The following is a 57671-nucleotide window of genomic DNA, read 5'->3' as shown; positions in this document are numbered from 1 at the left end:
CTATCATTTGAAGATGCAATCAAGAAAGAAATTGAATTATTAAAAAAAAATAATGATTTTGAAAGTGATAAAATTGAAAAGTTTAGAAGAAATAGATCTTACATAGCTAAAGGATTATACCACAATCAAATCAGAAAGTGGCTTGCATTATTTTCAAAAGATCAAATTTTAATTTTGAATACAGAAGATTTGGAAGAGAATCCTCATCAAGCATTGAAAAAAGTTTTTGGGTTTCTTGGGTTACCAAATGAAGAAATTAAGAATATTCAGCATAGAAAAGTTGCAAATTATGAAAAAATGAATGTAGAGACAAGACAGTTTTTGAGTAATTTGTTTAAACCATACAATGAAAAATTGTTCAGACTTTTAGAAAAGGAATTTGATTGGGACTAAATTTAATATTTATTTTGATGCGAGTAAATGCCCACGATATTGTTTTTTTGGAGTGTATTTTGAATTTAAAATAGTTACATTAAATCCAAGATTTTTTAATCTGTTAGATATATTCTGAAATCCACTATGAAATTCTAATAAGATATAATCAAATTTTTTCAGAACATCATCCAAAGAATCAAGCAATACCTCATATTCACAACCTTCACAATCTAATTTTAAAACCAAATTAGAGTCAGGGATTTTTGAAATAATTTCTTCCAAAGTAGTTTTTGGAATTTGTATTCCATGTATATCATCTTCTTGAAATGCAAAAGTTTTATCACTTTTTTCATAATTAATTTTAAAATACCCAGAAGCATTTGACAACCCTGCATTAATTAATTGAATATTTGAATATTCATTAGATTTAATATTTTCAATAGCAAATTCAAAAAATTTAGGTTGTGGTTCAAGCATAATCACTTTTTTTGCACCCAATGAAGAATAAAGTAAAGAAGAATCACCAACATTTCCCCCAACATCTATTAAAATTTTATTTTTTACAGGAAGTTTGGAATAATAGTCCTGAAGGAAAATATCAAGTTCAATTGTTTCATAGTGTTTGAATTTTAATTTTTTAGAATTATTTTTTATGATCATATAGCCATCTTCAAAAGTAATTTTTTGATCAAGATTTTTTAAAATTAGAGATAGTTCAAACTTATTTTTAATTTCAAAAGTTTTATTTTTTTTTGTTAAACGTAGGGGATATTGTCCTGCCTTAATTGTTTTTAATGTTTGGAAAGGATTTTGAAAATTAAAGAGAATGTTTATAATCATTTCAAATTTTTCAAAATGTTTAGAAATTTTGTATATATAAAATGATGATAGTTTACTTCTTATTTTCCAACTAAAAGTCATATTTTCTTTCATGTTAATATCAAAGAGTGGTGTTAGAAGATAATTCTTTTGATATAAATAAACGATACCAAATTTCAAATGCAAGTAATCCTAAGAATTTATTTACATACATTACATTAAGATCATCTTTGTTAATGTATTTTTCAATCCAATGTTTTTGTATCCAACCATCTTTAACAACTCTTGAATCAAGCAAAAATGTTTTGCACAATTCTTTACCATGATTTTTCCATAAGTTTAACGTATTAACATTAAAACCCAATTTTTCTTTTGAAATTAATGATTCAGCATCATTTTTTTTCAATAATTTACGTAATGGAAGCTTTCCAATATTGTTGATTTGATCATATTTTAATTGGCTCGGGATTTTTAATCCATAAGCAATTAATTTTTCATTTAACAAAGGTGCAATAACATTAACATCAAAATTTTTTGCTATTCTTGAATTTACAGGATTAAAATTGTACAATAATTTTCCATTATAATCTGCAACAAAAACCTGTTCTAAACTAGATAAAGAATTATCGAAATATGGTAAAAGAAGATCATATATGGAATTCCAAGAAAAATTTGATTTTTGTGCAAAAAGAAATTCTTGATCTGGTACACGATCTCTTTCATGACAAGACAAATATGCTTTCACTTTTTCCAATGGAGTAGATTCAGGATTTGTTAATGAGAGAAATTTTTCATATCTAAATGTATAACCGCCAAAAATTTCATCTCCACCATCACCAGAAGCAAGAATATTTGAAAGTGTTTGGGATTTTTTTACAACATAATACCAATGTAAATCCCAAAAAGGTAATTTTATTTGAGATACAGCTTTTGGCAATTCAGATAGATAATTTTCTAGAAATACAACATGATGATTAGCTTCAAACTTTTCCGCAATTTTTGATGCATTTTTTGTTTCATCTACACTATTTGCAAATTTTATGGAAATTGCATCGATTTCAAGATCAGGGTTGTATTTTCGAATTAATGCAAGAATTAATGTGGAATCAACACCTCCACTAAGAGCAATACATAGTTTTTTTGGGTTTAAGGATTCTAATTTTTTTGATATATGTTCAGAAATTAATTTTTCAATTAAATCAATATTTGGAGGTTCATTAATTGTTTGAAAGTCACACCATGTTTTTGTAGGAAGTAAGGAGGTTATATTGGGATCATACCTAAGAGTTAAGATATTTACTATTGATGAAGGATCCAATACAGAATTAAAAGTCACCACGACCTAATCCTCGAAAAATGAGTTTTTCTTTTTTTGCAACAATTGGATCAAAAATACCTCTAGTATCTACTAAGATAGGATTTTTCATTTTTGTAAAAATAGAAAGATCTATTTTTTTAAAGTCATCATGACCAGTGACAAGAACTGCGCCATCAATCTGAGGAATTATGTTTTCAAGAGAATTTTCAACTTTTAAACCAAAAACTTCTTCTGAGGAAAAATATGGATCAAAAATATAAACAGTTGTACCTAGGTTTTGAAATTCTGTAATAATTTCTTTGGCTGGAGATAATTGAATATCTTTTACATTTGGTTTGTAAGAAACACCAAGGATCAGAATTTTACTATTTTCTAGAGATTTGTTACATTCGTTAAATGCATCAGAGGTAAGTTCAACAACATGTTGAGGCATTTTTTCATTTATTTTTCTGCCTTGTTCAATAATATTTAATTTTACACCAGTACGTTTTGCAGAATTCAAAAGTTGATACGAGTTTATAGGTAAGCACGGTCCTCCGACACCTGAACCTGGGTAATGAGGTTGGAAATTATATTTTTGTTTAGCAGCTTCAATTACTTTCATTGTGTCAATACCTAATTTTTCAAACATTAATGCCAATTCACTAACAAATGCAATGTTAATATCACGAAATACATTTGTAGTTAGTTTTACAGCATTTGCAGTTTTACAATTTGGCATTTCAACAAGGTCTACTGAAAAAACAAAATTGTAAATTAATTTGATTATTTTTGTAACATTTGCATTAATACCTCCAACTAATCTTGGAAGATTTGTAAAATCATGTAAAATTTCACCAGGATTTGCGTTTTCGGGACATACACCTATTAGAAAATTTTCTTCAACGTGAAGTCTATTAGATTCTGTTATTAATGAAATCATTTCATTTTCAATAAACCCAGGTTCGATAGTGCTTTCAACAATTACTAATGAATTTGGAGATAAAAGTTCTGAAAGTTTAGAACCAACACTAGTCAAAGCAGAATAATTAGGAACATTGTTTTCATCCATAGGGGTAGGCAAAGATAATAGAATCAGATCAGAGTTGGGGACAGCTTCTTCAATTTTTGTAGTAACAGAGAAAGTTTTTTTCTTTAAAACATCATTAAAAATTTCTTCATATCCAGGTTCATCTTTTAATGGAAAAATACCGGATTTTATATTTTGAATTAGATTTTCATTGATATCAACACCAATGGTTTGCAAACCAGATTTAGCAAAAGATAATGCTGTAGGTAATCCAATTCGGCCAATTCCAATTACACAAACCCTCAGAGTTTTAGAATCTAGAGATTTCTGTATTTCGTCGATATTATTCATATTAATTTTCAAGGTTGACATTTGAATTCCGATATATTTTGAACCTAATTTAGCCTTATTTTAATTTGTAAGAATTTTTTTAACCAAAATTTTAAAAACTTAATGATAAGACTATCAATGAGTTTTTGTGACCAAGGTAGTAATTACAGCCGCAGGTAAAGGTACCAGGCTATTACCATTTACAAAAGAAATGCCCAAAGAGATGATGCCTATTTTTTCACAAGTATTTTCTGAGAAGAAAGTGGTTTTACCACTATTGCAATATATTTTTGAGCAGTTCTATTCATTGAATTTTAGAGATTATTGTTTTATTGTAGGTAGAGAAAAGAGATCTATTGAGGATCATTTTACTCCTCATGAAACATATCTTAGGGAGTTATCAGGAGATTATAAAAAAATCGTGTTAAAGTTTTATCAGAAATTAGAAAAATCTCACCTAATTTGGATAAATCAGAATAAACCTTTAGGATTTGGAGATGCGGTTAAACGTGCAGAAAGATATGTTGGAAAAGAAGATTTTATTGTTCATGCAGGAGATGTAACAATACTAAGTAATTCCAAACATCCAATTTTACGATTGATAGAAACAGCTAAAGAATATCCAGAAGCAAAAGCAATTTTGCTCTGTAAAAAAGTTAAAGATTCAAAAAGATATGGAGTTCCAACAATTGAAAAATTATCTAATGATGTGTTAAATATTAAAGAAGTAATAGAAAAGCCAGAGAAACCAAAGTCAGAATTTGGAATATTGCCATTATATTATTTTAGGAAAAATATTTTTTCAAGTTTAAAAAAAATAAAACCAGGAAAAGGAAAAGAATTCCAGTTAACAGATGCGATTCAGAACATGATTCAAGAAAAACAAAAAGTTTTGGCTATTACTTTAGATAAAAATGAAAAAGAAGTTGATGTAGGTACAGTGGAATCATATAGAGATGCACAAACAATTACATTTAGAAAGGCATAATCTTTAGATGGGGGAATTTAAGATATGAAGATAGGAATAGTGGGTTTAGGATTTGTAGGACTATCACTTACAAGTGTTTTAGCATCTAAAGGATACGACATTGTAGGAATAGACGTAGACAAAGAAAAATGTAATAAAATTTCTAATGGTATATCACCATTTTTTGAACCAGGATTAGAAAAAGCTCTTAAAAATGGTTTAAAAAAAAAATTAGCAATTAGCGAAGATTTTTCATTAATTCAAAATTGTGATATGATTTTTGTTACAGTTGGTACGCCACAAAAATCAGACGGTTCAATTGAATTATCAATGATTAAAAAAGCTGTTTTAACAATTAGCAAAAATATTCTTAAAAATAAAAAAAATCCAATTATATTTATTAAAAGTACAGTAATTCCAGGAACGCTACAAAATATTATTTTACCAATTTTAGAAAAAAATACAGGTAAAAAAGCTGGAAAAGAATTTGGTCTTTTATCAAATCCAGAATTTTTACAAGAAAGTACTGCAATCAAGGATACAAAATTTCCACATGCGGTGGTTCTTGGTGGAGATGAAACAAAATTTATGAAGAAAGCAAAGAGATTTTTTTCAAAAATACACCCCAACGTACCAATAATTGAAACAAATCATCAAACAGCTGAAATGATCAAATATGCAAATAATTCATTTTTGGCAACTAAAATTAGTTTTATCAATCAATTAGCTAACATATGTCAAAATATTCCAGGTGCTAATATTGATGATATTGCACAAACTATAGGGTTGGATCCCAGAATAGGAAAACTGTTTCTAAATGCAGGACCAGGATATGGAGGATCTTGTTTGCCTAAAGATGTAAAAGCCATAATGAATTTTTCATCAAAGGTAGGGGTTACTCCATTACTTCTCAATGCAGTAGACAGATCTAATCAAAAACAAATTGAGTCAATAATTGATTTAGTTGAGAAGAATTGTGGTAATTTAAAGGGTAAAAATATTTCAATATTAGGACTAGCGTTTAAACCTAAAACAGATGATATTAGAGATTCAATTTCGATAAAAGTTATAGAAAAATTATTGAAAAAACATGCAAGAGTTACAGTACATGATCCTATGGCAATGAAAAATGTTAAGAGGAAATTTAAAGAGAGAATAAAATATGCGAATTCAATTTCTGAAGTTCTAAAAGACAGTCATTGTGGAGTATTAATGACAGCATGGCCAGAATACCACAATATTAAAAATAGCAATCTAAAAAATATGAAAAAAAGAATTTTGATCGATTCACGTAGAATTTTAAAAAATAAAAAATTAGATTGTGTTTATCATGCAATTGGTGTAGGAAATTAGATTTTTTTATAGCAATCTATTTTAAAAGACAAGATTTTCATCAAATATGAAAAAATTTCTTATTACTGGAGGGGCAGGATTTGTTGGCAGTCATTTAGCTGAAGAATTAATCAAAAAAGGAGAATCAATCACAATATTAGATGATCTAAATACAGGAAAAATGTCTAATCTTGAAAAAATTATAGATAAAATTGAGTTTGTTAAGGGAGATATCAGAGACAAAGACCTTTTAAAAGAGATCTTTAAAGATAAAGATGGAATATTCCATCTAGCAGCAAGAGCATCTGTACAAGAATCATTTAGTAAACCAGAAGAATATCAAGATGTAAACGTAAAAGGTACTGAAAATGTATTCATACAAGCTAAAGAATACGGAATTAAAGTAGTATATGCAAGCTCATCAAGCGTTTATGGAAACCCTATTGAAATACCAATCAAAGAATATGCACCACAAAATCCTATAAATCCATACGCACAAACTAAGGTTGATAAAGAAAAACTAGCTGAAAAATATGCTAAAGAAGGACTAAAAGTAATTGGTATGAGATATTTCAATATTTTTGGTGAAAGACAATCAAAAGAATATGCAGGGGTAGTAAAATTATTTTTAGAACGTATTGAAAACAAATTACCACCAAAAATTAACGGAGACGGATTACAAGCTAGAGATTTTGTTTATGTGAAAGATGTTGTTAATGCAAACATTATGGCAATGGAAAGTAACATTGATCATGCATTTTTTAATGTAGGTACAAATTCAAATATTTCAGTGCTAGAATTAGCAAATACAATGATTAGAGCAAAAAATTTGAATGTGGAGCCAATTTTTGGACCCGAATTAGAAGGAGATGTAAAGATCACAATTGCAGATACTAATTTGATTAAAAAATCATTAGATTGGAATCCAACTACAACCATACAAGAATGGTTAGAACAAAAAATATCAAATAAAAATATTTAATCTTAAAAGAAACAGAGATAAGCTAAAGTATTCAAAAATTTACAAAATTATGACTGTAATGAAAATATTAATTGGTGGTTCTAGTTCAAAACTTTTTCATTTAAAGGAATTTGCTAATGCATTAGAAGAATTGGGAATCAAAACCAAAGTTGTTCTAGATGTGGATTATTCTGATGGTTATCCGAGTCGAAAAATTTCAAATTGGATACAAAAGGATAAAAAATTTTTAAAGTTAATTGATGAATTTAAGCCAAATGTGATTTTTGTTGACAGACAACGACATTTTGGATTATCTGCAATTAAATCAAAAATTCCATTAATTATTCATCTAAGGGGGGATTTTTGGAAAGAGATGAAATTGGCAAAAGAAACAATTTACACATCATTTCTAAAGAGAAGAGCATTAAAAGAATGGTGGGAAATTGGAAATGCATGTTTTAATGGATGCAATGCAATTGTTCCAATATGCAAGTATTTAGAAAATAAGACTAAGGATGAAGTTCTAAACAAACCAACATTTGTAATGTATCAAGGAATTGATCCATCAAAGTGGTTTTATGAAAAAGGTTTTTCATTAAAACATCCATGTGTAGGATTACTGCAAGGAGCCGTCATATGGGATAAAGCAAAGGAGATGCTGTTACTTGAAGAAGTTCTAAAGGCCCTACCAAATGTAAACTTCTACTGGGTAGGAGACGGTCCATTTAAGGAAAAGATTATTGCAAAATTAAAGAGATATGAGAATTTTCATTGGTTAGGTTCATTAGAATATCCAAAAAAAGTTAGACAATATTTAAGTGAAATTGATGTTTATGCATTAATTTCAGGATTAGACATGTCACCATTAACCTTACTCGAAGCACAATTGATGAATAAACCAGTAATTGCTACAGATGTTGGTGGAATTCCTGAATTAATGATAGATAAAAAAACAGGATATTTAGTAAAAAAAGGAGATTCAAAAGAAATTATTGAAAAGATAACAGAGTTGATTAGGAACAAAGATTTATCAAAACAAATGGGTGTAGAAGGAAGGAATTTTGTTGAAAATAATTTCGACTGGAATATAATTGCAAAAAAATTTGTTAAAGATTTGGAAAATTTGTTAAAATAATTTTATATTATTTTTTACCAGTAACACTAATTCCACTTTCAATTTCTTTAAAGCTTGTGATTTTTAATTTTGACTCTTTAAACCAGGTTTTAACTTCTTTTGGAGTGTGTCTAAATGCAAATTTTGGTGAATACCAATCAAAATTCACTCCAATGCTTCTCTCAAAATTATCAGATTCATCCCAAAAACATTTCAAAAAATGCCAATACACAAAACGTTGTACATCATATTCACCCGCTTTGACACCTAAAAGAGGAATGTCTTGAGGTATTTTGATTTTCTTTTTTAATTGAGCTAAACCTTTGCCCAAAAGTGCCATTTGTTTAGAGAATTCAGCACATTCTGCAGTAGTCATTTTCACCGTTTTATTTCTAATGTAATCATCAACATATTCTCTAACAGGCGCTTTTTTATTATAAACATAAATTGAAATGTGACCTGACTTGGTAAGGAATTTTGTTAAATACTTGAATGATGTACCTGTGTTTTTTGTGTGGTGAAGAACTTGATCTGAATAGATATAATCAAAGAAATTTTTTTTGAATGGTAATTGACGAAGATCAGCCTGTAAAAAGTGCACATTGGGTAATTTTCCATATTTTGCATACGCAAAATCAATACTTTCACTTGCGTCTAATGCAAGAACTTGAGAATTTTTATTGGTTGATAGAAATTTTGCGCTATTTCCAATTCCAGTTCCAGCATCAAGGATCATAGATTTTGAACTCAAAAATTTATTGAAATTATCGAGTGTTTTCCACCCATACCTATCAAGGAACCATTTTCTTTGAAAATCTACCCAATCTTTTTTGTGATGATTTTTGTGATGTCTTTTCCATTTTTCACTGAATGCATCTTCTGTTTTAACAAAATCTTTTGTATTGTCAACAACAAATCTAGGAATACCTTTTGTAATCTTAAAGTCATCTTTACATTCATGACATTTGATCGAACCTTCTATAATTTCAGACCCTTGTTTTTTTTGAATTTTTACATCAACATCTTTTCTACATGTAGGACAAACTAAAAAATCAATTAGTTTTTGCTTCAATAATCAAAATTTTTAAGTGCTAAATAAAAACCAATATTCTAGATTTTGAGTTTAAGTATTTTTATAAAATTCAATATATTTAGGCAACAATTTTTCCCATGTAAAATTCTGGTTAATAAAATCAAATGCATTTTTTACAAGTTTTTCGGTTAATGATTTATCCTCTAAAATTGTGTTAATTGCTTCAAGTAGTTTTTGAGGATTTTCAGGAGGCACTAAAATACCAGTTACGTTGTTTCCTATTATTTCAGGAATTCCACCAACTTCCGTAGCTATTACTGGTTTTTTTAGATAAAATGCTTCTTTGATCACCTGAGGAATACTTTCCATTCTAGAAGGGATAACAAGAATAGCAGATTCTTTAAGTTTTTTCATAGTTTCGTCCCAGGGGAGATCGGTACAATAAACAACATTACCGTTAATTTTATCTTCAATATTTTTTAGAATATCAATTCCTTTTTCATAACTGTCTCTTCCAATGTAAATTACCTGATTTTTTTTTTCTGGCAAATCAGGTATTTTATCAAACTTTGATACATCTAATGGAGCAGGCAAGTATACAAAATCAATTCCTAATTGTGTTTTGTAGAAATTTTGTACGTATTTTGAATCAGTTGTAAACATATCAGGTATTTTGAAAGATTCTTCTTCAGCTTTTTTTCCAATTTTACTTGTTGTTTTAGAATGAATTTTTTCAATTTGTTGACCATAAATTCCATGAACCGATAAAATTTTCTTTTTTGCATTTATTTTTTTCATTACAAATGAAGAAGGAATATTCCATGCATGTACAGCATCATATTTTTTAGAATTAATCATTGCTTTCATAGTTCCCAAAATTGTAAATGATGGATTCTTCAAATTTTTTATTGGAACATGAGGAATATTCATTAATTCAATATCAAATCCGTTTTCTCTTAATTTTTCTGCAACTCTTTTTGCGTGACCACCAATTCCACCTTCATATCTTGGTGATATATACAGAATTTTCACAAAACAAAATTAGTTGTTGAGCTTAAAAGGTATTGGATTAAATTCTATTACATTGTTGCTTGTGCTGCTTGGTGGAACATTTCACTTTTTGCACATCCTGCTGCAAGTTCATCACCAGCGCCACGTCTCATAAGACCTCTGTATAGACCGTCTTCAAGTTTAACACCTTCTCTTTCTTCCCATTCTTCAACGGTAATAGAGTATTTCTTTTGGATTCTGTCTCTATACCATTCTGGAATTACATTAAATGCACAGAATGGAACGATTCTAAGATCAGGAGTAACATAGTGAATATCACATCTTTGTAGTCTTTCTAGGTCTTCATTGTATTTGTCTTGGAAGTGCATCATACCAAGGAATAATCCTTTGACATGCCAAGAACCAACTGAATCAAATGATCTCTTCATCAAGATATTACCAAACATCTTTGCTAAGTCTAATCCTGCTGGTTGCTTCTTTGAGTCTACAAATCCTTTGAGTTTTCTTACAACTTCTAGCATTGTGAAATACTTATTTTTACCAGAACGAATTTCTTCGGCTTTATCTTCAAATAATTCTAACATTCCTTGAATATCACAGAATTTTGTTAATGGAACGAACTTCTTTGTTTCTTCATCTTCAAAGATGTATGTTCCTGCACCACAAGCAAAGTGAATTGATAATTCGTATTTTGGTTTGCTTGAGAATGCTTCAATTACATTTGTTAATGGCATACAACTTGGTACTGGGAACCAATCATCAACAGTCACTTCACCATTTGTTTGCTCTTCAATTCTTTGAATACAATCAGGTACAGTAATTCTATATTTTTCACGTTCACTTTTACCCATTCTACCAGTTAGTGATACTGGTTGGAAGTTTACAGCATGAACTACATCCATATTCTTTTGAGCATATCTGATAATTCCACCTAATTCGTGATCATTAATTGATTTGATTACTGTTGGAACAAATACTACAGTTGTTCCTGTCTTTCTACAACTATCAAGAGCATATGGAATTTCCCAGTGATTCTTTGGATTTGTTCTTGCAGTTACACCATCAAATGAAAGGTACAAGTTGTTACAGCCAGCAAGTCTTACTTCACGTGCTGCTTCTGGATCCATTGCATGTCTAATGCCGTTAGTGTTCATCTGAATATGATCAACACCTTCTTCTTTCATAATTTTGATAACATCAGCAATGTCTTCTCTAAGCATTGGTTCACCACCAGTAATTTGCATAGAGTTTCCTGGAATTGGTCTTTCTGCTCTTAGAGTTTTCATCATTCCTCTGATTTGAGTATGATCTGGTTCGTACATGTAAGCACCTTCTAGACCTTTCTTTACATAGAAGAAACAATACCAACATGTCAAATCACATCTGTTAGTTACAATCATGTTTGCAAGTCCACTGTGAGACAAGTGGTTTGAACATAATCCACAATTATTTGGACAAGAACATTTGTCAATCATTACATTTGGAGCATGAGCACCTTTACCATCCATCCAGTATGTACTGAATTTCTTGTATAATTCGTAAGAACCAAAGTATAATTCCTCACATTCACCGTGAGTTGGACAAACTTTAGACATGAAGACTTTGTTATCTCTCTCAAAAACTTCTGCATCCAAAATCATGTTACAATCTGGACAGATACTTTGAGTGAATCTAATAGTGGATTTTTTACCTAAATTCTTTGTAGTTTGATTAGATATCTGAATCAGAGCCATGTCTACTATGAGCATTTTTCAGAAATGGTATATAATGCATTTCATACTTGGCCTCGGGTGGAATTTAGGAAGCAGGCATATGTGATTTAAATATCAAAACTGATCGACTAGATCGCATGAGCATATCAGATAAAACAAGAAAGGCTTTAGAAAAAATAGGCCTAACAAGTTATGAAATTAGAACATTTTCGGCATTACTAAAATCAGGAGAATTAACAGCATCAGAACTCAGTCAAAAATCAGGAGTTCCATATTCAAAAATTTACGAAGTTCTAGGAACTTTAGAAGAAAAAGGTTGGATTGGAACAGACGATTCAAGACCAACAAAATATTTTGCAAAATCGCCATCAACAGGATTAGAAACTACAAAACAGAAAATGGAAAATGATTTTTCAGAAAATCAAAGTGTCATTCTAAATGAATTAGTTCCATTGTATGAAAAAAGTGGAACCAGTGAAAAACCAGACATTTGGGTATTATCAGGTGCAATAAACATTGCAGCAAAAATTCTGGAAATGGTTGAGACATGTAGAAATGAAGTAATGATTGCATTGCCTGAAGCTGGTGAAGAATTAGTAAAACAAGCATTACCAAAATTAAGATCACTGCATGATAAAGGAGTAGAAATTACAATTCTCACGTCAGATAAAATGGATAAAGAATACATCAAAGCAATAAAACGAGTTGCTACAGTAAAAATCAAGAAAGGTTTGTTTGGAGGAGGAATAATTTCTGATAAAAAATATGTTGTAATATTGTTGGGTCCAGCCGTTGCTGCTGAAAATTCTTCAGATGTAGTTGCAATTTGGGCAGATCATGCAGGATTAGCCGGATTTGCACGTCAATATTTCGAATATTTATTAAAAGATTCAAAGAAGGTATGAGTATGGATGTATTAAATGATGAAGAGACTCTATTTGTAGGAACAGCAGAAGCTGAACATGTGGAGATGTATCTCAAAGCAATTTGGCACATCAAAGAAAGAGGAGAAGAAGTCAAAATTAGTACAATTGCAAAAATGCTCAATGTTAGACAACCAAGTGTTGTTCAAATGTTAAAAAAACTAAACAGTAAGAATTTGGTCACTTATAACAAAGCAGGAGTCAAACTTACAGATGAAGGTCAATCAATTGGTTCTAGCATGATGAGAAATAGTAGACTCTTGGAAGTTCTGATGGATAGTGCACTCAAAGTAGATATCGATGAAGAAATGGTATGTGGCATTGAACATCATATGAATAAACAGTTCACAGATGCTCTATGTACAATGCTAAAACATCCAAGAAAATGTCCTCATGATCATGACATTCCAGTTGGTGAATGTTGTAAATCAGCTTCATAGCATCCCAAAAGATATATCGTCTTAGAAATTAGATTAATCATGGCATGTTTTTGCGGATGTGAAACATATGAAAAAAATGATAATGGATTCAAAATTGCATGTGTAAAGTGTGGACATGGACCTCAAAACCATGATGATGAATTTAGAGCCGCTGCAAGAAAGAATGAATCACAAAGTCAAAAACGTGATGCAGACTTTGGCTAGAAAATTATTCACCGATTATTTTTACTAAAACTCTTTTTGGTCGTTTTCCATCAAATTCTCCATAGAAAATTTGCTCCCATGGACCAAAATCTAATTCACCATTAGTAATTGCAACAACCACTTCTCTTCCCATCACTTGTCTTTTTAGGTGAGCATCTGCGTTGTCTTCTCCGGTATCATTGTGTTTGTATTGATCAACCGGAGCATGTGGTGCTAATTCTTCTAACCACTTTTCATAATCATGAAGCAATCCACCTTCATTGTCATTGATAAAAACACTTGCAGTAATATGCATAGCATTAACAAGACACAAACCTTCTTTGACTTTGCTTTTGTCAACTAGTTTTCTAATATCAGGAGTAATATTGACAAAACCTCTACGTGATTGAACATTAAATGTCATATATTCAGTTAGTGAATTCATAATTTTTCTAAGTTAATCATCAATTAAAATCATAAGCAGGCTCAGAACTCAAGATCCTCATCATCATTTCAAAGGGATAGGTTCATCACCACCTGCAAGCCATATTTGAGGCAGATTCCTATTGAGTCTTTCAAGAAGCTTGATAAATGGCCAATAGATTATTCATTCAAAATGGTTGCAATTGACACTCCAGCATCAGTAGAAAGTTTTAGAAGATTTATCATCTCTAGCACGTGCAAATCCTATGCTCCAAGAAGTTATTTGGATGATTCAGAAGTATTTGCTGAAAGAGAAGATAGTTTAGGAGCAATCTATGTAGAGGCAGCTGACAAAGTAACTTTGAAAAAAATTAGAGATATTACATTTGTTAATGCAAGAGACATTTTAGGAATTATTTACAATTCAAAAAGTGGCAACACATCTCTCAAATGGCGTCAATTAAAAAGAAATCATGGTAAAGTAACTGGAGAAGCATCTGCAAATTCTTTAACAAATTTAGCGGAATCAGGAGTTCTTACTTTGGATTGGGTTGAAAGTTATCTCAAGAAAAAATCTGAAGAAAAAACTAACGAAGTAACAAACTAAACTCTTTTCTCTTTGTAGTTTAAGATAACAATATGATTACAAAGAATATTGATGATAATTTAATTTCTATCATCCCAGAAGATTCAGATGATCTTTTGAATTTAAGAAGAATTATCAAAAAAAATGATAAAGTGATTGGAGATACAACTAGAGTACTAAAACAAGATAAAGATTATTCTAGACCAGATAAGGGAGAGAGAATTAAAATTAGAATTGCATTAACTGTGGAAAAAATTTCACTCGATGATGTGTTAGATAGATTAAGGATTGGAGGAATAATTTCTGAATCAAGTAACGAGTCAGTACCACATGGAACACATCATTCATTTATTTTAAAAATTAATGATGGAATTACAATTTCAAAGAAAAAATGGTTACCATTTGAAAAAAATCTTTTAGAATCAAGTAACAACCAAGTTGGTTTTGTACTTGTAGCAATTGATACAGGAGATAGTGGAATTGCAAGACTAAGAGGAACACATTTAGAATTTATGCCAAATATTTACTCAGGTTCTGGTGGAAAGAGATACAAAACCAATTTTAACATTGAAAAATTCTTTGAACAAGTACAACAAGCAATTTCAACCATTCTCAAAGAAGGAGATGCAATAGTAATTTTTGGTCCAGGAGAAACAAAAAAGCGATTTGCAAATTTTATTCAAAAATCACAAAATTTACAAAAATTCAAAGTTCAAGTGGTTGAAGGGATAGATTCTGGAGGCGAAGATGGAATTTATACATTCACAAAATCAAATACAATGAAAGAGATAATGTCAGACAGTAAATTAGCAAAAGTATCATCAATTATTGATGAAGTTATGCTACTTGCAAACAAAAAAAGTAAAAAGTTCACCATGGGTTTTGATGAGACATTTAATGCAAATCAAATGGGCGCAGTTGAATCTCTTGTTTTTTCAGATAAAGCCATTCAAGATGATGAACAAAAAATGATAGATTTTCTAAATGATGTTGAAAGTAAGGGAGTGAAAATGTATAGTGTTGACTCTTCTACAGACATAGGTTTGAGAGTAACGGGTTTAGGTGGAATCGTTTCTTTGTTAAGATATTCAATAGAATCCTAATTTGTTGATTCTATCAACCAATCAAGATATGATTTGTTAATTGAAGTCACATCCACTTCAGCAATTTCTGGAACATCATAGGGATGAGTTTCTTTAATTTTTTCTTTAAGTAATTTCTTGTTTTTTGATGTTGTTTTAAAAATAGCAATGTATTCTGAGGTATTTTCTATTTTTTTATTCCAAGAATAGATTGAAGATATTTTCGAAATATTTACACATGCAACTATCTTATTTTTTACAAACATTTTTGCAATTTTTGTAATTGATTTTTTATCAGGATATGTTGAGATAATTACTGCTGGTTTCATAGTAACCGATAAATGTCCGTACCTTAAAAAAATTACAATTAATTTGGAACTTGATTTTATTACTCAAAACTCGATTATCTATGTATTAATGGCATGGGTAGTTATTGTCATTGTTGCAAAAGGATTAAAATTAGAAAAACATGGTTTTGAAATAAAGGCATACAGTCTAACTTACAAAAATAAACAAGTCAATTCAGTATTGTTAAAACTTCTTAGTAGGACAAGAAGGGGAATTAGGGTTTTTGCAGATGTAAGTGTAATTTCAGGTTTCATTATGATGGGTTTTGCATTTTGGTTTTTGCTAAATAATGTTGCAAACTTTTTTGTTGCACAAACAGAATTTTCAGAATTGACTGTTCTTATTCCAGGAGTTACATTAACTTCAGCTGCATCAATAACATATTTTCTATTATCAATTCCAGTTGTACTAGTAATTCATGAGGGGGCACATGGTATTGTTGCAGCATTAGAAAAAATTAAGATCAAAACTGGTGGCTTTGCCATATTTATCGCAATGTTTGCAGGATTTGTTGAACCCGATGAAGAAGAATTTAACAAAGCAAAAAAGATTTCAAAGCTTAGAGTTATTGGGGCAGGAGCTACCTCAAATGTAATTTTCGCATTTGTTTTAGGAGCAATTTTACTTACAAATCCATTTTTTGCAATGGTATTACCTGAACCACTTTTGAGTACATTTTATGAATTACCTGAAGGAGTTTTGATTCTTTCAATCATCGAAAATTCAGGAGCAGAACAAGCAGGATTACTTGCAAACGATATCATCACATCAATAAATGACAAACAGATTCTGAGTCCGGCAGATTTCCCCAGTTTGAATCCAGGGGACATGGCAAGTGTATCTGTACTTAGAGATGGACAACCATTAGAATTTAGTCTAGAAGTAATGCCAGCACCTGATGACCCAGAAAGAGGATTAATTGGAATTATGAGAGACAATTCATTTGCATACAAACCTGTAATGAATTTCATTGAATGGAATGATCCAAATGTTTCAATGTTCCTCTTGTGGCTTTGGATGATATCATTTTTTATTGGAATAATCAACATGCTTCCACTACCAATTTTAGATGGAGGCAAATTCATTCATACTATTATTGACAAAAGAATTTCAGAAAAAGCAGTAAATGGTGTAATGTGGGGAATCTATGCATTCACTTTTGCATTGTTTGGTCTAAACATTGCCTTATCATATGTAAAATCTGGTTGGTTCACAATATAGAAAATACCTAAAGAATCATTAATGAAAAAAAATATTCAAAGTCATGAAATGTGACGGGTGTGAAAACTCAGCAGTTTATACTAGAAAATATTCTGGGCAAAAACTCTGTTCTGAATGTTTCTCAAATTCTATTGTAAGAAAGACTGCAAAAACCATTTCCAAACACAAAATGATCAAAAATAATGAATTAGTGGCAGTTGCCGTTTCAGGTGGAAAAGATTCTCTTGCATTGTTGAAAATCATTCATGAAATGTCATCAACTCATAATTTTAGAATTAAAGCAATTACTATTGATGAGGGTATTCCAGGATATAGAAATGAAGCATTAGAAATTGTTGAGAAATTCTGTGGAGAGTTAGGAGTAGAACACAAAGTTTACTCTTACAAGGATCTCTTTGAGCTAACACTTGATGAAGCATTAGACTTGAGAGAAAATGAGAAAACATCATCATGTTCAATTTGTGGAACTCTCAGAAGGAGAGCAATTGATCATGCGGCAAAAGATGTCGGGGCAGATGTTATTGCAACAGGACATAATCTAGATGACACATTACAAACATTTGTCATAAACATGCTTTCAGGAGATACCAACAAGATTGGATGGATGGATCCTGATACATCTTCAAACTCTTTAAGAAAAATCAAACCATTTTGTGAAATATATGAATCAGAGATAGTATTTTATGCATTTACAAATGATATTCCATTCCAATCAGAACCTTGTCCTCACATGAATGAAGGAATAAGAACAGAAATTCGTGAATTTTTAAATTCATTAGAAAAACAGCATAGTGGAATTAAAAATAATTTGTATCAATCAATTCTCAGAGTATCTAATATTGTAAAAGGAACAAACTACAAAGAAAAAATGGTTTGTAAGAAATGTGGTAATGATTGTACAGGTAATGTATGCTCAGTTTGCAACATGGTATTGAAACTAAAAGAGAATCAAACCTAATGCAAATATAACATACTTTGTTTTAGAAAAATTGGTAGTAGGTAGGATCGGGGTGCCAGCCGTGCCCTGTTCTGAAACCGGCTATATGCAGAGATCAGTAACTGTTGGGTAAATCTCTAGATGGGTAATTCCCGCTTGGTGTGCGGAAATGAAATCACGCCGAGGCGGGTGGTTGCAGGACTAGAATTATCCGAAGGGATAACTTCTAAGACCGAACCATCGAAAGGGATGAGGTCCGGGAGGGAGCAATCCTAAGGTGGAGCATCCACGCTTCCTCGTCAACGTGGCGGATCTTGTACGCCTTGAAATGGGGCTATTCGTCTAGACTGGAACCAACAGATCTGCTACCATTTATTATTAAACTCAAATTTACAAGATCATGGAAGGAATAATTTCATTTGGAAATAAAAGAAGTTATGATGACTTTAAAAAACAAATTCCTCCTCAGGTGTTGCCTTTGTTTGATTCAATTCGAGAATTTTGTTTTTCTTTAGGTGAAAATGTGGTTGAAGATGTTAGAATGCACAGAGTTGTTTTTTGTAAATCCATGACATTTCGATGGTTTACAGATGTAGAACCTCAAAAAGAAGGAGTAGTGATAAAAATTCAAAAAAATAGAAAAGAACCCATAGAAATTATTCAAATCAATAAGAACCAACAAATTTCTGAATTTTCAGATTTAATTAAAAAAGCATATGAGCAAATTCGCTAATACAAAACATCAAACTTTGAGAATTCATCAGTAAATTTTTCATTTCGGATTTCTACATCCTCAACTATTGCATTTGCAGGACCAGCATGAGCCCATTCAACCAATCTACTAACATTTTCTTCATTACCTTCTAAAATGGCCTCAACACGACCATCTTTGAGATTTTTTACCCATCCAAAAACATCATTTTGTATTGCTCTTGTTTTTAAGGTCTGGCGAAAAAAAACACCCTGAACTCTACCTGTTACAAAAAGCCTAATTCGTTGATTTGACATTCATCAAAGATTTCATAGAGTTATTAATCAATTTTCGGTTAAAGAAAAAACTACTTTCTTTCTTTAATTCTGGCTCTACCAGTCTTTCTTGCAGCAATGCTTCCAACTTTAGCTCCTGGAGGAGCATCTCTAGAAACAGTAGAACTTTGTCCAACATGTTGATGACGACCACCACCGTGTGGGTGAACATAAGCTGCTTGAGCAACACCCCGGACTATTGGATATTTCTTTCCTTTAGCTTTGAAGTTTCTCCATTTTCCACCTGCACTCATAAATGGTCTTTCACTAGCACCACCTCCAGCTAGAGTTCCAATCATGGCTCTATTTTTTGGATTTAGAGTAGTGAATTTTCCAGAAGGAAGTTTAACAGTAACACCCTCATCACCATGAGAGAAAACAGTTGCATCAGTTCCTGCAGATTTTACAATTGCACCACCATCACCAAAGTGCTTTTCAATATTACATACAATAGTTCCATCAGGAATGTTTTGAATACTAATTACATTTCCTTTTTCAATTTTTGATTTTAATCCAAATTGTAAAGTTTCACCAACTTTTGCTCCAAGAACTGCTGGAACAAATGATACTGAACCATCTTCAAATCTAACTTTAGCTAAAGGTGCTTCTCTACCACGTTCATGAACAAGGTCAATGATCTCACCTTCATGTTGTTCAGATAGTGGGAAACGAGGATAATTTGCTTTGGTGCCTACTTTACCAGTAGAAGTAGATCTGAATTGATTGCCTCCACGGCCACGTCTTCTTACTAATGGTCTCTTACCCAAAGTTGATCGTTTCCTACGTAAAGAGGATTTTAAGCTTGTGATTTTTACCTGTGATTTGGATAAATTACCACAAAGGTATAAAAATTAGACAGAGGGCATTTGTGTATGAGCCAAAATGCACTCTCTCTCAAAGTTTTAGAGGCATACACAAGAGATGTTGGAAGAGGAGTAGCAAGAATTGATTATGATTCAATGGACACATTAAATGCCTCTACAGGCGATGTTATTGAAATTAAAGGTAAGAGAAGAACAGTTGCAAAATGTCTTCCGCTATATCCATCTGATGAGGGAAAAGGAATTATCAGAATTGACGGACTAGGAAGAAACAATTCAGGAATTGCAATTGGAGATACAATTTCAGTTAGAAAAATCAAAGCAGTTGCTGCAGAAAAGGTTGTAGTTGCTCCATTAGAAGCAATTCCTCCAATTGATGAGAGATATCTTGCAGATGCTTTAGAAAGTGTTCCTTTGATAAAAGGAGATAACGTTATGGTCCCATACTTTGGTGGACGTTTAACTTTTCAAGTAATTGGGGTTACTCCAGCTGCTGATGCAGTTTTGATTACTCAAAAGACAGTTTTCCATATTGCAGAAAAAGGAGAAACATTACGTGGAGTTCCACAAGTAACCTATGAAGACATTGGTGGTTTAACTGATGAGATAAAGAAGGTAAGAGAAATGATTGAGCTTCCATTAAGACATCCTGAAATTTTTGAAAAACTAGGAATTGAAGCTCCAAAAGGTGTTTTGTTGTATGGTCCACCAGGAACAGGTAAAACATTACTGGCAAAAGCTGTTGCAAATGAAAGTAATGCACACTTTATCAGCATTTCAGGTCCAGAAATTATGAGTAAGTTTTATGGTGAAAGTGAAGCTAGGCTAAGAGAAATTTTCAAAGAAGCAAGAGAAAAGGCTCCTTCAATTATCTTCGTTGATGAAATAGATTCTATTGCACCAAAAAGAGAAGAAGTTACTGGAGAAGTTGAAAGAAGAGTTGTATCTCAGATGTTATCATTAATGGATGGGTTAGAAGCAAGAGGAAAAGTAATTGTAATTTCTGCAACAAACAGACCAAATGCAATTGATCCTGCACTTAGAAGACCAGGAAGATTTGATAGAGAAATTGAAATCAAAGTTCCAGATAAGAAAGGAAGAAAAGACATTCTTGCAATTCACAGTAGAAACATGCCATTATCGGATGATGTTAACGTGGATAAAATTTCAGCAATTAGCCACGGATATGTTGGTGCAGACTTGGAATATCTCTGTAAAGAAGCTGCAATGAAATGTTTGAGAAGATTATTACCTATTCTTAATCTTGAAGAAGAAAAAATCCCACCTGAGACTTTGGATAAATTAATTGTAAATCATGAAGACTTTACCAAAGCATTGATTGAGGTAACTCCATCTGGAATGAGAGAAGTATTCATTGAAAATCCAGATGTAAAGTGGGACGAAGTTGGAGGTTTAGAAGATGTTAAACGAGAATTACAAGAAGCAGTGGAATGGCCAATGAAGTATCCTGGCCTTTATGATAAATTAGGACATAGTATGCCAAGAGGAATATTACTTCATGGACCAAGCGGTACTGGTAAAACATTACTAGCAAAAGCTGTTGCAACACAAAGTGAAGCAAACTTTGTTTCTGTTAGAGGTCCCGAATTACTTTCAAAATGGGTTGGTGAATCAGAAAGAGGAATCAGAGAAATTTTCAAAAGAGCAAGACAATCTGCACCATGTGTAGTCTTCTTTGATGAGATAGATTCTATTGCACCAATTAGAGGAGCAGGTGGCGAAACTGCAGTTACTGAAAGAGTTGTTAGTCAATTACTTACAGAGTTAGATGGAATGGAGAACATGCACGGAGTTATTGTTTTAGCTGCAACAAATAGAGCAGACATGATTGACCCGGCATTATTGAGACCAGGTAGATTTGATAAAATTATTCAAGTACCAAATCCAGATAAAGATAGTAGAAAGCGTATTCTTGAAATTAATGCAGAGAAAATTCCTATGGGAGATGATGTAGACATGGACAAAATTGCTGAAATTACAGATGGAATGAGTGGAGCTGATACATCATCTATTGCAAATACGGCAGTTTCACTAGTTATTCATGAATACCTAGACAAGCATCCAGATGTCAAAGATATTGAAAAGAGTAGTATTGATGCAAAAGTAACAATGAAACACTTTGAAGAGGCAGTAAAGAAAGTAAGAGAACAAAAAGACCTCAAGATGGGCGAAAAACTAGTTGCATCTTATTACAGGTAGTTTTAATTAAATAGCGAATCTAATTCTCGTAAATGTCAAAATATAGAGGATATGAAGGGGATTCATTAGAATTCCTAAAGAACAATCAATTAGTAGTTGGAGATTCTGTAAAAATTCTTTTAGATATTACATATTCAGGCATAATTATGCCCAGATATGAGTATAGTGACGATAAACACATTGTTTTGAAATTAAAGAGTGGATACAATGTTGGATTAGAAATTGCTAAAATTAAGAATGTTAAGAAAATTCAGTCTTCAGAAAAAATTGTTGAGGAGCCTGAAAAAGTAAACAAAATAGAAGGATTGCCAAAAGTATTACTACTTTCAACTGGAGGAACGATTGCAAGTAAAGTAGATTATAGAACAGGAGCAGTTACTCCAGTATTAACTGCTGAAGAATTAAATTCATCAGTTCCCGAACTTTCTAAAATTGCAAATATTGATGCAGAAGTTTTGTTGTCAGAGTATTCTGAAAACATAATGCCAGAAAATTGGTTAGAAATAGCAAAAAAAATTAGCAGTTATTCAGATTCAGATTATTCAGGAATTATTATTGCCCATGGAACCGATACAATGCATTATACATCATCATTTCTTTCATTTGCATTAGCAGGATTTCCAATTCCAATTGTTTTAGTTGGTTCACAAAGATCTTCAGATAGAGCATCATCTGATGCGGCACTAAATTTGATAGGAGCAACAAGATTCATCACAGAAAGTAAAACAAAAGGAGTATACATTGCCATGCATAATGATGAAAATGATAACACAGTTGCATGTCATATTGGAACAAGAGTTAGAAAGAATCATACAAGTAAACGAGGGGCATTTCAAACAATAGGAGATAATCCAGCATTTATAATTGCAGAAGAAAAAATTCAAAAAAATATTTCTAAAGAAGTTTACAAAACTCTAGAATTCCAACCAAAAATTAATCTAGATACAAAAATTGCTTTGGTAAAATACCATCCAGGATATGATCCTAAACTAATTGAGCAAATTATCGATAGTGGATACAAAGGAATAATCTTTGAAGGTACAGGATTAGGACATGTTGGAAGAGTCACGTATGATTCTATAAAAAAAGCCAACGAAAAAGGGATGTTTCTAGGCATGACATCACAATGTATTGATGGAAGAGTAAGAATGACAGTGTATGAAAGTGGCAGAGATCTTCTAAATTTAGGAATAATTCCTTTAGAAGACATACTTCCAGAAGTGGCTCTGGTAAAAGCAATGTGGGCACTTGGGAATACTCAGAATATAGATGAGGTAAAAGAAATTATGCTTGATAATATTGCATCAGAAATGTCAATCTAGGAGAAAAAATGTCAGAATTTGCAACAGATGAATTAGGAGTTAAAGTAGGACTGGAGATCCATCAACAACTAGCTACTAATAAAAAATTATTTTGTAATTGTACACCTATTGACACAGACGAATATTCTGTAAAATTTCAAAGGAAATTACGTGCTGCTAAAAGTGAATTAGGAGAATATGACCCCGCAGCGTTATTTGAAAAATCAAAATCAAAAACTATAATGTATTTTGCAAATCCAGAGAGTAGTTGTCTTGTTGAACAAGATGAAGAACCTCCACATGAGTTAGATGAAGATGCAAAGAAAATTTCTTTGATAATTGCATCAGCACTACAATCAGATGTATTTAGAGAAATATATCCAATGAGAAAAACAGTTGTAGACGGATCAAATACTACAGGATTTCAACGAACAATGTTAATTTCACAAGGTGGTTCTTTCAATGTAGAGGAAAAAAAAATTGGAATTCAATCTATTTGTCTAGAAGAAGATGCAGCAAAGATTTTGGGAGAAGACGGTTCAATTAAGAAATATGGTTTAGAACGTTTAGGTGTTCCTTTAGTTGAAATTGCTACTGAACCATTTGAAGTAAAACCGCATGAAATTAAAAAAATTGCATTGGCATTAGGGAGAATTTTAAGGAGTACTAAAAAAGTGAAACGAGGATTAGGTTCAATTCGACAAGATGTTAATGTTTCAATAAAAGGCGGAAATGTCGTAATTGAAGTCAAAGGAGTTCAACAGCTTGATCAATTAGAAAAAGTGGTAGAATATGAGGCTAAAAGACAACATGGGTTATTAAAAATCTCAGAAAAATTACAGAATATTGATTGGACTCATGAAAATAAAGATCGTAAAGATGTAACCAAGTTATTCAAAAAATGTAAATCAAAAATTATTCAAAATGCTATAAAGAAAAATCAGAAAATAATTGGAATTTCATTTAGAAATATGGCAGGCATGTTTGGATATTCCCCATATGAAGGAATTAGATTAGGAAAAGAAGTAGCAGAACTAGTAAGATTTTTTGGAATAGGTGGAGTTTTTCATTCTGATGAGTTACCAAATTACGGTGTTGAAAATGAAGACATTAATGATTTGAAAAGAACCTTAGAGATTAATGATAATGATGGATTTTTAATTTTGGCAGCTCCAGAAGAGAAAATAGAAATAATCATAGATCAGATAGTTTTGAGAATCGAGTATATTAGAAATGAAGGAATTCCAATCGATACACGATTAGCAACTCAAAGTGGAGAGACTAAATTTCTAAGACCAAGACCAGGTGCAGCAAGAATGTATCCTGAAACAGACATTCCTCCAATAATAATTTCAAAAACAGAATTAAGTAATGCAATAAAGAACATTCCCAAATCATGGGATGATTCAATTAAAGAGTTACAAACAAAATATCAACTAAATCTTCAATTATCAGAACAACTTTTTGATTCAAATTATTTTGAATTATTTGAAAATGTAATTGGAAAAACCAAAGTAAACCCAACATTTGTAGCATCAGTATTATGTTCAACTATAACAAATTTAGAAAGAAACGGATTAGATTCAAAATTATTAAAAAATGAAGAAATAACAAAAACATTTCAATTTTTAGAAGAGGGAAAAATTACTAAAGAATCAGTTGAAATTATTTTTGAAAACATTATGAATGGAAAGTCTCAAACAATAGAAGAGGCAATGAAAAATGCTTCAATTGAGGCTGTAGATGAATCAGAATTAGAGAAAATTTGTCATCAAGTTGTTGAAAATAACCAAGAAATTATAAAAAATCAAAAAGAAAGAGCGATTGGGCCTCTAATGGGAATTGCGATGAAGGAATTAAGAGGTAAAGCATCTGGAGAAACGATCAACAAACTTCTTTTAAAAAATATCAAAAACAAATTAGAAAATAACTAATTATGCGGGAAGTGGGATTTGAACCCACGAACTCCTAGAAGATAAGGATCTGAACCTTACACCGTTGACCAGGCTGGGCGACTCCCGCATTGTGAATTTTTGAAATCTAGAATAAGTTTCTTTATTATACTGAAAGTATAACATCTGTCAACTCAAAATGGAATTCAAAGAAGTTTATTGTATGAATTGTAAAAAAGTTCTAGGACGTTACAATGTAAAATTTTATGATGATGATAAAATTTCAGAATTATTAAAAACAACTCATTCTACACATGTAAGAAAAGGACATCAAGTAAATATTAAGAAATTTACAAAAAGTTAATTTAATTTTTGAATTGCTTCTGAGAGATTTGAAATTCGATGAATTTTATTTTCAGTAATATGTTGATTCCACGGTTGAGAATATAGAATGACTTTTTTCTTGTTTTCTAGAAATTTTGACGCATTTAATGGTGAATCATCAATAAAGACATCATAATCCAAATCAGCTTTCATAGGACCATGAATTACTGAAACATAATTATCAAATGAAATATTGTGATATTTTAGCCAGTTTTTTACAAAAGAGTCAGTTGAACGCTCTCTTGCAGTTACAATATCTACTTGACCAATATCAGACAGATTTTTTGTGATAGAGGCTAGATTTTCTTCAGTAGGAGGAATCGAAGTCCAATTTTTCCAACACGAGCTTAACTCAGCATAAAAGTCATAACGATCAATTTCAAATTTTTTCCAAAAATCCCAATCAATAATCTCATGTTTTTGAATTTCTTGCCTAATTGAATTACTATAATTTAGCCATGATTGGATAACATCAGCAAGTACACCATCAACATCTAATGCGATCTTCATAATCAGTTAATCACTAGTTTGTTTAAATTCATCAAGTAGGTTTTTTTGATGTTTGTTGAGTTTTTTAGGAATATTTACTACAATTCTAACATACTGATCTCCCTTGCCTCTAGAATTGATATGCGGTACACCCTTTCCTTTTAATTTGATAATTGTGTTTGGTTGACTTCCAGAATCAACTTTAATTTTTTCAGTTCCTTCCAAAGTTGGGACAACAACATCACATCCTAATGCTGCATCAACCATTGAAACATCTTGATCATAGAAGATATCTTTTCCGTCTCTATTGAATTTTGAATGAGGTTGTACTCTAACTCTAACAATTAGATCACCGTTAGAGCCACCAGGTACTTCATTTCCTTCATTTGGTACAGTATAATCACCTGAATCAATTCCAGGAGGAATGTCAAAAGTAACTTTTTTTGATCCTTTTTTCTTTCCTTGACCTCTACAATCACTACAAGGAGTTTCAATGATTGAACCTTGACCTCTACATGAAGAACAGGGTGCAGCAGTAACAAATGAAGCAAATCCCATGTTACGTGTTTGCCTTACTTGACCTTGCCCATTACATGAAGAACATGTTTTTTTATCAGTACCAGGTTTACAACCAGAACCACTGCACGTATCACAGTGAATTTGTTTTTGTAATTCTATTTCCATTTGTTTACCATGTAAAACATCTTCTAATGTAACTGATGTTTGATAAAGAATATCAGAACCTCGTTCTTGACCAAATCCAAATCCTCCACCTCCACGACCAAATATTGATTCAAAAATAGAATCAAATCCTCCACCTCCACGACCAAAGATATCGCTAAAGTCACCACGTGCACCCTGAAAGATATCTTCGCTAGAATATCTTCCATCTACACCTGCATGTCCATGTTGATCATACAGTTGTCTCTTTTCAGTGTCAGAAAGAACCGCATATGCTTCAGAAATTTCTTTAAAGTGTTCTCCGGCCTCAGCAGATTGATTTCGATCTGGATGAAACTTTAATGCTAATTTTCTATACTGTTTTTTAATTTCATCATTAGAAGATGATTTAGACACTCCTAAAACTTCATAATAATCTCGCTTTGCAGACATGAATCATTCCTTTATTCTAATTACTGTATAAATGGTTGAATTTTTAAAATTAGTTAGTTTTTGTTTCGTCATTTGAAGCGGATTCTGTTGTTTGTCCATCAGCACCTTGTTGTCCATCAGCACCTTGTTGTCCATCAGCACCTTGTTGTCCATCAGCACCTTGTTGTCCATCAGCACCTTGTTGTCCATCAGCACCTTGTTGTCCATCAGCACCTTGTTGTCCATCAGCACCTGGAGGAGGAGCTGCATTCTTGTAGAGTTCAGTAGTTACTTCGTTTACTAAAGATTGTAATGCTTCAAGTTTTGGTTTTAATTCTTCAGGTTCTTTATCTAAAACCTCTTTTACTTCTTTTACAACATCAGTAATTTTAATTCCTTGCTCTTGAGAGATTTTATCTTTTAGATCATGATTAACTAATTTTTCAGTAGTGTAGATGTAACTTTCTGCTTCATTTTTAAGATCAATTTTCTCTTTCTTCTTTTTATCTTCCTCAGAGAACTTTTCAGCATCTTCTTTTAATTTTTCAATTTCTTCTTCAGATAATTTGGTTTTTGTTTCAATAGTAATTTTTGCTTCCTTTTGAGTTCCAAGATCTTTTGCAGTTACATTAATGATTCCATTTGCATCAATATCAAATTTGACTTCAATTTGAGGAACCCCTCTTGGGGCAGGAGGTAAATCAGCAAGATTAAAGCTGCCTAAAGAAACATTATCTGTGGCCATAGGTCTTTCACCTTGAACAACATGTATAGTTACAGCTGTCTGATTATCAGCTGCAGTTGTGAACACTTTTCCTTTTGAGGTTGGAATAGTAGTGTTTCTTTCAATAAGAGGTTCTCGAACTCCTCCAAGTGTTTCAATTCCCAGAGTTAATGGAGTTACATCAAGTAGAACAATGTCACTAGTAACATCACCAGCAATAATTCCCGCTTGAATTGCAGCTCCCATAGCTACTGCTTCCATAGGATCAACACCGGATTCAACTTCCTTTCCTATAACATCACTAACAAATTTTTTGACTAGTGGAATTCTTGTTGGACCACCAATCATTACTATTTTGTTAATATCAGAATTGGAAAGTTTTGCATCTTCAAGTGCTTTTTGTATAGAAGGTTTACAACGATCTACAATAGGTCCAATTAATTCGTCGAGTTTAGATCTAGTTAGTCTTAATTCAAGATTCTTTGCACCTGAAGATGGATCATGTGCAATAAATGGTAGATTAACATCAGTTTCCATTACAGTAGATAATTCAATTTTTGCTTTTTCGGCAGCTTCTCTAATTCTTGTCATTGCAGTTGTGTCTTGAGAAAGATCAACTCCTTCTTTTTTCTTAAATTCGTCAACAACATAATCAATCAAAACTTTATCCATATCAGTTCCACCTAGTTGAGTATCCCCAGATGTACTCATTACTTCAAAAACACCACCTCCCATTTCCATGATAGTAACATCTAATGTACCACCACCAAAATCAAAGACAAGTATCTTCATGTCTTCTTTTGCTTTATCTAATCCAAATGCTAAGGAAGCTGCAGTTGGTTCATTAATTATTCTAACAACATCAAGACCTGCAATTGTTCCTGCATCTTTTGTTGCTTGACGTTGATTGTCATCAAAGTATGCTGGAACTGTGATAACTGCTTTTTCTACAGATTCACCAATAAATGCCTCAGCATCTTTTTTTATTTTTTGTAGAATGAATGAAGAGATTTGTTGAGGTTTGTATTCTTTATCTAGAATTTTAAAGGTATAATCAGAACCCATTTTTCGTTTTGCTGCAACAATAGTATTGTCAGGGTTTGTAACTGCTTGTCTACGAGCAGGTTCACCAACTAAAAGTTCACCTTCTTTAGAAAAAGCGACTACGGATGGGAATGCTTTTCCAGCTGCAGTTTGACCTTCAGCTGCAGGAATAATTGTTGGTTTTCCACCCATCATCACTGCAGCAGCAGAGTTACTTGTTCCTAAATCGATACCTATTACTTTAGCCATTTTTAATTATCATCCTTTTTTGAAATTTCTACTAATGTCGGTCTTATAATCCTCTTTTGAGAAATATATCCCTTCCTGATCTCTTTGGTAATTGTATTGTCATCTAAATTAGGATCAGAGATGACAGATATTGCTTCATGAAGATTTGGATCAAAAATTTCTCCTAACGCATCAATTGGAGCCACATCGTATTTTTTCAACAGAGAATCCATATTTTTTAAAATTGAATCAAGACCTTCGGCATTGATTTTATTTTCAGAGAAGACGTCTCTTGCACGAATAAAATCATCATAGATTTTTAGAAAATCCAATAGAAATTCATCTACTTTAGCATTAACACCATTTTCAATATCAGATTGTGTCTTTCTACTAAGATTTTGAAAATCTGCTAAAATATGTTTTAATTTTTCTTCACATTCTGAAGTTTTTTGTTTTTCTGCATCTAATAACTCTGATGAGTTTTCTTTCACATATTCAGAAGATTTTGATTCCTCAACAGATTCATCAGATTCATTCTCAGAAACAACATTTACAGGAATTTCATCAGATTCATTTTCACTAGACAATTCAAACAGAATACTAATTTAGCTAATTTATACCATTATTGGATTGTTTCGCATAAAGGATTAGCTTTCACAATAATCAAATCAGAATCTTGTTTAGTTTTTTCAATAGTTGTAAAATCAGATTTTGAACATGCTACAACAATTGTTGTTTTATCACTATGAAATAGATCAAAATTTGGATCTTCATATGCTTCAACATCACCAATGTAATCACGTAATCTCGAAGTCAAATTTTGAAGCATCTCAATTTTATCCCCACGCATTGAATGTTGATCAAGTGTCCAAGATAATGCAATTTTTGTTCTGCTAGCTTTAAGATCATTTTTCTTTAAAGTTGCACGTATTTCATCTATCAATCGTTTGATGTAACCATCAATACCTTTTACACTTCCATTAATGAGATACATGAGTGTGTTTGCACCTTCAAAAGATGAGCCTAAAGATTTTAGATCTAGTAAGCCACCTACCATATCATTAAGGAATATTTCTTGAAAATCATCTGATGATAAATCATTTTTAGTAATTTCATCTTGAGCATATTTACAAACTTCTAACACACTACACAGACTTGAAAATCTTGAGAGAACATTAATTGCATGAAAATGTTCAGAGGATGAAATTGCAACAAAGTTTTTCTCTTTTTTTCCAGTAGTTAACAAACCAGACAATACAGAATCTTTTTTGCCATTAAAAGAACCAACAATTTTTGGTTGTTGATCAGTGCCTTCTAAAGGATAATAAAAATATGAAATATCTTTTCCAACTTCAAGTCCTGTAACATGTTCAAGTAAAGAAATATTTTCATTATTTCCACCAAATCCTGTTGGGAGAGTAAAAACAACAGAACTTTTTTTCTTTAAAGATGCAGTAGCATCTTTGAATTTTGAATGGATTTCAGTTTTGATGTCCTGTCCAGTTTTTCTGATTCTAGGAGTAAAGAATAGATATTGAGCTTTGGATATTGCCACATCAATTGGTTCCATAGCTAGTAATGGTTCATCTTCTTTTAGAGATGAAACGTTTGGATATGTTTTAGCAATTTCTGCTTTTAGTGAAATTGCAGAAGGGGTAGATTCATCAATTATGTAAACGTCGGCTCCTTTAATGGCCATTTGTGATGCAATAGCATATCCTTCGGTACTAAGGCCATAAACAACAACTTTTGTTCCCCCCATTACACTAAAGCTTAGGATTAGACTAAGAAAAACTTATTGAACTAACTTTAGTTATGGAAATTACTTGAAAATATGGATAGATGTTCTAACTCCAAAACAATTACTGTTTTCTGAACCAATAATAGAAAAATTAGGCAAAAAAAACAGTATTTTATGCACTTCTAGAGAGTATGAGGAAGTTTCAAAATTAGCTAAAATTCGTAATTTTGACCTTATTTTAGTAGGTAAACATGGTGGAGGAAGAAAAAATTCCAAACTAAAAGCAGGAAATGATAGAATTGGAAAGCTTATCAGAAAAATTGAGGCATTTTCACCAGATCTGGTAATTAGTTTTTGTTCACCTGAAGCTGCAAGAGTTTCATTTGGTTTAGGAATTAAACATATTGCATTTTGTGATTCACCACATGCAGAAGCAGTGATGAAATTAACATTACCACTAATTCAAAAGCTGTTAATCCCCAATACAATTCCAAAAAAAGAATTTTCAAAATATGGAATAAATGAAAAAAATATCATCCCATACAAAGCAATTGATGCAGCAGTAACAATCAAAAGAAAAACAAATGAAGATGTGAAACTTCCATTCAAAAATAATGGCCGAAAAAACATTTTGATAAGAATAGAAGAAGAAGAAGCATCATATACAGAAAAATCAAATAAAATTATTCCAATTACCAAGGATGTAATATCTAAATTTAATGAAGAGAATATTGTTGTTTTAGGTAGGTATACAAAACAAATTCAAAAACTACAAAAGAAAATAGGTAAAAAAGCTAAAATTGTAAAGATGTCATTTGATGGAAAACATTTGTTAAACAACACAGATGTTTTTATTGGTTCAGGTGGTACAATGACTGCAGAATCAGCATTAATGGGAATTCCCACAATATCATATAATGCAGTTCCAAACATAATAGAGAACTTTTTGGTGAAAAAACGATTGGTCATAAGAGAAACAAATCCTAAAAAGGTTTCAAAACATATAACAAAGTTTTTTGAATCTACAAAGCAATTAAATCAACTAAAAGCAAAAAAAATTCTAAACCAAATGGAAGATCCAATTGAGAAATTAATTAGAGTTATCAAAGATTAGTTTAGTGTTAGGCATATCAGAATAAAAAGTTCATTAAGGGAGTTAGCGTGCTCGATTTAGCAGCCCGATAGTGTAGAGGTCAAGCATATGGGCCTTTGGAGCCCGTGACGGCAGTTCGAATCTGCCTCGGGCTACTTTTCTAAAAACAATAAACTGTAACACGAATATAGCATAGAGTGTTTTTCTGAAAATAGGTACAATGTCAGACATAGTATTAGGCATGGGAGAAGTGGGTGAAACTCTATTTGGGTTACTAGATGAAAGAAATTTTAATTGTGTTGGTATTGACATAGAATCTTCAAAATGTAAAAATTATTCAGAAAATAGTTCAATTAAAAATCCAGAATATCTTCATGTTTGTTTGCCAGGAGAATTATCAGGATTTGTGGATACTACTTTAAGTTGGATTCCAAAATTAAATGAACTAAAAGCAATAATCGTCCATTCTACGGTAAGACCAGGTACTACAAAAAAAATTCAAGAAAAATCAAGTGTTCCAGTTTTATTTTCACCAGTTCGTGGTGTTCATAGAAGATTCTTAGATGATATCAAAAGATATACAAAATTTATTGCTTCAGATGATAATGAGATCAATCCTGAAATCAAATTAGATTTAGAAAAAAGATTTCAAAAAGTTGATTGGATGTCAACAACAAAAACAGGCGAACTTGCAAAAATTTTAGTTGATACATCGTATTATGGATGGCTTATCAATTATGCACAAATAACAAAAATGATTTGTGAAAAAGAAGGTATAGATTTTGATGAAATGTGGAAATTTGCAGATGAAATACATGAAAATTTAGGGAATAGACCAAAAATGTATCCAGGAATTATTGGAGGTCATTGTGTGATACCAAATTTGAATTTAATTGAATATGAAAATCTAGATGTAATTAAAAAAATTAATGAGATGTACGAGAAGTTTAAAAAATAATTTTATTTTCTAGAAATCTAATTTAGTTAGAAGTTTTGATGCAATAACAAATAGTACCGAAGCAATTCCAACAAGTACTAACATTTCAACAATCACAAAATCCGTAATAGTTCCAAAAATTCCTGCTCTAATTACATCAACCAGATAAGTCAATGGATTTAGATAAAATGCGGTGCGTAATGGTTCAGGAACATTTTCTGCAGGATAAAATGCAGAACTAACAAATGCAAAAAATAGAAAAACGGTGTTGATTATTACATTAAATCCTTCGCTAGAACGTAATCTTGTTGAAATTATGGACGCTAATGAACCAAACAAAACAGAGCCAGTGATGGCACCAAAAACGATCACAGGGATGGTGACGATTGAAAACTCTACAGATTCAAAAAATACTGGATAACCTACCAAGGCAATCAGAGAAGCACTGACTAAACCAATTATGCCAATAGTGCAGATATTGCTAAGAATGTAATGGCTTCTTGTGAATGGACCAGACATTATTTGTTCAAACATCCCATGCCTCCTATCATTCCAGATTATGATTCCTGAGACAAGTGTACTGTTCATTATGTTAAATCCAATCATACCAGATGCAAGAAATGCAGGATAATCAAGTTCCTTTGCACCAAAAGGAACATGTTGAATTAATGGAGCATATGCAAAACCTGCTACAAAAATATAGATCAGAGGAAAAATTACCTGCCAAATTAAGAATCCAGGATTCAAAGAAATTGTAAGGTTTCTGTTTACAAGTCTAATTATCGGATGCATTTTCTCTCACCATTTTTAAGAATATTTCCTCAAGATTTGTAGGGACTGCAGATAAATCTTCTATCTCAATATCATTATCATTTAATATTTTCAAAACTTTTAACAGAACTAATTCAGATTGTTCAGAGTGAATTACAATATTTGTTCCAGATTCAAAATTTATTTTACAATCATCAATCCCATTTAGTAGATCAAAAATTTTAGAAATTTTTTCTAGTAAATGAATTTTAATAGTTTTTTCTTTTCCAAATTTACTTTTTAGTGCTTCAGGGGAGTCAACAGTGATAATTTTTCCCTTATCAAGAATTGCAATTTCATCACAAAGATATTCTGCTTCGGTTAGAATATGAGTAGTGTAAAAAATTGTTAAGCCTGTTCTGACTTTATTTTTTAAATAATCTAATAGTTTTCGTCTAGCACTTGGATCTAATCCCACTGTAGGTTCATCTAAAAATAACAAATCCATATCATGCATGAATTCTCGTGCAACCTGTACTCGTCTTCGTTGACCAATAGATAGATCTTCATTTCTTTTCTTTCTAATTTCAACCAAATCAAAATCTTTCAAAAGTTGTTCCATTCTTTTTTTGCGTTCAGTTTTTGAAACATTCCACATCATCCCATACTTGTCAAGTGATTTTTCAACTGACAGAGTAGGTTCATAGCTTGGTTGTTGTAAAACCACTCCAATTTTGTGACGGATTTCTAATGGATTTTTGATTGCATCAATTCCCAATATTGTAAGAGAACCATTTGAAGGGGGGATTAAGGTGGTAAGTAATTTGATGGTGGTTGATTTTCCTGCACCATTTGGGCCTAAAAATCCAAAAACCTGTCCAGGTTTGACAGATAAAACAACATCATCTACTGCTTTGATTGAACCATAAGATTTTGATAAATGGCGAACATCAATACATGACATGTTAAAACTGCGATCATCCTACTAATTTAGTTAATCAGTTGTTTCATCATAGATTTTGTTGTAGTTCAGCAAATCAAGAGACAATATATTCAAAACAAGAAAAATTTAGAAATAATAATTTTAAATTAACAATAAAGCGATCTGATAGTATAGAAACATAATATAACAATATAATGAAATTTTTATTAATAGAATAAAGATAGCAATTATGAGTTGACTGAATTTGATAACCTTATTGAAAAATTAATTGAACAAAAGCCAGAACTAACTAGAGAAATTATTGAGGACCAAATAAAACTAAAAAAAGAAAAAATCGGAGCCGGATATTTAACTGATCAAGGAGCTTTATTTTTAATTGCATCAGATTATGGTGTTACATTATCAGGGCCACTAAAAGTAGAAATGAGTTTAAAAGATCTCTATGCAGGGGCAAAAGAAATTTCATTAGAAACTAGAGTTTTGAATTTATCACCTGCAAAACAATTTTCAAGAAAAGATGGTTCTCCATTTTATCTTAGAACTATGACCGTATACGATGATGCAAATTCTACTGCAAGTGTGAAATTATGGGATGAAAAGGCAAATCTTCCAGGAATTGAAAATCTAAAACCAGGAGATTTGATTAAAATCATTAAGGCTTATGTCAAATCAGATCTTGATGGTTCACCAACAATCAATATTGGTTCAGGTTCAAATGTAGAAGCTACTGATTCAACAAGTGAAATTCCAACTATTGATACAATTACAAAAGATGTAAGTGAACTACAAGAAGGTCAAAAAGATCTGGTGGTTTTAGGAGAAATTGATGGAGTTATCAGTGGTATGGAGTTTACAAACTCAAGAGGCATGCCTGGAAAGGCATTAAGAATGAGGTTAAAAGGTAAAGATGGAAGTGGAATGAGAGTAGTTCTATGGGGAAAAGATGAATCATCAATTCCAAATATGATTTCACAATCAGCTAAAGTAAGATTACTTGGTGTTAGGGTAAAATCAGGAAACCAAGGATTGGAAATTCATGGAAATGATGCAACAATTATTGAGATTGAAGGAGGAAAAGAAGCAGAGCCAGTAATTGCAAGAGTTCTATCAATGTCACCAACAGAAAATGGAAGAAACATGATTTTAGCAGTAGATAACAAAAAAAATCTATACAACATTAGTGATTCATCAAATTCAACTAGCATTTGTGTAGAAGGAGATGTCATAGAGTGTATGCCATCTAAAGCATATGGAAATTCAATAACACTTGATGATAATTCTTTTGTAAGAAAATTAGATAATGATGAAAGTATTCCTTCATTATCTCAAATTAGAACAAAGATTAATGATGTTAAAGTTGATGGTAGTTATTGCATAGAAGCAATAATCTTGAAAGTTCCAGAAAGACGTGAAGTTCAAACAAAAACGGGAGAATCAATTGCACTTTCAGAAATGTTTGTAGAAGATGATACTGGACAAATTTGGGTAAAGGGATGGAGAAATCAAGCTAGACTAATTGACAAATGTGAATTAGGAGAAATTGTTTCTATAACTGGTCTTAATGCAAAAGCTGGATTAGAAGGAAGAATAGAGATGTTCCTAACAGCATTTTCTAAAATTACAAAAAAGAATTAAGAATCCCAGAAACCTCTAGTAACTACATACTGTCTTTCTGCCTCATAGATCTGTTTGAATAAGTGTTCTTCATCAACCATATTGCGAAGAATTCGTGCAGCAGTGTCTGCACCTACACCATAACCAGACATGACAACAATGGCAGTTTTACCAAAATTCTCAACTAGAGAAGACACTTTCCAGGCACGATCTACCTTGTGTTTTTCCTCACTAGTCAATTTTTTCCCCTCATGTTTTTTTCTAATAATTTTAGGAAGATCGTAATCAGAGTAAAAAGTTGCAGTAATTTGTCGTCCTTTACAGTAAGGACAAATCAAAATATTCTTTACTTCATTTGTTTCAACAACACGTTCCCATTTTCCACATCTAGCACAAATTAAACGATGTTTTGTTTTATCCAATCTAGCTTTTACAAGATCTAAAATTCCTTTATCAAGATTAGCGGGAGAAGAATAATATTTTGATGTATGATCTAAGATAGGTTCTGCTAATTTTGAGAATTGATCAACTTCTAACCATTTTACATGAATTTGATCTTCACGAATTTCTTTTAAGATTTTATCAGTATTTTTGAGATCATATTTATCATGAAATAATTCACGTAATGCTTCTTGAACAAGTGCAGTTTTAGAATATCTCTCATACAAAAATCGTGCAGATTTTCTTTCATAAACTGCACCACGTCCTACAATACCAAATTTTTTTGCAACACACCATGTTCTCCAATTTACATTATGAGTACCAGTAAGTGATGCAGTAACCATAGAAAACAAATCATAATCATCTTTTAAGACTTCAAGAAATAATTTTTCTGAGATTCTAGATCTAGAAGATAATACTATTCGATAACCATCAGAACGAGAATCTACAACAGAACCCAACATAGAGGATAACATAGAAGAAAGTAATGTAGAAAGTGTAGAGTTAATTTTTGTACCAAAACAAGAATGTAGTACAATTGATCCTTGAGATCTACTAGATTCAATTACTATATTATTCTCATCAGAAATTTCATTAAAATTTAATTTTTCAATTGTTTTATTTGTTAACTGAAGTAAGCCTGAACGTACTTTGCTTCTAAAATTACCCACCTTTCTGGCAGTTTTATAATCAATAGGAATATTCTCACCTTCCCAGTATGGAACGGTAATTCCTCCACCTCTAAATGGCTCAACGTTTACTGTAAATGATTTCTCATCAACATTTAGAATTCTCCATTGTGAGCCTTTTAGAACAAAAATATTTCCAGAGTCACCATAATCACCTACAAATCTCTGATCTAAACTGCCAATGATTTTTTTTCCTACACTATCAAATACTTTGAATTTGAGAATATCAGGAATGGTAGAAAGATTTTCAAAATAATATTTGAAAGAACGGCCTTTCTTCCAAAAAGTCATCTTTGTTCGATCAAAAAAGATCAAATAATTTGAATCAAGTAAATCTAGAACATCTATAAGTTCTTCTAGTTTTAAATTTCTAAATGGATAAGCTCTTGTAATCAAATCAAATGCGTTGTCAATTGAAATTTCCCCAATTTGCATTGTAAGACCAACAAGGTGATGAGCAAGAACATCAAGTGAGCCATCATGGATTTTTTGTTCCTCAATAGAACCCTCTTGAATTCTTTGAAGAATGGCTTGTGCTTCATATTCGTCATCAGAGTTATTTGTGATGATTAATCCTTTAGCAGAAGCATTGCGATTATGTCTACTTCTTCCTACTCTTTGAACTAATTTTGATACTTGTCTAGGTGAACCGTAATGAATTACTAATTCAACAGAACCAATATCCAATCCTAATTCAAGGGAAGATGTACAAACAACAATTCCTCGTTTTCCTTCACGCAAATTTTGTTCAGTCTCTTCTCTAACTTCTTTTGAAAGAGATCCATGATGTAATTCAATTGGAATAGTAGATTTTTCTTTGAGTATTGAGGCTAAAAATTCAGATTCACCCCTAGTGTTTGTAAATAAGAGAATAGGAGAATTCAAATCTAATTCAGACACATGTTCAACAATTTTTTCTGCTACATCAGAAATTGTTCCATCAACATATTGTATGTCTACATCATATTTTCTTACAGAAGTATCTCTAATTATCTCGCATTTTCTTTTTGTACCTACAACAAATTTTCCTGCTTCTTCAAAATTACCTACTGTAGCAGATAAGCCTATTTTTGTAAGTGGGAATTTGGAATTGAATTCTAATCGCTCAATACTTAGAGAGAGTTGAGTACCTCTTTCACTAGATAGTAATTCGTGTACTTCATCAACTACAATCCATTCTAAATCAGATAATGCATCAAGATATTTAGTTTGAGTTAAAAGAATTACCAAAGTTTCAGGAGTTGTAATCAGAACATCAGGAGGGTTTTCAGAGATTTTTTTTCGATCTTTTTGTGTTGTATCACCATGTCTAATTTCAATAGTTAATTCACTTTGATGAGCATATTTTGTAATTCTTCTAAAAACATCTCTGTTTAATGCACGTAAAGGAGTAATGTATAGAGTTTTTATTTTTCCTGTTTTCCTAGAATTTTTCAATAAAGAGAAAATTGGTATTACAGAACATTCTGTTTTTCCAGAACCAGTAGGAGCAATAACTAAACAATCTTTTTTTTGTAGAATTATCGGAGAAGCCTTTTTTTGAATTTCAGTTAGATTGGAAAACCCAAAATTCTCAAATAGTGATTCAGGAATCAGATTCATCTGGTGTTTTAGATCGTGATCTTTCATAAACAATTACACCAACTAGCCCAAGTGCAAATAATACTACAGTAATAATCGGTATAGAATCAAAAATTCCTGCCATTAGTAAACTTCCTCATTGACCGTTAAATATCTTCAGAAGAAAGTCCTGATTTGTCAATTGTGTAAGAAAACGAATTTTCCATAAATGGTGAGTAAACTTTTCCATTAAATTTTGATAAATTTTTTGTTAGATGTATTTTGATATGAGTAAATGGATCAATTGCACCTTTCATATTTTCAATTTCTTTTCCTTCTAAATTCCTTATCATATTAGTAATAACGATAGGAATTTTGTTAGATATTGCAAAATTAGATAAATCACGCATGTATTTCATAAACAAAGAATTTTTCTCGAAAACAGATTCATTTTTTTGATATTCATAAGAAAACAAATCAGTTACATTATCAATTACAATTAATGAAAAATTTTTGTTAATATTTTTGATTGAGTTAATTTGTTCGGAAGTGTTAGTTAATCTTGAAACAGTAATTTGGTTAAGAAAATCTAATTGGGATTCAAGGGTTTTTTGAATATCAAGTATTCTTTCAGGTCTAAAACCTCCTGTCGTATCAAAATACAAAACATGACCTCCATTTTTGATAGAATTTATTGTCAATTGTAACAATAGTTGGGTTTTTCCTGTTCCATTTTTTCCAAAAATATCTACAATTACGCCATCTGGAATTCCTCCAAATAGAGATTTATCTAATTTTTCTAAACCAGTTGAGATCATATGTATTATTATTACAAAAAGAAGAAAAAATTTAAGGAATTTCTGTTTCTTCAAAGGAGGTAAGGCTTTTATTCTAGAGAACAAAGTTGCAAAACAAGTGAACAATTAGTGTCTCAATCAAATAGCGCAAAAAGACCTCTAACAACTCTTCAAAAAAGCACAAAGAAGAAAGTTACTGTAAGACTGAAAAATGAAGTCGAATACAAAGGTAAAATGGATAATGTTGATTCATACATGAATTTGATAATGACAGATGCTGAAGAACTACACGAAGGTAAAACTATCGCAAATTATGGTAGAGTTATCGTAAGAGGTAACAACGTATTATTCATCAAACTAGAAAATGAACTCTAGTAGGTAGTGAGTTTTATGACAAATAATTTTCTATTTACATCTGAATCAGTAACAGAAGGGCATCCTGACAAAGTTTGTGATAATATTTCAGACGCATTTTTAGATGAATTTCTTAGACAAGATCCTGATTCAAGAGTTGCAGTTGAAACAATGGTAACAACAGATTTTGTTGCTGTTTCAGGTGAAGTGACATCAAAAGCAAATTTGGATAAAAAAGCACAAGAAGAATTAATTAGAAAAACAATTAGAGAAATTGGATATGACGATAAAGATTTGATGTTTGATGCAGATACTTGTCAAGTCAATTTAAGATTACATTCTCAAAGTCCAGATATTAGTCAAGGTGTAACTGCAACTGAAGATAAAGAACAAGGTGCAGGAGATCAAGGATTAATGTTTGGATATGCAACAAATGAAACTGAAGAATTAATGCCTATGCCTATTTTGTTAGCACATAAACTAATTCAAAAATTATCCCAAGTAAGAAGAGACAAAACATTGCCATGGGTAAGACCAGATGGAAAATCTCAAGTTTCTGTAAGATATGAAGATAACAAACCAACTAAAATTGAAACAGTTGTTGTATCTACTCAACATGCACCAGAAATATCACAAGACGAGATTGAAAGAGAAATCATTGACAAGGTTATCAAACCAGTTTTAGGAAATCTATGGGATGATGATATTAAAATTCACATTAATCCAACTGGAAAATTTGTAATTGGAGGCCCACACGGAGATGCAGGCCTTACTGGAAGGAAAATTATAGTAGATACCTATGGTGGTTTTGGAAGACATGGTGGGGGAGCTTTCTCTGGTAAAGACCCATCAAAAGTAGATAGATCAGCTTGTTACATGTGTAGATATATTGCAAAAAATTTAGTTGCAGCAGGTCTTGCAGATAGATGTGAGGTTCAACTTGCATACGCAATTGGAGTTGCAGAACCAGTATCATTATACGTAAACACATTTGGAACAAACAAAATTCCAGAAAATCAAATAGAAGATTTAGTTAGAAAGAATTTTGATATGAAACCATCAGGAATCATTTCTCAACTAGATTTGAAAAGACCAATTTACAAAAAGACAGCATCATATGGTCATTTTGGAAGAAATGAGCCAGAATTTGGCTGGGAAAAAACAAACAAGATTGATGCACTAAAACAAGGCGCCGGTCTTTAACAGTTCTTTGACGGATTGAAAATTTGTTTTAGCTAGATTTTTGAGTTTTTGGTGATCTCCAATAAAATTTCCTACTAGGATATTAAGATCATCCACACCATAATCAAATTTCGGGTTACTTATTGCAAGATGATATGCTTTTTCGATATCAATGTAACATAGTTTGGTTTTTCTCTTTTGTAGAAATAATTGAACATATTTTTCAAATGAAATTTTTTCAGAGCCAACAAGATCTATTATTTTGTTATTGAATTTCTTATTAACAATAGATTGGAAAATTAATTTTGTAACATCATCTATTGAAATTGGTTGTATGGAATATTTTCCAGATCCAGGAATAGTGATTTTATTTTTTTTAATAGATTTTTTCAAATATTTTGTAAAAAGATCATCTTTACCCACAATATACGAAGGTCGAAAAATTGTATAGTTGATTTGTGAATCAATAATAGATGTTTCAGCCTTAAATTTTGATATAAAATACCCAATAGAAGTATTAGAAGATACTCCTAATCCACTTGTATAAACAAGTTTTTTGATTTTTGCTTTTTTAGATAAATTAACAATTTTTTGTGTTAATTGAAAATTGATTGATTCATAATCAATTTTTGTAGATTGTTTCCCAATTCCTATAAGATGAATTAAAGCATCAGAGTTTTTTATCTTAGGAAGAAGTGATTTTTCGTCATAATTTTTTGAGATAACTTTAGTTTCATTTTTGAATGATTTGAAATTTTTTCTAGATATTGAAATTAGATGAACATTTTTTTCAGATAAATATTTCCTGAGATTTTTTGCCACAAATCCACTGGCACCAGTAATCACTATTTGAATAGGTTTATCCATAATAACTTCACATAGTTTTTATTTTAAATCTATTTGGAAAATAAAAAATCCTAAACAAGAGTTAATACAGTAAAATGAATACACCAGTTGTGGCAGAAGAAAAAAAGCTAAGGACAGGATATACGACAGGAAGTTCTGCTACTGCAGCATCAAAAGCAGCATTACTATCAATTATTAAACAACAAAAGATTGAAGAAATTGAAATTACTTTACCTAAAAAATCTACAATTAAGATTCCTGTAAATTCATGTCAGTTTGAAAAAAACAAGGCAAAGTGTTCTGTAATAAAGGATGGAGGGGATGATCCAGATGTCACACATGGTGCTGAAATCATAGTTAAATTAACATTCAATGATAACAAAAATCAGATTGAAATTGATGGAGGGGAAGGGGTAGGCATAGTAACCAAACCTGGTTTAGGTTTGGAAATCAACAAACCTGCTATTAACCCAGTTCCAAAAAAAATGATTACAGAGAATCTTCAGGAAATAGGAGAAAACATCCTAAAAGAAAAAGGAATCAGAGTGGTAATATCAGTTCCAAAAGGTAAAGAATTAGGGCCAAAAACAGACAATCCAAGAATAGGCATCAAAGATGGAATTTCAATTTTAGGTACAAGTGGCATAGTAATACCATTTTCAACCGCATCATATGCTGCATCAATTAGACAAAATTTGGATGTATCAATTGCTATGGGAAATGATACAGTCGTGTTAACAACTGGAGGAAGAAGTGAAGATTTTGCAAAAAAGATCGTAGATCTACCAGAACATTGTTTTGTACAAATGGGGGATTTTTCAGGATACACCATTCAACAATGTGGTAAGAAAAATATCAAAAAAGCATATGTAGTTGGGTTTATTGGAAAACTTGCAAAAATGGCAGCAGGGGTAAAACAAACTCATGTCAAAGGTTCAAAAGTTGATATGAATTTTCTAGCAGAATTAGCAAAAAAAGTTAATGCAAATGGAAAAATTATTGAGGACATTAAAAAAGCAAACACAGCAAGGCATGTATCAGAGATCATTCAAGAAAATAATGTAGATGGATTTTTTGAGTTAATTTGTAGTGAGGTGTATAAACACATGAGAAAACACAGTGAAGAAAAAGTTCCAATTGATGTCATATTATTTGATTTTGAGGGAAACATCTTGGCAAGAGAACCAAAAGGGTAAGGTATTTTATTAAATCAGCAAAGTTTGGAATATGGATAAAATTTCAGTTCTTGCCATTACTAAAAATGGCATCAATATTGGTCAAAACCTTAAAGAAATTTTTCCAGAATGGACCATTTTTGCACCCTCTAAATTATCTAACCAAAATGACTCAATTACATGGTATTCAGAGCCTACATCAGAAAAAATTGTTGAACTTTTCAAAAATAATGATGCATTAATCTGTCTATTTTCTCTAGGTGCAGTGATTCGATTAATTGCACCACAGCTTAAAGATAAGAAGACAGATCCAGCAGTAATTGTAATTGATGATAAAATAAATTTTGTAATTAGTGTATTATCTGGACATATTGGAGGAGCAAATGAGCTTACTGAAAAAATTGCAGAGAAATTAAAAGCACAACCAGTAATCACTACAGCAGCGGATGTAAACAAAACTATTGCAGTTGATTTAGTGGGCAGAGATTTTGGTTGGAAGATTGAAGACGACTCAAATGTTACCAGAATTAGTGCGCATATGGTTAATGAAGAACCAATAGGAATTTTTCAAGATGCAGGAGAAAGAAATTGGTACAAACAATTACCAAAAAATGTTTCAAAATACAACACTATAGAAGAATTAAAGAATTCAAAATCTAAAGCAAATTTAATAATTTCAGATAAAATTATTGAAGATGATTTAACATCTGAATCAGTTATTTACAGACCACCAAGTTTAGTGATTGGAATAGGTTTGCATTGGGATACATCAAAAGAAACTATCAAAGAAGGTATCAATGACTGTTTAAAGAAATTCAAACTTAGTTCAAAATCAATAGCAAAACTAGTTTCTATAAAAAAACCTGAAGATGTGCAGGGACTGATAGATGTTGGAAAAGAGATGGAAATTCCAGTTGAATGTATTGAAAGAGAAGATTTAGCTAAAGTTACAGCTCCCAACCCTTCTGATACAGTAAAAGCATTTGAAGGAACATCTAGTGTTTCAGAGGCAGCAGCAATTCTAGTGTCAAATGGCAAATTAATTGTAGAAAAGCAGAAATTCCCACCAAATTTGACTATAGCCATAGCGAGGATTGAAAATTGAAGCGGGGATTATTGATAATTGATAGAGGAAGTAGAGAAAGAGAAGCATCTGAAGAATTAGAGACTATTTGTGCAGGAATCAAATCCAAAGGAGACTATGTTTTTACTGATTACTGCTTTTTAGAAGTAGAACCGCCATTCATTGAGGATGGTATTTCAAAATGCCTCAAAGAAGATATTGATTCGCTAACTATAGTGCCATATTTCCTATATCCAGGAAAAAAAGTCAAGATTGCAGTAACTGATACAATGAAATTACAAAAAGATACACAAGTGAAATTTCTAATAACTAAACCAATGAGCATGCATAAAACTTTGGTAGATATTGTTGAGAATAGAATTGCAACTACTCTAAAAGAAAACAATGTAACACTACCTAACAAAGATGTTGATGTAATGATTATTGGTCACGGTAGCAAGGATCCTAATGCGCAAATGTCATTAAACTATATTGTAGATGAACTAAAAAATTCTTACAGAAATGTTAGTCGTTGTTGGTTAGAAATTGAACAACCAGATATTTTTGAAGGAATTAAAAAATGTGAGAAAGATCAGCCAAAGGTATTGGTAATTGTGTTTTATTTCTTACATGAAGGGGCACATGTTAAAACAGATATTAACAATGATTTGATTCCAGCTTTAAAAGATTCAAATCTTAAAGATGCTTTTATTACAAAACATATTGGAATTGATAAAAAAATTATTGATTTAATTATTGAGAGAGCAAAAGAGGTAGAAGATGCAAACTAAGAAAGGCCAATCAATTGAAGATGCAAGTATGAAGATGATTGAAGAGGAAATTGGTTCTCATTCATATAATGAAAAAGAATGGCCTATTGTAAGAAGAATCATTCATTCTACAGCAGATTTTGATTTTGCTGATAAAAATAAAATAATTTTTCACAAAGATGCAATTGAGAGTGGAATGAAAGCCTTGAAGAATGGATGTAGTATTGTAGTTGATGTAAATGGAGTTATTGGAGGCCTCAATAAACAAAATCCTAAAGATTTCGGAAACGAAATTGTGTGTAACATTTCAAAATCGGAAATTATGGAATTGGCAAAAAAAGAGGGGAAAACACGCTCTCAGGTATCAATGAGAATTGCAAAATCAGAGATTGATGGGGGAATTGTAGCCATAGGTAATGCCCCCACAGCCCTTCAAGAAGTGATAAAAATGGTAAAAGAAGGAATTGTCAAGCCTGCCCTAATCATAGGCATTCCAGTTGGCTTCATTTGTGCTGCAGAATCAAAGGAGGAATTATCTAAGTTAGATGAGGCTCCATTTATCACAAATTTGGGCAGAAAAGGAGGGAGTTCTTCAGCTTCTGCAATAATCAATGCAATTTTCAAGTTAATTCAAGCAGAATCAGCTTCTTGAGTATTTTATACAGTTTTTAACAAAATTTTCTGCATAATTAGAACTATCAAAGTAAAGATGTCCATATGATGCAAGAGAATTATACTGAATTAATCCATCTTTGTTATTCTTTATTCCATCACCAACTTCTAATTCATAAGCAAATTTTGAATCTGAAGATATAGAATCTAATTTAGAATAATGAAATTCATGACCTTGAATACCATGTGATTTCTCAGAAATTATTGAACGATTAATTTTCCCTTTGGTGTAATTTAGCTTCATTTTTTTTGTCATAGATGTTTCTGCATCAAAAAGTCCTATCATTTTGTATTTTTTATTTCCTGATGAAATAGATTTTGTAAGATACATCAATCCCCCACATTCTGCATATATTGGAAGATTATCTTCAGCAAGATTTTTGATAAGTTTTTTCATGGTTTGATTTTTTGCTAACTTTGATCCTAGAATTTCTGGAAATCCTCCACCAATGTACAATCCATCACATTTTGGAATTTTTTTGTCATTTACAGGACTAAAAAATTTTAATGATGCACCTTCCCTTCTAAGTGCTTCTAGATTATCTTGATAATAGAAATTAAATGATGTATCTAATGCTACTGCAATTGTTGTTTTTTGTTTTTTATGATTAGGTTTTGGGATTTTTTGAAGTTCAGAAGTATTTTTTGTAAGTTCGATTATTTTGTTAATATTTAAATTCTTTGAAATAATTTTTGAGATTTTCTGAATTTTTTCATATAATGTTTTGTTATCTAAAGTAGAAAATAATCCTAAATGCCTTGATTCTAGACTAAGAAGAGGATCTTTTGGAATTACACCCACTATTGGAAGGTTAGTTTTTTGTAATGCCTGTCTACACAGATTTTCATGTTTTTTGCTTCCTATTTTATTAAGAATTATAGATGAAATTCTAGAATTTTTGTGAAATTTTTGAAATCCCAATGCGGTTGCAGCTATAGAGCGAGCAGTTTTGCTTGCATCAAGAATCAAAATCACAGGGGATTTTATTATAGAAGCCACATGATGGGTGCTAGCATAATTGGAATCACCACCAAATCCATCATAATATCCCATTACACCTTCAATTACCGATACGTTATATTTTGAATTTGAAATAAAACTAGATAACAAATGATTTTTTCCCATTAACCAGACATCCAAGTTGAATGTTTCATTTTTGGAAATACTTGAAAGGTAACTTGGGTCAATATAATCAGGGCCCACTTTAAATGGTTGAACAGAATATCCTTGTTTTTGAAGTGCATAAATTATTGAGCAAGTAATAGATGTTTTTCCAACTCCACTACTAACACCAGCTAAAACAATTCTTGGAATTTTCAATTTGCATAAATAATATTATTTTTTTATTTAAATCGATGTATTTCTCAAATACTCAATGTTTTTAGTCAGATAATGAAATGAGATGTCATGAGTGAAGGGTTGATAATTGTATACACTGGAAAAGGTAAGGGTAAAACAACTGCAGCATTAGGACTGGCATTAAGGGCTACGGGTTATGATAAAAAAATCTGCATGATCCAGTTTATCAAAGGTTCTTGGCATTATGGAGAGATGGATTCAACAAAAAAACTTGAACCAGGATTTGAAATGGTTGCAATTGGGAAAGGATTCGTAGGTATTATTGATGATAAAAGTCCAAAAGAAGATCATGAAAAAGTTGCAAAAGAAGCAATAAGAATCAGTAATGAAAAAATTCAATCAGGAAAGTATGATATTGTAATTTTAGATGAGATCAACTACGCAGTAAATTTGAACCTGATTTCAGTAGATGATGTGATAAAAATGATAAAATCAAAGCCTGACAATACAGATTTAGTTCTAACTGGGAATTATGCCAAAGAAGAAGTAATAGAAATTGCAGATCTAGTCACAGAAATGAAGGAAATCAAACATCCATTTCAGAAAGGAATCAAAGCAAAGAAAGGGATTGATTTCTAGCCAGCAACATTAATTTACACAGTCAGGAGTTTTAGAAGAAATGTCTACAGAAGTCCAAGAGATGCCTGAACAGGGAGAAATTGTTCTTGCTACAGTTACTAAAGTCATGGATCATGGTGCATATGTAACACTAGATGAATATGATAATTTACAGGGATTTTTACATATTTCAGAAATTGCCCCAGGTTGGATTAGATCAGTTAATAGATTTGTAAAAGATGGGGAGAAGAAAGTTCTTCTTGTTAAAAAAGTAAATCCACAACGCGGAGACATTGATTTATCATTAAAACAGGTTTCAAAAGATCAGAAAAAACAAAAACTAAAAGAAGTTAAAAAGTTTGAAAAAGGAAAAACCCTATTACAAAATGTTCAAGAAAAAACAAAATTATCTGATGAAGATATTGAAAAATTAGAAGATAATATTTATTCAAAATATGATTCTATTTATGATGCATTTATTGAAATTGGAAGAAATGGAATTGACTCAGTTAAGGAATTAAAAATTCCAAAGAAAACTGCAAGTGTTATTGAAGAAATATGTTCTAAGATCAAACTTCCTTCTGTAGAAATTAGAGGAATAATGGAAATTACTAATTCAAAATCGGATGGAATTGAAATTATTAAAAAAATTCTTTTAGATGAATTAAAGAAAGATTCAACAATAGATATCACATATTTAGGTGCACCAAAGTATAGATTATCAATTACTTCAGAAGATTTCAAATCAGCTGAAAAATCATTAAAGCCAATAATTGCAGATATCCAGTCAAACATAGAAAAGAAGAAGGGTTCATTCAAATTTACTAGAGAAGAATCAAAGAAAACTAGAGAAAATTAAAATGAGATTTCAATTAAGAAGATGTAGTAAATGTTTTCAATATACACTTAAAGATACATGTCCTAAATGTAAAGAACAAACAATTTCTGCACATCCAGCAAAATTTTCACCAGATGACAAGTATATGAGATACAGATTAGCTGAAAGATACAATTAAAAAATTAATTTATTCTCACATATTCTTTATTAATTTCGTAAATAAATATACCAATTACATGTCCTCCTTTTTCAACATCAAAACTTGGAGATGCATAAACTAAACGTAAAGGTCCATTTTGGTTTTCTGAAAATTTAATATTTTTTGTATATACAGGGACAAAACCAGGTTGATAAGAAATTGATTGTTCATTAGTTTGAGGATGAATATAAACAACTGGTGAAAATGGAATCATTTTTCCTAAAAGAGTTTCATTCCAAAAAAAGTTAGTTCCACTAGTTTGATCTAAATGAAGATATTTTTGCAATGGTTCTTCTGCAATTCTCATAAACCATTGTTTTTTCATTTCATCGCCACCGCCATTTAAAAGATAGAGAGGTTGACCATTATGATCCACTAACAATCTTTCACCTGCAACAAATACTAGAAAATAATCAGATTCCATTTCACGTAAGAGTTCCCATCCTTCATCAGGTGAACTAATGAAAGCTTTTGCTATTTTTTTGATAACATGATCTATTAAAGTAGAATTATCAGCTAATGATGCTCGTTCACCTTTTGTTTGAATCCAATATCCATAATCCCACCAAGCACCAACAACAGCATTTTCAGAAGTATTATTTTTTATCCAATCCATTGCATCTAACCAATCAGAAGTTCCAATTTGGTATTTTGTTCCACCATTAAGAATAGTTGGTGGAGTATCAACTATGCCTGAGACACTTATTTCAGGTAACGCAAGAGGAATTATTAAAAGAATTATAATTCCAGACAAAAAGGATAATTTTAAAATATTATTTTTTACTGTTTTAATTTCGTGTTTATATGAAAAAAATTTCTTAATCAATATTGAAATCGCTATAGATGATAAAAGAATAACTGACAAAGAGCCAAAAACTTCAAGTCTTACAAATGCGGAGCTAATATAAACTCCAAATAAAGAAAAAATTAAACAAAAAGATATCATATCATTTTTAATAAAATCTTGTTTTCCATTACTTTTCAAAATCAACCAAATTCCGATACCCGCAAAAATCATTAAAACAGAATGAAACAGAAATGATTGTGACATAGTGGTAGTTGCGTGTTCTGAAACTGAATCAATAAGAGGTACAGTAGTTGTAAAAAAAGGATTTATGGCATTTAAGTATCTATAACTTGGTAGGGAAATAAAAGCCGAATCATCATTTAGAATAAGTAGACTTGATGCAATAATGATTATTGCTAATAGAAATAGTAATCCATTCCTAGTTTTTGATTTTTCATTGCTTTTATTTTGAATTAAAATACAAATTACTAAAAAAATCGTAGGTACTGCTAATGATAATCCACCTAATCCAAAAACAAAAGTTGTGCTTAATCTTTCAAACAATAAAGAAGTCAAAAGTGTTGAAATTGTAAATAATGGAATAGTCCAAATCAAAAATTTATGGTCTTTACGTAAAAAAGGTAATGTAATAAATAAAACACCTAAGGGAATAATAAAAAATTGATCTCCTCCCCATGCAGATAGTCCAAATACAAATAAGATTCCTGCTCCAATTAATTTTGTAATTGTGATTTTTTTATTATTAGAATTTATTCCACTTAAAAAAAGATAAAGTGCTAAAATGCTAAAAAATAAACCAAGAGGTTCAGATTTAAACCAACCAAGTTGTCCACGGACAATTATAGGTATAGAAACTGAGAAAAATAGTGATGCAAGTAATCCTGCAGTGGTACCTCCAATTACTCTAACTAATGCAAAAATAATGATTGTGGTTAAAGAACCAAAAATTACTGGAAATAAAATTGTAAAGTCATAAAGATTGTTACTGCCAGAAATCCAATATGTAATTGCGGCAGTAATATGTAACATAACTTGTGAAGTATCAGATATATTTCTTCCATGAGGATACCAGCTTAGTTCATCATTCCATGCGAAATAAGAGTCAATACCATTATTTACAATGTATTCAGTAGCTCTATAGTTAAAAAAAGGATCAAATTCATGTAACTCCCACCCAAATTCTGCAGGTGAAGATCTAAGTAAAAAAGATACAGAAAAAGATAATGCAAGAATTCCTATTATTAAGAGATGATGTAATTTTAGATCAAATTGTCCAATTGAGAGCAAAGTAGATGTAGAATTCAATAATTTCCAACGTAAATCTAGTCTTATTACTCTTTATGAAAAAATTTAATTTTTTAGGATTTCTAGTTATTGTGGTGCGTATATACCAATTAGTTTTGCTTCAGCAATAATATGATCTTTCATAGAATTTTCAAGTTCTGATTTAGTTGAGCCTTTATCTAAATCAAGAATACTATCAAGAGCATACAATTTGAAGATGTAAGTATGTTCTTTATCAGGAGGAGCTGGTCCACCATAACCAATTTCTCCAAAGTCAGTTTCACCTTCAATTGAATTTTCAGGTATAGAATTTTCATCTATTTTCTCTACATCTTTAGAAATATTCCACAAAACCCAGTGAACCCAAACTTTTCCAACAGCTCCCATGGCATCAGGATCATCCATTATAAGAGCTAGAGACTTCGTAGATTCTGGAACATCACTAATAATTAATGAAGGACTAACATTCCCATTTTTGTAACCAAATTTTTTTGGTATTGTTCCATCATTTTCAAAAGATGAACTTTCTAGTTTCATAGTTATAATGAGAAAAAGCCTAAAGTTAAATTTTTCTAGGATTCTAAAATTATTCTATCATTAGAAAGAGACAGTATGGAGCCTCCTACAGATTTTATTTGTTTTTTCAATTCTTTATCCATTGTACCAATAATAGATTTATTGAATTTTGCAAATTCTAATAGTTCTTTATCTGCAAAAGAACCTGATAATTGAATTGTTTTCAAATTTTTGATGTAATCTAATGTTTTTTCAATATCATGTTTTTTTTCAGGAATCAAATGTAATTTTAGTAATTCTGTTTTTACAACTTCTGGAACAACAAAGGAAATAGTACCTATTTCTACATCAAGATTATCAATGTTTTTTATCCTTCTAGTAGCAAGATTAATGAGAAAACTGGTATCACAGATTACTTCAACCAACTATTCCGGCACCAATTAGTCTCCATCGTTCATCAATTCTTCTACTTAGTGCTACATTTCCACCTTCAAAAATACAGGCAGGTCTTCTTAATTCAATCTCTACATTTTTAGATTTAACTTTAGACACTTTGCCTAATAATGGAGCAGTACCAATATTTACTCTAAGTAATTCCCCTGTTTGTATTGGTTGAACTTTGATATCTTCAGTAGTTCCTACTGCTGAATCAAATAATGTCACATCTAGTTTTAATTTTGTAGAGTTTTCAGGTAGTGTTCCTGGTTTTCCAATTACTGAGCCAATAAATGAATCACTACGAGTCATTGAAGGATCTAATTTAGTACCAATTGCAACTAACCCACCAGGTTTTACTGATTCAACAATTCCTGCAGCAGTTCCTAACGAAGTAATCTCTGTTACTAATGGTTCATAAGTTTTTTTCTTTTCATTTAAGATTCCAGGTTTAATCTCAATTTCATCACCAATATTGAAAATACCCTGAGTTAAACTTCCACCAATAACTCCCCCCTTGATATTTTTTAGTTTAGTACCAGGTTTGTTAACATCAAAAGAACGCAAAACATGCATAACTGTATCTTGTTTTTCATCTCTATCAGGAGTTTTGATACTAGATTCTATTGAACCGATTAATGCATCAACATTTAGGCCAGACTGAGCTGAGATTGGAATGATTGGTGCTTTTGCAGCATGAGTTCCCTTAACAAATTTTGTAATATCTTGATAGTTTGCAAGTACTTCTTTGTAAGATAATAAATCAACTTTATTTTGAACAACTACAATCTGTTGAATTCCAAGTGTTTGAAGTGCTAAGAGGTGTTCTTTTGTTTGTGGTTTAGGAACCTTCTCATTTGCTGCAACTAGTAATAATGCGCCATCCATTAAGGCAGAACCTGACAACATGTTTGCCATCAAACTTTCGTGTCCAGGACTATCTACAAAACTAACAACTCTAGATAATTCGCTTTCTCCACCACAGTTGTTACATTTTGGTGTTGTAGAATAGCCTAAAGGTTCTTCACAGCTCTTACATTTGTAAAATGCTGCATCAGAATATCCAACTCGAATTGTAATTCCACGTTTTAGTTCTTGACTATGAACACTTGTCCAAGAACCAGTTAATGCTTGGATAAGAGTAGTTTTTCCATGATCTACATGGCCAGCAGTTCCAATGTTAACACATGGTTGATAACCATACTTTTCAATATACCAATCAGGAAGTGTATCTCGCCAATGCATGAGTCAAAATGTAGAATCGGTATATGTTAAGTTATTCTTTTTTATCTTCAGATTTTTCTTCTGTAGATTCTGCTGCATCTTCTGCAGGAGCTTCAACAGGTAATTCACCATCAAATTTACAATTAATTTGATAGATTTCTTCTGAAATAGTATTTCCACGCATTAATTTTCTAACTCTTTGTCCTTTCTCTGCATCTTGTAAGCCAACTCCTTTAGAAAGTAGAACATATTTTCTTGCAGCTCCATGAATATCATTTCTCATTGGGACACCAGATTTATCACTGCCTCCAGTGAGTTTTAGTTTTCCACTTAAACCAACAACAGATGCATCAGTTTCATGTCCTAATTCAAGTCCCAAGAGAGGATTCGCATCGCTATCTTTAAGCTCTTTTGACATTGATTTTCCTTTGATATCTGAAATGGTAATCTTGAAGTTTGCCAAGTATTCGAAAAAAATCTAAAACGACTAATTAACCTTTGGACATTATTTTTAAATTGTTCACAATAAAGATGTACATGGCTGAAGATATACGATGTCCAAAATGCGATAATAAGATGGTGGATATGCAAGCCTGTCACATGTTTTGTCCAAATTGCGGTTCTCATTTAGATTGTTCAGATAAAGGAAATTATTGGTAAACTATATCCCAGGTCTATCAGGAATGTATTCAGAAGACATGTTTATTGCTTGATCTTTCATGATTTCAAGATAAGTTTCATAATCTGCTTCAAAATTACAATGAGGACATTTTACATTTGTGACGTCATCATCCAAGACTGCAACTTTTTCACATTCGGGACATCTTGCATCCATGTACTAAATTGTGAATTAAGATATTTAATCATAGTTGATGAAGGTGGCTCAAGCAGAGTTAGTTTAGTCTGGTATGACATCAGCTTCCCAAGCTGAAGGCCACGGGTTCAAATCCCGTATTCCGCATTACAATTCACGAATTGCTTGTTCTATTATTCCTCTGTCAGGAGCCTTTGGGAAATATTTCAAATAGTTTTTGAGATCATCTTTTGCATCACTGTTCTTATTTTGTTGTTCTCTAAGATAAGCACGATTTTTGTAAATTTTAGCAGAACGTTTTGGATTGATTTCAATTGCTTTTGTGTAGCAATCTTCTGCTTTTTCAAAGTTATTTGTTTTAAGATAGAAATTTCCAAGTCCATTATAGGTCAAATAAGAGCGATTATTGAGTTCCAAACACTTTTCATAAAATTTTATGCATTCAGACGATTTTTGTTCATTCATCATAGTACCCAGAAGATGTAGTGCAATAGAATTATTTGGATTCAATTCAATTGCTCGATTTAGTGATTTGATTGCTTCAGAAAAATTTTTCAGAATACTTTGTCGTTCGGATTCAAAACATAATCGATTTGAGTTTTCAAAAGAATCATTCTCAAGTTTGATAGAAGATAAAACATCTTCAGGTGCTATTATTATCAATAATTTGCCTTCTTCAGACCATTCTTTTTCAAAAATATCTTCAGGTATTGCACCTTCTTGCATTTCTCCTTCTTGATTTCCTGTTTGAATATAATGCAAGATAGTTTTTTCTTCATCATTGTAACCAGTAATAATTGATGCATGTTGAGTAACCTCAGGAATTCCTGGAAGAATTACTATTGGAGGGATTCCAGAATCAATAATTTTTTTTAGTTCATTTAGAGATGAATGGACAATTTTACATACTAATCCATGTCTTTCTGCAGATTCAATTCCCTCAATTAGTATGCTGCCGTTAAATCCGGCATATTTTTTTGCAGTCTCAATAGCTTCAGCCATTGGTAAATCAATATTCCAATATTTTGAGACAACATTAACTGGTAATGGTAGACAAATATTTTCTTCTTCAACTAGAGGTAAAAGTAATTCATGGTCTTCTTGTTCCATAAATTAATCAAATTTTCAGAGTAATTAAAATCATTCAGAGCATACAAAACTTCTCAATTAGATTATTTCCATCTAAACTCATTTCAGGATGAAATTGGGTTCCAAAAATAGGCTTGCTCACATGTTTAATAATTTCATATTTACAATTAGTGGATTCTCCAATAGAAACTAAGTCTGAAGGTAATTTGGAGATCTCAAAATTATGACTTTCAAAAACTAGTAATGAATCGTTATCGATTAGATTATTTTTAACCATTTTTACAGTTTCATTTCCTTTTTGAAGAGAAGAACTTTTCTTAATTGTTCCTCCTAAAGTAAGAGCCAAAATTTCTGCACCATAACATATACCAAGTAATTTAGAATCATTTCTTATAGAATAATTTACAATTTTAGAATTTATTTCATTAATCTTTTTTTCATTTTTTCTTCTTCCAGATAAAATAAAAGAATCATAATTTGATAATGAATTGAGATTCAAAGTATTTGGTGTTTGAATATCAAATGAGATATTTTTTTCAGAAAGAAAATCAGTTAGATTTTTTGTATAAATTGATCCATTATCTACAACCAGAAGCAATTAGCTGCCTACCTCAATTGAGACATAATGAATCTCAGATATGCCATCTTTGACATATATTGTTCCAATGTTTAGATTGTTTTCTTCTTCCCACATGAATACTCTGTCACTTCTTGGTTTTACAAAGTCATCAATGAACTGTGATAGGAATTCTATAGTTTCTTCACGTTCATTTTCAGTAAAGAAGAATAACTCTCCTTCATTAAATGACAATGGGATTTGTATTGAAGTTGGTTCTGATACAGTAATTTCATTTTCCTCAAATACTTTTTTGATGATTTCAATTCTATTAGTTCTATCTAGTTCAACATAATCATCATCAGCAACAGTAACAGAACCTGCAACACCTGAGACTTTCTTCAGATAGGCTTCAAAGGCTTGTTCTTGAGTGTCTCCTAGTCCAACAAAATATTCTCCATTAAATGCTGCACCTACAGCTGCAATTGTTCCTAATTGTGCAACTACACCACCTGCACCAGCAGTATAAACAGGAATAAAGTAAACATCATGAGCGCCTACACGATACAAAATATTATCACCAATTCTTGGATTTCTCAATAATGTCTTTAATTGAGCAAATTCAGGATCTCTATCAAGTGCTTCTCTAACTGCAGTTGGACCAATTAATTTGGTTGTAGAGTTTAGAGGAACTTCATAGAACTGCAAGTCTCCTAGATTAGTGAGGTCGTTTTCAACTACCATATATCCTGCAAGGTTTCTTCCTTCAGAACCACGTAATTCTAATGATAGTAATCCTAAGAATTCAGTTTGATCAAATCCAGGTGGTTTTGCCTCAACATAATAGGTATCAAGACCACGAGGAATTTCATAAAATTCATTTGCTTGAATGAATGTTTCAACATTGGTTACATGGTAAACATTGTACATTTCAGTTTTCCAGTTAAATAACTCAACAGGATATCTAATTTGCTCCTCTAACCAAGCAGGCATTGGTTCGAATCGTTCCTCATATTGACTTGCAAACATTTCTGTAAAGAAATCATCTCCTGTCTTTAGTAATTGAATATCACCATCATACGAATCAACAAGAGCATATCCAACTAAACGCAGGTATGGATTTCCAACAGACCAAGGAACATCTCGTGTATCAAATCCAATTATTAATGGAATTAACCAATAGGAATTTTCTCCATCAGTTACAGGAAGTGAATCTAGTTCTTTACCAAACAAGTCATAGAGGAAATAAGGATACAAGGTTTGCATTCTATCATGGACATCTTTGTATCTCATTATATGGACAGATTCTGCTGGAAATGAAAGCAAAAAGTTTGGCTCAAATATCCAACTTAATGGTGGTGAAACATCTAATCCACCCAATCCAGAATACGATACGCCACCAAGCTCTGCACTATCAGAGCCTCTGGAATTAGGATAACCTGACCAAGTTGTTTCAAATAAACCGCCTTCACCATAGTAAATTTCTCTTTGTTTGAAAAATTGACTACTATCAACAATTTGTCCATCAGTAGCTTCCAAAGTAAGGAATCCTTCTGGAACATGCGTGTATACAAGATGTTCATTGTACCATCTATTTTCGAGACTAACTGATGTTGGAAGAACAGGCTTCATTGAGGCTGTCCAATACAAAGTATTATTGAATCTCAGAATATCATTATCTTCAAAGTTTACATAAGGAATCAAACCAATTTCAGGCTTTAATTTGGCAAAAGCTGCTTCCCAATCCCAAACTCGAATTACATCTAAAACATCACTATTTTGAGAAACATAGTTTTTGATATTGTTTGGAGAAACAGAAGTTAACTGAACATCATGAGTGTTTTCTTGTACATTATTCAGCTCACCTAAGTATCTATTAACTCCAATTTGTTGAGCTGTATATGGTCCCAAAAATTCAATCTTTTTTGCATCTGCAATGCTGTTATTTACAGAAACAACTCCTGCAACAATTATTGCAATTGCAATAATTGTAAGTATTCTAATGTATACGTCTCTCT

59 protein-coding genes, 3 tRNA genes and 1 other RNA gene (2 of these 63 running past the window's edge) are annotated in these 57671 nt (G+C 31.5%); 32 read left to right on the top strand and 31 right to left on the bottom strand.

Annotated features, from left to right (window positions below; translation table 11 throughout):
* Window positions 1–393: the end of a sulfotransferase domain-containing protein gene (locus ACQY2P_RS08480; protein WP_428327287.1), read on the top strand. The gene continues 459 nt to the left of window position 1, outside the view; 393 of the gene's 852 nt are visible here — the last part of the coding sequence; the start codon falls outside the window, past its left edge; it ends in the stop codon at window positions 391–393.
* A 9-nt stretch (window positions 394–402) separates the two neighbouring features.
* Here ACQY2P_RS08480 and ACQY2P_RS08475 read toward each other — a convergent pair whose 3' ends face one another.
* Genes ACQY2P_RS08475 through ACQY2P_RS08465 form a run of 3 tightly spaced genes read right to left on the bottom strand, consistent with a single transcriptional unit; the run spans window position 403 to window position 3872 of the window.
* Window positions 403–1308 carry an FkbM family methyltransferase gene (locus ACQY2P_RS08475; RefSeq protein WP_428326193.1) on the bottom strand — a complete coding sequence of 302 codons (906 nt, stop codon included), beginning with the start codon at window positions 1306–1308 and terminating at the stop codon, window positions 403–405.
* Window positions 1309–1315: 7 nt separating this feature from the next.
* Window positions 1316–2530 (bottom strand): asparagine synthase-related protein, encoded by a 1215-nt coding sequence (locus ACQY2P_RS08470; protein ID WP_428326192.1) that lies wholly within the window; start codon window positions 2528–2530, stop codon window positions 1316–1318.
* The gene (locus ACQY2P_RS08465) at window positions 2520–3872 is read right to left on the bottom strand and encodes a nucleotide sugar dehydrogenase (protein WP_428326191.1); all 1353 of its coding nucleotides are present in this window, start codon (window positions 3870–3872) and stop codon (window positions 2520–2522) included. Before ACQY2P_RS08465 ends, ACQY2P_RS08470 begins: the two co-directional genes overlap by 11 nt.
* A gap of 127 nt (window positions 3873–3999) precedes the next feature.
* On the opposite strand from ACQY2P_RS08465, the gene ACQY2P_RS08460 reads away from it, so the two are divergent.
* Genes ACQY2P_RS08460 through ACQY2P_RS08445 form a run of 4 tightly spaced genes read left to right on the top strand, consistent with a single transcriptional unit; the run spans window position 4000 to window position 8246 of the window.
* Window positions 4000–4839 carry a sugar phosphate nucleotidyltransferase gene (locus tag ACQY2P_RS08460; RefSeq protein ID WP_428326190.1) on the top strand — a complete coding sequence of 280 codons (840 nt, stop codon included), beginning with the start codon at window positions 4000–4002 and terminating at the stop codon, window positions 4837–4839.
* A gap of 24 nt (window positions 4840–4863) precedes the next feature.
* On the top strand, window positions 4864–6171 hold the full coding sequence (locus tag ACQY2P_RS08455) for a UDP-glucose dehydrogenase family protein (protein ID WP_428326189.1): 1308 nt from the start codon (window positions 4864–4866) through the stop codon (window positions 6169–6171).
* A gap of 46 nt (window positions 6172–6217) precedes the next feature.
* A complete protein-coding gene (locus ACQY2P_RS08450; protein WP_428326188.1) occupies window positions 6218–7132 on the top strand; it encodes an NAD-dependent epimerase/dehydratase family protein in 915 nt (304 codons plus the stop codon).
* 58 nt (window positions 7133–7190) lie between these two features.
* Window positions 7191–8246 carry a glycosyltransferase family 4 protein gene (locus tag ACQY2P_RS08445; protein WP_428326187.1) on the top strand — a complete coding sequence of 352 codons (1056 nt, stop codon included), beginning with the start codon at window positions 7191–7193 and terminating at the stop codon, window positions 8244–8246.
* Between the two features lie 7 nt (window positions 8247–8253).
* Here ACQY2P_RS08445 and ACQY2P_RS08440 read toward each other — a convergent pair whose 3' ends face one another.
* The 3 genes from ACQY2P_RS08440 to tes are packed head-to-tail and all read right to left on the bottom strand — an operon-like array spanning window position 8254 to window position 12017.
* On the bottom strand, window positions 8254–9297 hold the full coding sequence (locus ACQY2P_RS08440; RefSeq protein WP_428326186.1) for a methyltransferase domain-containing protein: 1044 nt from the start codon (window positions 9295–9297) through the stop codon (window positions 8254–8256).
* 51 nt (window positions 9298–9348) lie between these two features.
* The gene (locus tag ACQY2P_RS08435) at window positions 9349–10290 is read right to left on the bottom strand and encodes a glycosyltransferase family 4 protein (protein ID WP_428326185.1); all 942 of its coding nucleotides are present in this window, start codon (window positions 10288–10290) and stop codon (window positions 9349–9351) included.
* Window positions 10291–10337: 47 nt separating this feature from the next.
* Window positions 10338–12017, bottom strand: a complete 1680-nt coding sequence (gene tes / locus ACQY2P_RS08430) for a tetraether lipid synthase Tes (protein ID WP_428326184.1) — start codon at window positions 12015–12017, stop codon at window positions 10338–10340.
* Window positions 12018–12118: 101 nt separating this feature from the next.
* On the opposite strand from tes, the gene ACQY2P_RS08425 reads away from it, so the two are divergent.
* Genes ACQY2P_RS08425 through ACQY2P_RS08415 form a run of 3 tightly spaced genes read left to right on the top strand, consistent with a single transcriptional unit; the run spans window position 12119 to window position 13548 of the window.
* Window positions 12119–12886 (top strand): TrmB family transcriptional regulator, encoded by a 768-nt coding sequence (locus tag ACQY2P_RS08425; RefSeq protein ID WP_048071334.1) that lies wholly within the window; start codon window positions 12119–12121, stop codon window positions 12884–12886.
* Between the two features lie 2 nt (window positions 12887–12888).
* Window positions 12889–13344 carry a metal-dependent transcriptional regulator gene (locus tag ACQY2P_RS08420; RefSeq protein ID WP_428326183.1) on the top strand — a complete coding sequence of 152 codons (456 nt, stop codon included), beginning with the start codon at window positions 12889–12891 and terminating at the stop codon, window positions 13342–13344.
* A 39-nt stretch (window positions 13345–13383) separates the two neighbouring features.
* Window positions 13384–13548: a hypothetical protein gene (locus tag ACQY2P_RS08415; protein WP_428325018.1), complete on the top strand. Its 165-nt coding sequence runs from the start codon at window positions 13384–13386 to the stop codon at window positions 13546–13548.
* 4 nt (window positions 13549–13552) lie between these two features.
* Here ACQY2P_RS08415 and ACQY2P_RS08410 read toward each other — a convergent pair whose 3' ends face one another.
* Window positions 13553–13972 carry a secondary thiamine-phosphate synthase enzyme YjbQ gene (locus ACQY2P_RS08410; RefSeq protein WP_428326182.1) on the bottom strand — a complete coding sequence of 140 codons (420 nt, stop codon included), beginning with the start codon at window positions 13970–13972 and terminating at the stop codon, window positions 13553–13555.
* 171 nt (window positions 13973–14143) lie between these two features.
* Here ACQY2P_RS08410 and ACQY2P_RS08405 point away from each other — a divergent pair, with 171 nt between their 5' ends.
* Together ACQY2P_RS08405 and ACQY2P_RS08400 are read left to right on the top strand one after the other, a co-directional pair.
* Entirely contained in the window at window positions 14144–14557 is a 414-nt protein-coding gene (locus tag ACQY2P_RS08405) for a hypothetical protein (protein WP_048071331.1), read from the top strand.
* Window positions 14558–14589: 32 nt separating this feature from the next.
* A complete protein-coding gene (locus ACQY2P_RS08400; RefSeq protein ID WP_428326181.1) occupies window positions 14590–15639 on the top strand; it encodes an mRNA surveillance protein pelota in 1050 nt (349 codons plus the stop codon).
* Here the strand turns inward: ACQY2P_RS08400 and cutA are convergent.
* Window positions 15636–15947 carry a divalent-cation tolerance protein CutA gene (gene cutA, locus ACQY2P_RS08395; RefSeq protein WP_428326180.1) on the bottom strand — a complete coding sequence of 104 codons (312 nt, stop codon included), beginning with the start codon at window positions 15945–15947 and terminating at the stop codon, window positions 15636–15638. The genes ACQY2P_RS08400 and cutA overlap by 4 nt on opposite strands.
* A gap of 88 nt (window positions 15948–16035) precedes the next feature.
* Between cutA and ACQY2P_RS08390 the strand changes: the two genes are divergently transcribed.
* From ACQY2P_RS08390 to ACQY2P_RS08375, 4 genes are all read left to right on the top strand, one after another.
* Window positions 16036–17187: a site-2 protease family protein gene (locus ACQY2P_RS08390; RefSeq protein WP_428326179.1), complete on the top strand. Its 1152-nt coding sequence runs from the start codon at window positions 16036–16038 to the stop codon at window positions 17185–17187.
* Window positions 17188–17230: 43 nt separating this feature from the next.
* Window positions 17231–18145, top strand: a complete 915-nt coding sequence (locus tag ACQY2P_RS08385) for a TIGR00269 family protein (protein WP_428326178.1) — start codon at window positions 17231–17233, stop codon at window positions 18143–18145.
* 35 nt (window positions 18146–18180) lie between these two features.
* An RNA gene (ffs, locus tag ACQY2P_RS08380) (signal recognition particle sRNA) lies at window positions 18181–18492 on the top strand.
* A gap of 32 nt (window positions 18493–18524) precedes the next feature.
* Window positions 18525–18857 carry a DUF5655 domain-containing protein gene (locus ACQY2P_RS08375; RefSeq protein WP_428326177.1) on the top strand — a complete coding sequence of 111 codons (333 nt, stop codon included), beginning with the start codon at window positions 18525–18527 and terminating at the stop codon, window positions 18855–18857.
* Here ACQY2P_RS08375 and ACQY2P_RS08370 read toward each other — a convergent pair.
* Together ACQY2P_RS08370 and ACQY2P_RS08365 are read right to left on the bottom strand one after the other, a co-directional pair.
* Window positions 18854–19132, bottom strand: coding sequence for an acylphosphatase (locus ACQY2P_RS08370; RefSeq protein ID WP_428326176.1), 279 nt, complete (start codon window positions 19130–19132; stop codon window positions 18854–18856). The genes ACQY2P_RS08375 and ACQY2P_RS08370 overlap by 4 nt on opposite strands.
* Window positions 19133–19182: 50 nt before the next feature.
* Window positions 19183–19917, bottom strand: a complete 735-nt coding sequence (locus ACQY2P_RS08365) for a 50S ribosomal protein L2 (RefSeq protein ID WP_428325026.1) — start codon at window positions 19915–19917, stop codon at window positions 19183–19185.
* Between the two features lie 105 nt (window positions 19918–20022).
* On the opposite strand from ACQY2P_RS08365, the gene ACQY2P_RS08360 reads away from it, so the two are divergent.
* Genes ACQY2P_RS08360 through gatE form a run of 3 tightly spaced genes read left to right on the top strand, consistent with a single transcriptional unit; the run spans window position 20023 to window position 25426 of the window.
* Entirely contained in the window at window positions 20023–22191 is a 2169-nt protein-coding gene (locus ACQY2P_RS08360; protein WP_428326175.1) for a CDC48 family AAA ATPase, read from the top strand.
* A 32-nt stretch (window positions 22192–22223) separates the two neighbouring features.
* The gene (gene gatD, locus ACQY2P_RS08355; RefSeq protein WP_428326174.1) at window positions 22224–23513 is read left to right on the top strand and encodes a Glu-tRNA(Gln) amidotransferase subunit GatD; all 1290 of its coding nucleotides are present in this window, start codon (window positions 22224–22226) and stop codon (window positions 23511–23513) included.
* An 8-nt stretch (window positions 23514–23521) separates the two neighbouring features.
* Complete coding sequence (gene gatE / locus ACQY2P_RS08350; protein WP_428326173.1) at window positions 23522–25426, top strand: Glu-tRNA(Gln) amidotransferase subunit GatE; 1905 nt, start codon at window positions 23522–23524, stop codon at window positions 25424–25426.
* 3 nt (window positions 25427–25429) lie between these two features.
* Here gatE and ACQY2P_RS08345 read toward each other — a convergent pair.
* Window positions 25430–25514: transfer RNA gene (locus ACQY2P_RS08345), tRNA-Leu, on the bottom strand.
* A gap of 93 nt (window positions 25515–25607) precedes the next feature.
* Here ACQY2P_RS08345 and ACQY2P_RS08340 point away from each other — a divergent pair.
* Entirely contained in the window at window positions 25608–25748 is a 141-nt protein-coding gene (locus ACQY2P_RS08340; RefSeq protein WP_428327300.1) for a hypothetical protein, read from the top strand.
* Here ACQY2P_RS08340 and ACQY2P_RS08335 read toward each other — a convergent pair.
* Genes ACQY2P_RS08335 through ACQY2P_RS08315 form a run of 5 tightly spaced genes read right to left on the bottom strand, consistent with a single transcriptional unit; the run spans window position 25745 to window position 31107 of the window.
* Window positions 25745–26278, bottom strand: coding sequence for a 5' nucleotidase, NT5C type (locus ACQY2P_RS08335; RefSeq protein ID WP_428326172.1), 534 nt, complete (start codon window positions 26276–26278; stop codon window positions 25745–25747). The two genes, ACQY2P_RS08340 and ACQY2P_RS08335, sit on opposite strands and share 4 nt — an antisense overlap.
* A gap of 6 nt (window positions 26279–26284) precedes the next feature.
* Window positions 26285–27370 carry a molecular chaperone DnaJ gene (gene dnaJ, locus ACQY2P_RS08330; protein WP_428326171.1) on the bottom strand — a complete coding sequence of 362 codons (1086 nt, stop codon included), beginning with the start codon at window positions 27368–27370 and terminating at the stop codon, window positions 26285–26287.
* Window positions 27371–27419: 49 nt separating this feature from the next.
* Complete coding sequence (dnaK, locus tag ACQY2P_RS08325) at window positions 27420–29366, bottom strand: molecular chaperone DnaK (protein WP_428326170.1); 1947 nt, start codon at window positions 29364–29366, stop codon at window positions 27420–27422.
* A gap of 2 nt (window positions 29367–29368) precedes the next feature.
* Window positions 29369–29932: a nucleotide exchange factor GrpE gene (locus tag ACQY2P_RS08320; protein WP_428326169.1), complete on the bottom strand. Its 564-nt coding sequence runs from the start codon at window positions 29930–29932 to the stop codon at window positions 29369–29371.
* Window positions 29933–29967: 35 nt separating this feature from the next.
* The gene (locus ACQY2P_RS08315) at window positions 29968–31107 is read right to left on the bottom strand and encodes a hypothetical protein (protein WP_428326168.1); all 1140 of its coding nucleotides are present in this window, start codon (window positions 31105–31107) and stop codon (window positions 29968–29970) included.
* Window positions 31108–31171: 64 nt separating this feature from the next.
* Here ACQY2P_RS08315 and ACQY2P_RS08310 point away from each other — a divergent pair, with 64 nt between their 5' ends.
* The 3 genes from ACQY2P_RS08310 to ACQY2P_RS08300 all read left to right on the top strand — a co-directional run bounded on the left by ACQY2P_RS08310 (window position 31172) and on the right by ACQY2P_RS08300 (window position 33137).
* Entirely contained in the window at window positions 31172–32200 is a 1029-nt protein-coding gene (locus ACQY2P_RS08310) for a DUF354 domain-containing protein (protein WP_428326167.1), read from the top strand.
* 61 nt (window positions 32201–32261) lie between these two features.
* Window positions 32262–32334, top strand: a tRNA-Gln gene (locus tag ACQY2P_RS08305).
* A gap of 65 nt (window positions 32335–32399) precedes the next feature.
* Window positions 32400–33137: a GDP-mannose dehydrogenase gene (locus tag ACQY2P_RS08300; protein WP_428325036.1), complete on the top strand. Its 738-nt coding sequence runs from the start codon at window positions 32400–32402 to the stop codon at window positions 33135–33137.
* Window positions 33138–33146: 9 nt separating this feature from the next.
* Here the strand turns inward: ACQY2P_RS08300 and ACQY2P_RS08295 are convergent, their stop codons facing one another.
* Both ACQY2P_RS08295 and ACQY2P_RS08290 read right to left on the bottom strand, forming a co-directional pair.
* Window positions 33147–33908, bottom strand: a complete 762-nt coding sequence (locus ACQY2P_RS08295; RefSeq protein WP_428325037.1) for an ABC transporter permease — start codon at window positions 33906–33908, stop codon at window positions 33147–33149.
* On the bottom strand, window positions 33892–34830 hold the full coding sequence (locus ACQY2P_RS08290) for an ABC transporter ATP-binding protein (RefSeq protein WP_428326166.1): 939 nt from the start codon (window positions 34828–34830) through the stop codon (window positions 33892–33894). The genes ACQY2P_RS08295 and ACQY2P_RS08290 overlap by 17 nt, the downstream gene beginning before the upstream one ends.
* 213 nt (window positions 34831–35043) lie before the next feature.
* On the opposite strand from ACQY2P_RS08290, the gene ACQY2P_RS08285 reads away from it, so the two are divergent.
* On the top strand, window positions 35044–36444 hold the full coding sequence (locus ACQY2P_RS08285; protein ID WP_428325040.1) for a single-stranded DNA-binding protein: 1401 nt from the start codon (window positions 35044–35046) through the stop codon (window positions 36442–36444).
* Here ACQY2P_RS08285 and ACQY2P_RS08280 read toward each other — a convergent pair.
* Both ACQY2P_RS08280 and ACQY2P_RS08275 read right to left on the bottom strand, forming a co-directional pair.
* The gene (locus ACQY2P_RS08280) at window positions 36441–39182 is read right to left on the bottom strand and encodes a DEAD/DEAH box helicase (RefSeq protein ID WP_428326165.1); all 2742 of its coding nucleotides are present in this window, start codon (window positions 39180–39182) and stop codon (window positions 36441–36443) included. The two genes, ACQY2P_RS08285 and ACQY2P_RS08280, sit on opposite strands and share 4 nt — an antisense overlap.
* A gap of 98 nt (window positions 39183–39280) precedes the next feature.
* A complete protein-coding gene (locus tag ACQY2P_RS08275; protein ID WP_428326164.1) occupies window positions 39281–39931 on the bottom strand; it encodes an ATPase domain-containing protein in 651 nt (216 codons plus the stop codon).
* Between the two features lie 108 nt (window positions 39932–40039).
* On the opposite strand from ACQY2P_RS08275, the gene ACQY2P_RS08270 reads away from it, so the two are divergent.
* Window positions 40040–40285: a U6 snRNA-associated Sm-like protein LSm6 gene (locus ACQY2P_RS08270; RefSeq protein WP_012214473.1), complete on the top strand. Its 246-nt coding sequence runs from the start codon at window positions 40040–40042 to the stop codon at window positions 40283–40285.
* Window positions 40286–40300: 15 nt separating this feature from the next.
* Complete coding sequence (gene metK / locus ACQY2P_RS08265) at window positions 40301–41467, top strand: methionine adenosyltransferase (protein ID WP_428326163.1); 1167 nt, start codon at window positions 40301–40303, stop codon at window positions 41465–41467.
* Here the strand turns inward: metK and ACQY2P_RS08260 are convergent.
* Entirely contained in the window at window positions 41444–42313 is an 870-nt protein-coding gene (locus ACQY2P_RS08260; protein ID WP_428326162.1) for an NAD-dependent epimerase/dehydratase family protein, read from the bottom strand. The genes metK and ACQY2P_RS08260 overlap by 24 nt on opposite strands.
* Window positions 42314–42387: 74 nt before the next feature.
* Here ACQY2P_RS08260 and ACQY2P_RS08255 point away from each other — a divergent pair, with 74 nt between their 5' ends.
* From ACQY2P_RS08255 to ACQY2P_RS08240, 4 genes are read left to right on the top strand one after another with little or no spacing between them, the layout of a single operon-like run.
* Complete coding sequence (locus ACQY2P_RS08255) at window positions 42388–43488, top strand: cobalt-precorrin-5B (C(1))-methyltransferase (protein WP_428326161.1); 1101 nt, start codon at window positions 42388–42390, stop codon at window positions 43486–43488.
* A gap of 31 nt (window positions 43489–43519) precedes the next feature.
* Entirely contained in the window at window positions 43520–44572 is a 1053-nt protein-coding gene (locus tag ACQY2P_RS08250; RefSeq protein WP_428326160.1) for a cobalt-precorrin 5A hydrolase, read from the top strand.
* Window positions 44569–45321 (top strand): sirohydrochlorin chelatase, encoded by a 753-nt coding sequence (locus ACQY2P_RS08245; RefSeq protein WP_428326159.1) that lies wholly within the window; start codon window positions 44569–44571, stop codon window positions 45319–45321. The genes ACQY2P_RS08250 and ACQY2P_RS08245 overlap by 4 nt, the downstream gene beginning before the upstream one ends.
* Window positions 45311–45952 carry a precorrin-8X methylmutase gene (locus ACQY2P_RS08240; protein ID WP_428326158.1) on the top strand — a complete coding sequence of 214 codons (642 nt, stop codon included), beginning with the start codon at window positions 45311–45313 and terminating at the stop codon, window positions 45950–45952. The genes ACQY2P_RS08245 and ACQY2P_RS08240 overlap by 11 nt, the downstream gene beginning before the upstream one ends.
* Here the strand turns inward: ACQY2P_RS08240 and ACQY2P_RS08235 are convergent.
* Window positions 45941–47293 (bottom strand): cobyrinate a,c-diamide synthase, encoded by a 1353-nt coding sequence (locus tag ACQY2P_RS08235; RefSeq protein WP_428326157.1) that lies wholly within the window; start codon window positions 47291–47293, stop codon window positions 45941–45943. The genes ACQY2P_RS08240 and ACQY2P_RS08235 overlap by 12 nt on opposite strands.
* Before the next feature lie 87 nt (window positions 47294–47380).
* On the opposite strand from ACQY2P_RS08235, the gene cobO reads away from it, so the two are divergent.
* The 3 genes from cobO to ACQY2P_RS08220 are packed head-to-tail and all read left to right on the top strand — an operon-like array spanning window position 47381 to window position 48906.
* The gene (gene cobO, locus ACQY2P_RS08230; protein ID WP_428326156.1) at window positions 47381–47911 is read left to right on the top strand and encodes a cob(I)yrinic acid a,c-diamide adenosyltransferase; all 531 of its coding nucleotides are present in this window, start codon (window positions 47381–47383) and stop codon (window positions 47909–47911) included.
* 40 nt (window positions 47912–47951) lie between these two features.
* Window positions 47952–48749 carry a translation initiation factor IF-2 subunit alpha gene (locus tag ACQY2P_RS08225; RefSeq protein WP_428326155.1) on the top strand — a complete coding sequence of 266 codons (798 nt, stop codon included), beginning with the start codon at window positions 47952–47954 and terminating at the stop codon, window positions 48747–48749.
* 1 nt (window position 48750) lies between these two features.
* Window positions 48751–48906, top strand: a complete 156-nt coding sequence (locus tag ACQY2P_RS08220; RefSeq protein ID WP_428326154.1) for an RNA-protein complex protein Nop10 — start codon at window positions 48751–48753, stop codon at window positions 48904–48906.
* Window positions 48907–48910: 4 nt separating this feature from the next.
* On the opposite strand, the gene ACQY2P_RS08215 is transcribed toward ACQY2P_RS08220, so the two are convergent.
* The 6 genes from ACQY2P_RS08215 to ACQY2P_RS08190 all read right to left on the bottom strand — a co-directional run bounded on the left by ACQY2P_RS08215 (window position 48911) and on the right by ACQY2P_RS08190 (window position 54029).
* On the bottom strand, window positions 48911–51040 hold the full coding sequence (locus ACQY2P_RS08215; RefSeq protein WP_428326153.1) for an STT3 domain-containing protein: 2130 nt from the start codon (window positions 51038–51040) through the stop codon (window positions 48911–48913).
* A gap of 66 nt (window positions 51041–51106) precedes the next feature.
* Complete coding sequence (locus ACQY2P_RS08210; RefSeq protein ID WP_428326152.1) at window positions 51107–51556, bottom strand: YbhB/YbcL family Raf kinase inhibitor-like protein; 450 nt, start codon at window positions 51554–51556, stop codon at window positions 51107–51109.
* 35 nt (window positions 51557–51591) lie between these two features.
* Window positions 51592–51960 (bottom strand): PIN domain-containing protein, encoded by a 369-nt coding sequence (locus tag ACQY2P_RS08205; protein WP_428326151.1) that lies wholly within the window; start codon window positions 51958–51960, stop codon window positions 51592–51594.
* Window positions 51953–53215, bottom strand: a complete 1263-nt coding sequence (locus ACQY2P_RS08200; protein WP_428326150.1) for a translation initiation factor IF-2 subunit gamma — start codon at window positions 53213–53215, stop codon at window positions 51953–51955. Before ACQY2P_RS08200 ends, ACQY2P_RS08205 begins: the two co-directional genes overlap by 8 nt.
* Window positions 53216–53246: 31 nt before the next feature.
* Entirely contained in the window at window positions 53247–53657 is a 411-nt protein-coding gene (locus ACQY2P_RS08195) for a S6e family ribosomal protein (RefSeq protein ID WP_428326149.1), read from the bottom strand.
* Between the two features lie 198 nt (window positions 53658–53855).
* On the bottom strand, window positions 53856–54029 hold the full coding sequence (locus ACQY2P_RS08190) for a zinc-domain-containing protein (protein ID WP_428326148.1): 174 nt from the start codon (window positions 54027–54029) through the stop codon (window positions 53856–53858).
* Window positions 54030–54081: 52 nt separating this feature from the next.
* Here ACQY2P_RS08190 and ACQY2P_RS08185 point away from each other — a divergent pair.
* Window positions 54082–54155 (top strand) — tRNA-Gly (locus ACQY2P_RS08185).
* On the opposite strand, the gene ACQY2P_RS08180 is transcribed toward ACQY2P_RS08185, so the two are convergent.
* The 3 genes in view from ACQY2P_RS08180 to ACQY2P_RS08170 are tightly spaced (at most 34 nt apart) and all read right to left on the bottom strand, a layout consistent with a single transcriptional unit that may run on beyond the window.
* Window positions 54156–55118, bottom strand: a complete 963-nt coding sequence (locus ACQY2P_RS08180) for a tetratricopeptide repeat protein (protein ID WP_428326147.1) — start codon at window positions 55116–55118, stop codon at window positions 54156–54158. It abuts the tRNA gene before it with no gap.
* 34 nt (window positions 55119–55152) lie between these two features.
* Window positions 55153–55695 (bottom strand): type 1 glutamine amidotransferase, encoded by a 543-nt coding sequence (locus ACQY2P_RS08175; RefSeq protein WP_428326146.1) that lies wholly within the window; start codon window positions 55693–55695, stop codon window positions 55153–55155.
* On the bottom strand, window positions 55696–57671 hold the 3' portion of the coding sequence (locus ACQY2P_RS08170) for a UPF0182 family protein (protein WP_428326145.1). 880 nt of this gene lie beyond the right edge of the window; 1976 of the gene's 2856 nt are visible here — the last part of the coding sequence; its start codon lies off the right edge, out of view; its stop codon occupies window positions 55696–55698. It lies immediately after the preceding gene.

The sequence above is a fragment of the Candidatus Nitrosopumilus sp. genome (assembly GCF_965262695.1).
Taxonomy (GTDB): domain Archaea; phylum Thermoproteota; class Nitrososphaeria; order Nitrososphaerales; family Nitrosopumilaceae; genus Nitrosopumilus.
This window is presented reverse-complemented; position numbering and strand designations above follow the sequence as displayed.

What these genes read in the sequence shown, in the direction of transcription:
- tes (WP_428326184.1), bottom strand. Translation starts at nt 12,017, where the DNA reads ATGCTCATAGTAGACATGGCTCTGATTCAGATATCTAATCAAACTACA.
- ACQY2P_RS08275 (WP_428326164.1), bottom strand. Translation starts at nt 39,931, where the DNA reads ATGATCTCAACTGGTTTAGAAAAATTAGATAAATCTCTATTTGGAGGA.
- ACQY2P_RS08360 (WP_428326175.1), top strand. Translation starts at nt 20,023, where the DNA reads ATGAGCCAAAATGCACTCTCTCTCAAAGTTTTAGAGGCATACACAAGA.
- gatD (WP_428326174.1), top strand. Translation starts at nt 22,224, where the DNA reads ATGTCAAAATATAGAGGATATGAAGGGGATTCATTAGAATTCCTAAAG.
- ACQY2P_RS08400 (WP_428326181.1), top strand. Translation starts at nt 14,590, where the DNA reads ATGATTACAAAGAATATTGATGATAATTTAATTTCTATCATCCCAGAA.
- ACQY2P_RS08465 (WP_428326191.1), bottom strand. Translation starts at nt 3,872, where the DNA reads ATGAATAATATCGACGAAATACAGAAATCTCTAGATTCTAAAACTCTG.
- ACQY2P_RS08370 (WP_428326176.1), bottom strand. Translation starts at nt 19,132, where the DNA reads ATGTCAAATCAACGAATTAGGCTTTTTGTAACAGGTAGAGTTCAGGGT.
- dnaK (WP_428326170.1), bottom strand. Translation starts at nt 29,366, where the DNA reads ATGGCTAAAGTAATAGGTATCGATTTAGGAACAAGTAACTCTGCTGCT.
- ACQY2P_RS08405 (WP_048071331.1), top strand. Translation starts at nt 14,144, where the DNA reads ATGGTTGCAATTGACACTCCAGCATCAGTAGAAAGTTTTAGAAGATTT.
- ACQY2P_RS08180 (WP_428326147.1), bottom strand. Translation starts at nt 55,118, where the DNA reads ATGGAACAAGAAGACCATGAATTACTTTTACCTCTAGTTGAAGAAGAA.
- ACQY2P_RS08220 (WP_428326154.1), top strand. Translation starts at nt 48,751, where the DNA reads ATGAGATTTCAATTAAGAAGATGTAGTAAATGTTTTCAATATACACTT.
- ACQY2P_RS08385 (WP_428326178.1), top strand. Translation starts at nt 17,231, where the DNA reads ATGAAATGTGACGGGTGTGAAAACTCAGCAGTTTATACTAGAAAATAT.
- cobO (WP_428326156.1), top strand. Translation starts at nt 47,381, where the DNA reads ATGAGTGAAGGGTTGATAATTGTATACACTGGAAAAGGTAAGGGTAAA.
- ACQY2P_RS08300 (WP_428325036.1), top strand. Translation starts at nt 32,400, where the DNA reads ATGTCAGACATAGTATTAGGCATGGGAGAAGTGGGTGAAACTCTATTT.
- ACQY2P_RS08425 (WP_048071334.1), top strand. Translation starts at nt 12,119, where the DNA reads ATGAGCATATCAGATAAAACAAGAAAGGCTTTAGAAAAAATAGGCCTA.
- ACQY2P_RS08445 (WP_428326187.1), top strand. Translation starts at nt 7,191, where the DNA reads ATGAAAATATTAATTGGTGGTTCTAGTTCAAAACTTTTTCATTTAAAG.
- ACQY2P_RS08190 (WP_428326148.1), bottom strand. Translation starts at nt 54,029, where the DNA reads ATGGATGCAAGATGTCCCGAATGTGAAAAAGTTGCAGTCTTGGATGAT.
- cutA (WP_428326180.1), bottom strand. Translation starts at nt 15,947, where the DNA reads ATGAAACCAGCAGTAATTATCTCAACATATCCTGATAAAAAATCAATT.
- ACQY2P_RS08475 (WP_428326193.1), bottom strand. Translation starts at nt 1,308, where the DNA reads ATGAAAGAAAATATGACTTTTAGTTGGAAAATAAGAAGTAAACTATCA.
- ACQY2P_RS08410 (WP_428326182.1), bottom strand. Translation starts at nt 13,972, where the DNA reads ATGAATTCACTAACTGAATATATGACATTTAATGTTCAATCACGTAGA.
- ACQY2P_RS08240 (WP_428326158.1), top strand. Translation starts at nt 45,311, where the DNA reads ATGCAAACTAAGAAAGGCCAATCAATTGAAGATGCAAGTATGAAGATG.
- ACQY2P_RS08450 (WP_428326188.1), top strand. Translation starts at nt 6,218, where the DNA reads ATGAAAAAATTTCTTATTACTGGAGGGGCAGGATTTGTTGGCAGTCAT.
- ACQY2P_RS08415 (WP_428325018.1), top strand. Translation starts at nt 13,384, where the DNA reads ATGGCATGTTTTTGCGGATGTGAAACATATGAAAAAAATGATAATGGA.
- ACQY2P_RS08200 (WP_428326150.1), bottom strand. Translation starts at nt 53,215, where the DNA reads ATGCATTGGCGAGATACACTTCCTGATTGGTATATTGAAAAGTATGGT.
- ACQY2P_RS08250 (WP_428326160.1), top strand. Translation starts at nt 43,520, where the DNA reads ATGGATAAAATTTCAGTTCTTGCCATTACTAAAAATGGCATCAATATT.
- dnaJ (WP_428326171.1), bottom strand. Translation starts at nt 27,370, where the DNA reads ATGTCTGCAAAGCGAGATTATTATGAAGTTTTAGGAGTGTCTAAATCA.
- ACQY2P_RS08260 (WP_428326162.1), bottom strand. Translation starts at nt 42,313, where the DNA reads ATGGATAAACCTATTCAAATAGTGATTACTGGTGCCAGTGGATTTGTG.
- ACQY2P_RS08290 (WP_428326166.1), bottom strand. Translation starts at nt 34,830, where the DNA reads ATGTCATGTATTGATGTTCGCCATTTATCAAAATCTTATGGTTCAATC.
- ACQY2P_RS08255 (WP_428326161.1), top strand. Translation starts at nt 42,388, where the DNA reads ATGAATACACCAGTTGTGGCAGAAGAAAAAAAGCTAAGGACAGGATAT.
- ACQY2P_RS08455 (WP_428326189.1), top strand. Translation starts at nt 4,864, where the DNA reads ATGAAGATAGGAATAGTGGGTTTAGGATTTGTAGGACTATCACTTACA.
- ACQY2P_RS08340 (WP_428327300.1), top strand. Translation starts at nt 25,608, where the DNA reads ATGAATTGTAAAAAAGTTCTAGGACGTTACAATGTAAAATTTTATGAT.
- ACQY2P_RS08225 (WP_428326155.1), top strand. Translation starts at nt 47,952, where the DNA reads ATGTCTACAGAAGTCCAAGAGATGCCTGAACAGGGAGAAATTGTTCTT.
- ACQY2P_RS08420 (WP_428326183.1), top strand. Translation starts at nt 12,889, where the DNA reads ATGGATGTATTAAATGATGAAGAGACTCTATTTGTAGGAACAGCAGAA.
- ACQY2P_RS08375 (WP_428326177.1), top strand. Translation starts at nt 18,525, where the DNA reads ATGGAAGGAATAATTTCATTTGGAAATAAAAGAAGTTATGATGACTTT.
- metK (WP_428326163.1), top strand. Translation starts at nt 40,301, where the DNA reads ATGACAAATAATTTTCTATTTACATCTGAATCAGTAACAGAAGGGCAT.
- ACQY2P_RS08390 (WP_428326179.1), top strand. Translation starts at nt 16,036, where the DNA reads ATGGCATGGGTAGTTATTGTCATTGTTGCAAAAGGATTAAAATTAGAA.
- ACQY2P_RS08335 (WP_428326172.1), bottom strand. Translation starts at nt 26,278, where the DNA reads ATGAAGATCGCATTAGATGTTGATGGTGTACTTGCTGATGTTATCCAA.
- ACQY2P_RS08210 (WP_428326152.1), bottom strand. Translation starts at nt 51,556, where the DNA reads ATGAAACTAGAAAGTTCATCTTTTGAAAATGATGGAACAATACCAAAA.
- gatE (WP_428326173.1), top strand. Translation starts at nt 23,522, where the DNA reads ATGTCAGAATTTGCAACAGATGAATTAGGAGTTAAAGTAGGACTGGAG.
- ACQY2P_RS08295 (WP_428325037.1), bottom strand. Translation starts at nt 33,908, where the DNA reads ATGCATCCGATAATTAGACTTGTAAACAGAAACCTTACAATTTCTTTG.
- ACQY2P_RS08315 (WP_428326168.1), bottom strand. Translation starts at nt 31,107, where the DNA reads ATGGGGGGAACAAAAGTTGTTGTTTATGGCCTTAGTACCGAAGGATAT.
- ACQY2P_RS08280 (WP_428326165.1), bottom strand. Translation starts at nt 39,182, where the DNA reads ATGAAAGATCACGATCTAAAACACCAGATGAATCTGATTCCTGAATCA.